General features: G+C 64.3%; 53 protein-coding genes and 1 pseudogene (1 of these 54 cut by a window edge). 36 read left to right on the forward strand and 18 right to left on the reverse strand.

What is annotated here, in order from left to right; genetic code table 11:
• From POR01S_RS04535 to nfuA, 3 genes are all read left to right on the forward strand, one after another.
• Positions 1 to 682, forward strand: the 3' portion of a protein-coding gene (locus POR01S_RS04535; protein WP_108582869.1) for a response regulator. The gene continues 320 nt to the left of window position 1, outside the view; 682 of the gene's 1,002 nt are visible here — the last part of the coding sequence; the start codon falls outside the window, past its left edge; its stop codon occupies positions 680 to 682.
• Positions 683 to 684: 2 nt separating this feature from the next.
• Complete coding sequence (locus POR01S_RS04540; RefSeq protein WP_042134048.1) at positions 685 to 1,650, forward strand: sensor domain-containing diguanylate cyclase; 966 nt, start codon at positions 685 to 687, stop codon at positions 1,648 to 1,650.
• Positions 1,651 to 1,731: 81 nt separating this feature from the next.
• Positions 1,732 to 2,316 carry a Fe-S biogenesis protein NfuA gene (gene nfuA, locus POR01S_RS04545; RefSeq protein WP_007158397.1) on the forward strand — a complete coding sequence of 195 codons (585 nt, stop codon included), beginning with the start codon at positions 1,732 to 1,734 and terminating at the stop codon, positions 2,314 to 2,316.
• 59 nt (positions 2,317 to 2,375) lie between these two features.
• Here nfuA and POR01S_RS04550 read toward each other — a convergent pair whose 3' ends face one another.
• Positions 2,376 to 2,786: a PA2817 family protein gene (locus POR01S_RS04550; protein ID WP_007158396.1), complete on the reverse strand. Its 411-nt coding sequence runs from the start codon at positions 2,784 to 2,786 to the stop codon at positions 2,376 to 2,378.
• 142 nt (positions 2,787 to 2,928) lie between these two features.
• Between POR01S_RS04550 and POR01S_RS04555 the strand changes: the two genes are divergently transcribed.
• Genes POR01S_RS04555 through queF form a run of 3 tightly spaced genes read left to right on the forward strand, consistent with a single transcriptional unit; the run spans position 2,929 to position 5,478 of the window.
• Entirely contained in the window at positions 2,929 to 3,861 is a 933-nt protein-coding gene (locus tag POR01S_RS04555; protein ID WP_027599434.1) for an ABC transporter ATP-binding protein, read from the forward strand.
• The gene (locus tag POR01S_RS04560) at positions 3,858 to 4,637 is read left to right on the forward strand and encodes an ABC transporter permease (protein WP_027599433.1); all 780 of its coding nucleotides are present in this window, start codon (positions 3,858 to 3,860) and stop codon (positions 4,635 to 4,637) included. The genes POR01S_RS04555 and POR01S_RS04560 overlap by 4 nt, the downstream gene beginning before the upstream one ends.
• A 13-nt stretch (positions 4,638 to 4,650) precedes the next feature.
• Positions 4,651 to 5,478: an NADPH-dependent 7-cyano-7-deazaguanine reductase QueF gene (gene queF, locus POR01S_RS04565; RefSeq protein WP_042134050.1), complete on the forward strand. Its 828-nt coding sequence runs from the start codon at positions 4,651 to 4,653 to the stop codon at positions 5,476 to 5,478.
• Here the strand turns inward: queF and POR01S_RS04570 are convergent, their stop codons facing one another.
• On the reverse strand, positions 5,479 to 5,748 hold the full coding sequence (locus POR01S_RS04570) for a DUF4404 family protein (RefSeq protein WP_007158392.1): 270 nt from the start codon (positions 5,746 to 5,748) through the stop codon (positions 5,479 to 5,481). It abuts the gene before it with no gap.
• A gap of 217 nt (positions 5,749 to 5,965) precedes the next feature.
• Here POR01S_RS04570 and POR01S_RS04575 point away from each other — a divergent pair, with 217 nt between their 5' ends.
• Positions 5,966 to 6,592, forward strand: coding sequence for an MlaA family lipoprotein (locus POR01S_RS04575; RefSeq protein ID WP_042134053.1), 627 nt, complete (start codon positions 5,966 to 5,968; stop codon positions 6,590 to 6,592).
• A gap of 57 nt (positions 6,593 to 6,649) precedes the next feature.
• On the opposite strand, the gene POR01S_RS04580 is transcribed toward POR01S_RS04575, so the two are convergent.
• Entirely contained in the window at positions 6,650 to 6,949 is a 300-nt protein-coding gene (locus tag POR01S_RS04580; protein ID WP_027602250.1) for a PilZ domain-containing protein, read from the reverse strand.
• 204 nt (positions 6,950 to 7,153) lie between these two features.
• Here POR01S_RS04580 and rssB point away from each other — a divergent pair, with 204 nt between their 5' ends.
• A complete protein-coding gene (gene rssB / locus POR01S_RS04585; RefSeq protein ID WP_042134055.1) occupies positions 7,154 to 8,338 on the forward strand; it encodes a two-component system response regulator RssB in 1,185 nt (394 codons plus the stop codon).
• The gene (gene rssC, locus POR01S_RS04590; RefSeq protein ID WP_007158388.1) at positions 8,335 to 8,817 is read left to right on the forward strand and encodes an anti-sigma factor antagonist RssC; all 483 of its coding nucleotides are present in this window, start codon (positions 8,335 to 8,337) and stop codon (positions 8,815 to 8,817) included. The genes rssB and rssC overlap by 4 nt, the downstream gene beginning before the upstream one ends.
• A 12-nt stretch (positions 8,818 to 8,829) precedes the next feature.
• On the opposite strand, the gene tal is transcribed toward rssC, so the two are convergent.
• Together tal and dusA are read right to left on the reverse strand one after the other, a co-directional pair.
• Positions 8,830 to 9,756 (reverse strand): transaldolase, encoded by a 927-nt coding sequence (gene tal / locus POR01S_RS04595; protein ID WP_027599427.1) that lies wholly within the window; start codon positions 9,754 to 9,756, stop codon positions 8,830 to 8,832.
• 47 nt (positions 9,757 to 9,803) lie between these two features.
• Positions 9,804 to 10,781: a tRNA dihydrouridine(20/20a) synthase DusA gene (gene dusA, locus POR01S_RS04600; RefSeq protein ID WP_162180671.1), complete on the reverse strand. Its 978-nt coding sequence runs from the start codon at positions 10,779 to 10,781 to the stop codon at positions 9,804 to 9,806.
• A gap of 658 nt (positions 10,782 to 11,439) precedes the next feature.
• On the opposite strand from dusA, the gene POR01S_RS23060 reads away from it, so the two are divergent.
• The gene (locus tag POR01S_RS23060) at positions 11,440 to 14,349 is read left to right on the forward strand and encodes a PAS domain-containing protein (RefSeq protein ID WP_162180670.1); all 2,910 of its coding nucleotides are present in this window, start codon (positions 11,440 to 11,442) and stop codon (positions 14,347 to 14,349) included.
• 24 nt (positions 14,350 to 14,373) lie between these two features.
• Here POR01S_RS23060 and POR01S_RS04610 read toward each other — a convergent pair whose 3' ends face one another.
• Positions 14,374 to 14,793 (reverse strand): response regulator, encoded by a 420-nt coding sequence (locus POR01S_RS04610; protein WP_255211793.1) that lies wholly within the window; start codon positions 14,791 to 14,793, stop codon positions 14,374 to 14,376.
• Positions 14,794 to 14,824: 31 nt separating this feature from the next.
• On the reverse strand, positions 14,825 to 15,190 hold the full coding sequence (locus tag POR01S_RS04615) for a response regulator (protein WP_027599386.1): 366 nt from the start codon (positions 15,188 to 15,190) through the stop codon (positions 14,825 to 14,827).
• A 122-nt stretch (positions 15,191 to 15,312) separates the two neighbouring features.
• Between POR01S_RS04615 and POR01S_RS04620 the strand changes: the two genes are divergently transcribed.
• The 4 genes from POR01S_RS04620 (at position 15,313) to POR01S_RS23640 (ending at position 18,236) form a co-directional block, all read left to right on the forward strand.
• Positions 15,313 to 15,639: a hypothetical protein gene (locus POR01S_RS04620; protein WP_042134059.1), complete on the forward strand. Its 327-nt coding sequence runs from the start codon at positions 15,313 to 15,315 to the stop codon at positions 15,637 to 15,639.
• A gap of 158 nt (positions 15,640 to 15,797) precedes the next feature.
• Positions 15,798 to 16,226 carry a LexA family transcriptional regulator gene (locus tag POR01S_RS04625; RefSeq protein WP_042134060.1) on the forward strand — a complete coding sequence of 143 codons (429 nt, stop codon included), beginning with the start codon at positions 15,798 to 15,800 and terminating at the stop codon, positions 16,224 to 16,226.
• Positions 16,223 to 17,485, forward strand: a complete 1,263-nt coding sequence (locus POR01S_RS04630; RefSeq protein ID WP_042134063.1) for a Y-family DNA polymerase — start codon at positions 16,223 to 16,225, stop codon at positions 17,483 to 17,485. The genes POR01S_RS04625 and POR01S_RS04630 overlap by 4 nt, the downstream gene beginning before the upstream one ends.
• 43 nt (positions 17,486 to 17,528) lie before the next feature.
• Positions 17,529 to 18,236: a hypothetical protein gene (locus POR01S_RS23640; protein WP_156045005.1), complete on the forward strand. Its 708-nt coding sequence runs from the start codon at positions 17,529 to 17,531 to the stop codon at positions 18,234 to 18,236.
• A 751-nt stretch (positions 18,237 to 18,987) separates the two neighbouring features.
• Here POR01S_RS23640 and POR01S_RS04640 read toward each other — a convergent pair.
• The 4 genes from POR01S_RS04640 to POR01S_RS04655 form a co-directional block, all read right to left on the reverse strand.
• Positions 18,988 to 20,265 (reverse strand): phage late control D family protein, encoded by a 1,278-nt coding sequence (locus POR01S_RS04640; protein ID WP_042134066.1) that lies wholly within the window; start codon positions 20,263 to 20,265, stop codon positions 18,988 to 18,990.
• Positions 20,266 to 20,420: 155 nt separating this feature from the next.
• Complete coding sequence (locus tag POR01S_RS04645) at positions 20,421 to 20,984, reverse strand: fasciclin domain-containing protein (RefSeq protein ID WP_042134068.1); 564 nt, start codon at positions 20,982 to 20,984, stop codon at positions 20,421 to 20,423.
• A 74-nt stretch (positions 20,985 to 21,058) separates the two neighbouring features.
• The gene (locus tag POR01S_RS04650) at positions 21,059 to 21,763 is read right to left on the reverse strand and encodes an anti-sigma factor (RefSeq protein WP_042134070.1); all 705 of its coding nucleotides are present in this window, start codon (positions 21,761 to 21,763) and stop codon (positions 21,059 to 21,061) included.
• A complete protein-coding gene (locus POR01S_RS04655; RefSeq protein ID WP_156045006.1) occupies positions 21,760 to 22,335 on the reverse strand; it encodes a sigma-70 family RNA polymerase sigma factor in 576 nt (191 codons plus the stop codon). The genes POR01S_RS04650 and POR01S_RS04655 overlap by 4 nt, the downstream gene beginning before the upstream one ends.
• Positions 22,336 to 22,680: 345 nt before the next feature.
• Here POR01S_RS04655 and POR01S_RS04660 point away from each other — a divergent pair, with 345 nt between their 5' ends.
• The 14 genes and pseudogenes from POR01S_RS04660 (at position 22,681) to POR01S_RS04720 (ending at position 36,444) form a co-directional block, all read left to right on the forward strand.
• Entirely contained in the window at positions 22,681 to 23,421 is a 741-nt protein-coding gene (locus POR01S_RS04660) for a response regulator (RefSeq protein WP_027599379.1), read from the forward strand.
• A gap of 2 nt (positions 23,422 to 23,423) precedes the next feature.
• Positions 23,424 to 24,482: a sensor histidine kinase gene (locus tag POR01S_RS04665; protein WP_027599378.1), complete on the forward strand. Its 1,059-nt coding sequence runs from the start codon at positions 23,424 to 23,426 to the stop codon at positions 24,480 to 24,482.
• 101 nt (positions 24,483 to 24,583) lie between these two features.
• Complete coding sequence (locus tag POR01S_RS04670; RefSeq protein ID WP_042134073.1) at positions 24,584 to 25,177, forward strand: EF-hand domain-containing protein; 594 nt, start codon at positions 24,584 to 24,586, stop codon at positions 25,175 to 25,177.
• Positions 25,178 to 25,487: 310 nt separating this feature from the next.
• On the forward strand, positions 25,488 to 27,029 hold the full coding sequence (locus POR01S_RS04675) for an ABC transporter substrate-binding protein (RefSeq protein ID WP_042134074.1): 1,542 nt from the start codon (positions 25,488 to 25,490) through the stop codon (positions 27,027 to 27,029).
• Entirely contained in the window at positions 27,026 to 27,961 is a 936-nt protein-coding gene (locus POR01S_RS04680) for an ABC transporter permease (protein WP_042134076.1), read from the forward strand. Before POR01S_RS04675 ends, POR01S_RS04680 begins: the two co-directional genes overlap by 4 nt.
• Entirely contained in the window at positions 27,958 to 28,779 is an 822-nt protein-coding gene (locus tag POR01S_RS04685) for an ABC transporter permease (protein WP_042134078.1), read from the forward strand. Before POR01S_RS04680 ends, POR01S_RS04685 begins: the two co-directional genes overlap by 4 nt.
• Positions 28,776 to 30,248 carry an ABC transporter ATP-binding protein gene (locus POR01S_RS04690; RefSeq protein WP_042134080.1) on the forward strand — a complete coding sequence of 491 codons (1,473 nt, stop codon included), beginning with the start codon at positions 28,776 to 28,778 and terminating at the stop codon, positions 30,246 to 30,248. Before POR01S_RS04685 ends, POR01S_RS04690 begins: the two co-directional genes overlap by 4 nt.
• Before the next feature lie 951 nt (positions 30,249 to 31,199).
• Positions 31,200 to 32,507 carry an OprD family porin gene (locus tag POR01S_RS04695; RefSeq protein WP_255211794.1) on the forward strand — a complete coding sequence of 436 codons (1,308 nt, stop codon included), beginning with the start codon at positions 31,200 to 31,202 and terminating at the stop codon, positions 32,505 to 32,507.
• 127 nt (positions 32,508 to 32,634) lie between these two features.
• A pseudogene (locus POR01S_RS24220) lies at positions 32,635 to 33,405 on the forward strand (MCP four helix bundle domain-containing protein); the annotation flags it as partial.
• Between the two features lie 66 nt (positions 33,406 to 33,471).
• Positions 33,472 to 34,260: a methyl-accepting chemotaxis protein gene (locus POR01S_RS24225; protein WP_439709721.1), complete on the forward strand. Its 789-nt coding sequence runs from the start codon at positions 33,472 to 33,474 to the stop codon at positions 34,258 to 34,260.
• A gap of 277 nt (positions 34,261 to 34,537) precedes the next feature.
• Entirely contained in the window at positions 34,538 to 34,750 is a 213-nt protein-coding gene (locus POR01S_RS04705; RefSeq protein WP_037007037.1) for a hypothetical protein, read from the forward strand.
• Between the two features lie 107 nt (positions 34,751 to 34,857).
• A complete protein-coding gene (locus POR01S_RS04710; RefSeq protein WP_085982650.1) occupies positions 34,858 to 35,241 on the forward strand; it encodes a response regulator in 384 nt (127 codons plus the stop codon).
• 94 nt (positions 35,242 to 35,335) lie between these two features.
• Positions 35,336 to 35,581, forward strand: a complete 246-nt coding sequence (locus tag POR01S_RS04715; protein ID WP_027599369.1) for a hypothetical protein — start codon at positions 35,336 to 35,338, stop codon at positions 35,579 to 35,581.
• A complete protein-coding gene (locus tag POR01S_RS04720; protein WP_042134084.1) occupies positions 35,581 to 36,444 on the forward strand; it encodes a formate/nitrite transporter family protein in 864 nt (287 codons plus the stop codon). Before POR01S_RS04715 ends, POR01S_RS04720 begins: the two co-directional genes overlap by 1 nt.
• Before the next feature lie 56 nt (positions 36,445 to 36,500).
• Here POR01S_RS04720 and fabI read toward each other — a convergent pair whose 3' ends face one another.
• From fabI to gloB, 3 genes are all read right to left on the reverse strand, one after another.
• Positions 36,501 to 37,301, reverse strand: coding sequence for an enoyl-ACP reductase FabI (gene fabI, locus POR01S_RS04725; protein WP_042134086.1), 801 nt, complete (start codon positions 37,299 to 37,301; stop codon positions 36,501 to 36,503).
• 194 nt (positions 37,302 to 37,495) lie between these two features.
• Entirely contained in the window at positions 37,496 to 39,130 is a 1,635-nt protein-coding gene (locus POR01S_RS04730) for a lytic transglycosylase domain-containing protein (RefSeq protein WP_156045007.1), read from the reverse strand.
• A gap of 145 nt (positions 39,131 to 39,275) precedes the next feature.
• Complete coding sequence (gloB, locus tag POR01S_RS04735; protein ID WP_042134090.1) at positions 39,276 to 40,055, reverse strand: hydroxyacylglutathione hydrolase; 780 nt, start codon at positions 40,053 to 40,055, stop codon at positions 39,276 to 39,278.
• A gap of 83 nt (positions 40,056 to 40,138) precedes the next feature.
• Between gloB and POR01S_RS04740 the strand changes: the two genes are divergently transcribed.
• The 5 genes from POR01S_RS04740 (at position 40,139) to nudC (ending at position 45,064) form a co-directional block, all read left to right on the forward strand.
• Positions 40,139 to 40,915, forward strand: coding sequence for a methyltransferase domain-containing protein (locus tag POR01S_RS04740; protein WP_007161712.1), 777 nt, complete (start codon positions 40,139 to 40,141; stop codon positions 40,913 to 40,915).
• Positions 40,908 to 41,372, forward strand: a complete 465-nt coding sequence (gene rnhA, locus POR01S_RS04745; RefSeq protein ID WP_007161713.1) for a ribonuclease HI — start codon at positions 40,908 to 40,910, stop codon at positions 41,370 to 41,372. The genes POR01S_RS04740 and rnhA overlap by 8 nt, the downstream gene beginning before the upstream one ends.
• An 18-nt stretch (positions 41,373 to 41,390) precedes the next feature.
• Positions 41,391 to 42,125: a DNA polymerase III subunit epsilon gene (gene dnaQ, locus POR01S_RS04750; protein ID WP_027599364.1), complete on the forward strand. Its 735-nt coding sequence runs from the start codon at positions 41,391 to 41,393 to the stop codon at positions 42,123 to 42,125.
• A 414-nt stretch (positions 42,126 to 42,539) separates the two neighbouring features.
• Complete coding sequence (locus POR01S_RS04755) at positions 42,540 to 44,240, forward strand: FimL-related protein (RefSeq protein ID WP_042134092.1); 1,701 nt, start codon at positions 42,540 to 42,542, stop codon at positions 44,238 to 44,240.
• The gene (gene nudC, locus POR01S_RS04760; RefSeq protein ID WP_042134093.1) at positions 44,237 to 45,064 is read left to right on the forward strand and encodes an NAD(+) diphosphatase; all 828 of its coding nucleotides are present in this window, start codon (positions 44,237 to 44,239) and stop codon (positions 45,062 to 45,064) included. The genes POR01S_RS04755 and nudC overlap by 4 nt, the downstream gene beginning before the upstream one ends.
• Here nudC and POR01S_RS04765 read toward each other — a convergent pair.
• The gene (locus POR01S_RS04765; RefSeq protein WP_042134095.1) at positions 45,032 to 45,808 is read right to left on the reverse strand and encodes a TSUP family transporter; all 777 of its coding nucleotides are present in this window, start codon (positions 45,806 to 45,808) and stop codon (positions 45,032 to 45,034) included. The two genes, nudC and POR01S_RS04765, sit on opposite strands and share 33 nt — an antisense overlap.
• 78 nt (positions 45,809 to 45,886) lie before the next feature.
• Positions 45,887 to 47,071: a 4-hydroxybenzoate 3-monooxygenase gene (gene pobA / locus POR01S_RS04770; protein WP_042134097.1), complete on the reverse strand. Its 1,185-nt coding sequence runs from the start codon at positions 47,069 to 47,071 to the stop codon at positions 45,887 to 45,889.
• A 146-nt stretch (positions 47,072 to 47,217) separates the two neighbouring features.
• On the opposite strand from pobA, the gene POR01S_RS04775 reads away from it, so the two are divergent.
• Positions 47,218 to 48,102: a helix-turn-helix domain-containing protein gene (locus POR01S_RS04775; RefSeq protein ID WP_037007914.1), complete on the forward strand. Its 885-nt coding sequence runs from the start codon at positions 47,218 to 47,220 to the stop codon at positions 48,100 to 48,102.
• On the opposite strand, the gene POR01S_RS04780 is transcribed toward POR01S_RS04775, so the two are convergent.
• Both POR01S_RS04780 and POR01S_RS04785 read right to left on the reverse strand, forming a co-directional pair.
• Complete coding sequence (locus POR01S_RS04780; RefSeq protein ID WP_042134099.1) at positions 48,062 to 51,133, reverse strand: hybrid sensor histidine kinase/response regulator; 3,072 nt, start codon at positions 51,131 to 51,133, stop codon at positions 48,062 to 48,064. The genes POR01S_RS04775 and POR01S_RS04780 overlap by 41 nt on opposite strands.
• A 42-nt stretch (positions 51,134 to 51,175) precedes the next feature.
• Positions 51,176 to 52,444 carry a 3-phosphoshikimate 1-carboxyvinyltransferase gene (locus tag POR01S_RS04785; protein WP_042134100.1) on the reverse strand — a complete coding sequence of 423 codons (1,269 nt, stop codon included), beginning with the start codon at positions 52,442 to 52,444 and terminating at the stop codon, positions 51,176 to 51,178.
• A 204-nt stretch (positions 52,445 to 52,648) separates the two neighbouring features.
• Between POR01S_RS04785 and POR01S_RS04790 the strand changes: the two genes are divergently transcribed.
• Positions 52,649 to 54,226 carry an alkaline phosphatase D family protein gene (locus POR01S_RS04790; protein ID WP_042134104.1) on the forward strand — a complete coding sequence of 526 codons (1,578 nt, stop codon included), beginning with the start codon at positions 52,649 to 52,651 and terminating at the stop codon, positions 54,224 to 54,226.
• 94 nt (positions 54,227 to 54,320) lie between these two features.
• Positions 54,321 to 55,265 (forward strand): DNA replication terminus site-binding protein, encoded by a 945-nt coding sequence (locus POR01S_RS04795; protein WP_042134106.1) that lies wholly within the window; start codon positions 54,321 to 54,323, stop codon positions 55,263 to 55,265.
• Positions 55,266 to 55,375: the final 110 nt, after the last annotated feature.

Consider the following 55,375-nt stretch of genomic DNA (forward strand, 5'->3'; position numbering starts at 1 on the left):
CGATCCCGCCGAACTGGCCGCGGTACTCGAGCGCCATGGGCTCTATAGCCCCAGCCCTGCGGCACTGCCGGAGCCGGTCGCGCGTCCCGAGCTGGAGGTGAGCTTCCGCGACGCCTTCCGCGAGGTGGTCAACGTTTCCATGGGCCGCGCCGGCGCGCTGCTGGCCAAGGCGCTGGATGTCTTCGTCCAGCTGCCGATTCCCAACGTCAATATCCTTGAAGTCAGCGAGCTGCACATGACGCTGGTGGACGCCCAGCGCGAGGATCGCCTCAGTGCGGTCTGCCAGGGCTATATCGGCGAGGGTATCGCCGGCGAGGCGCTGCTGATCTTCCACGACTCCGAATTCGACGACATGGCCAAGCTGGTGCGCTGGCGCGAGGCAGGGGAGTCCGGTGACATCGAGATGCTGCTGGATCTGTCGAGCATCATCATCGGCGCCTGCCTGGCCGGCATCGCCGAGCAGTTCGACATCCGCTTTTCCCAGGGGCATCCGACCATCCTCGGCCACCATGCGTCCATCGACGAACTCATCGTCGTCAACAAGACCCGCTGGAAGAAGACCCTGGCGGTCGAACTCAGCTACAGCCTGGAAGGCCATAACGTCCACTTCGATCTGCTGCTGCTGTTCACCGAGGATTCGGTGAAGCGCATCACCCGCAAGATCGGCTACCTGATGAGTTGAGCATGGCGGCACAGATCGATATCAACGAACTCCACTGGCTGCTGGACATCGTGCAGAACATCGATGTCGGCGTGGTGGTGCTGGACCTCGACTACCGCATCGAGGTCTGGAACAGCTTCATGGAAAACCATTCCGGACGGATCCTCAGCGAGGTCAGCCAGCAGTCGCTGTTCGCCGTCTTCGCCGAAATCGACGAGGCCTGGTTTCGCGCCAAGGCCGAGAGCGTGGTGCTGCTGGGCACCCGGGCCTTTTCCATCTGGGAACAGCGGCCCTACCTGGTCCACTTCAAGAGCTACCAGCCGATCACCGGCGTGGAAGCCTTCATGTACCAGAACGTCACCCTGCTGCCGCTGCGGGATTCCACCGGTGCCATCGCCCACATCTGCGTGGTGATCTACGACGTCACTGATGTCGCCATCAACAAGCGGCAACTGGAGCTCTCCAACGACAAGCTGCAGGAACTGTCGCGTACTGATCGCCTGACCGGTCTGGCCAACCGTGGTTACTGGGAAGAGCGCCTCACCGAGGAATTCGCCCGCCACCAGCGCTATGGCGGTCGCCTGGCGCTGATGATGCTCGACATCGATCACTTCAAGCGCATCAACGACACCTATGGTCATGCCGTCGGCGACCAGGCGATCAAGGCGCTGGCCGGGGTGATCAAGACCCATGTGCGCAATGCCGACATCGCCGGACGCTACGGCGGCGAGGAATTCGGCGTGGTGCTGCTGGACACGGCGGTGGAAGGCGCCCGGTTGCTCGCCGAACGCCTGCGCGAGGCGGTCGAGGCCATGCGGCTCGACGTGCTGGGGACGCCCATCGCCTTCACCATCAGTGTCGGCATCACCGATCTGTCGGTGCCCCTGGGCAACCACGAGCAGATGATCCAGCAGGCGGACAAGGCCCTGTACGAATCCAAGCACAATGGGCGCAACCGGGTGACCAGTTTCGTGCACCGCCTCGACTGAGACGATTATCCGACTGTTTCACTAGGGCTTTCGTCGAGGGGTGGGGTGGCGTAAACTTGTCACACCTGTTGAGGAGTGACCATGAGCGCCATCACCATTACCGACGCGGCTCAGGATTACCTGGCCGACCTGTTGGAAAAGCAGAACACCCCCGGGATCGGTATCCGGATCTTCATTACCCAGCCCGGCACCCAGTACGCCGAGACCTGCATCGCCTACTGCAAGCCCGGCGAAGAGAAGCCCGATGACCAGCCCATCGGGCTGAAGAGCTTTACTGCCTATATCGACGCCATCAGCCAGCCCTTCCTGGAAGACGCCCTGGTGGACTACGCCACCGACCGCATGGGTGGCCAGCTGACCATCAAGGCGCCCAACGCCAAGGTGCCCATGGTCAACGAGGACAGCCCGCTCAACGAGCGCGTCGACTACTACCTGCAGACCGAGATCAATCCGGGGCTCGCTAGCCACGGTGGCATGGTCAGCCTGGTGGACATCGTCGACGACAACGTCGCGGTCCTGCGCTTCGGCGGCGGCTGCCAGGGCTGTGGCCAGGTCGATCTGACCCTCAAGGATGGCGTCGAGCGCACCCTGCTGGAGCGGATCCCCGAACTCACCGCCGTGCGCGACGTCACCGACCACACCAACCGCGAAAACGCCTACTACTAGAGATAGCGCGTGTTGCGGGTACGAAGGGCTATCGACCGATTCGATAGCCCTTCGGCGTTTCAGTGGCGCGCGGCGTCGTCCGGCAGGGCCATCAGGCGCTGTTCCTGCGCCCAGTCGAAGGCCTCGCCACGGGATTCCGCTTCGTGGCGACGCTCGTCCAGTCGCTGGTAGAGCGCCAGCTCTTCGTCCGGCATGAAGTGCAGGCAATCGCCGCCAAAGAACCACAGCAGGTCGCGCGGTACCCGGTGGGCGATCTGCGGATAGCGGCTGAAGATCTGGCTGAGCAGGTCCTGGCCGAGATAGGCGTACTCTTCGGGCGCCTGCGGCAGGCCGGCGACCAGTTCGTCGAAGCGGTCGAGGAACAGCGCGTGGTTCTCCGAGGGCACCTGCTCGGCCGCGCCGACGTCGGCCAGGACCGCACGCAGCTGGGCGAGGAGGGCAACGTGGTGGGCGAGATAGGAAGTGGCCATGGGTGTCTCCTGAAAAAGCGGCTGCGCAGTATAGGGGCACTGTCCGACGTTGTCTGGTTCGACTAGGATCGAACCTTTGCCCTCTGCCGGGGTTATAGGAAGTAGCACTTTTCTTTGCGAATCAGTTCTTGCCGGGAGGCACATGAGTCTAGCTCTCTCCATTCGTGGTCTGACCAAGACCTACAACAACGGCTTCACCGCGCTCAAGGGCATCGACCTCGACGTGGTCGAAGGCGATTTCTTCGCGCTGCTCGGTCCCAACGGAGCGGGCAAGTCGACCACCATCGGCATCCTCTCGACCCTGGTCAACAAGTCCGGCGGCGAAGTCTCGGTGTTCGGCAATGACCTGGACAAGGATCCGGCGGGCCTCAAGCGCTGCCTCGGCGTGGTGCCCCAGGAATTCAACTTCAACCAGTTCGAGAAGGCCTTCGACATCCTGGTGACCCAGGCGGGCTACTACGGCATCCCGGCGCGGATCGCCGGCGAGCGGGCCGAGGAGTACCTGACCCAGCTCGGCCTGTGGGACAAGCGTGACACCCCCTCGCGCATGCTCTCCGGTGGCATGAAGCGGCGCTTGATGATCGCCCGCGCCCTGATCCACAAGCCGCGCCTGCTGATCCTCGACGAACCCACCGCCGGCGTGGACATCGAGCTGCGCCGCTCCATGTGGAATTTCCTCACCGAGCTGAACGGGCAGGGGACCAGCATCATCCTCACCACCCACTATCTCGAAGAGGCCGAACAGCTCTGCCGCAACATCGCCATCATCGACCATGGCGAGCTGGTCGAGCACACCAGCATGCGCAAGCTGCTGCAGAAGCTCAATGTCGAGACCTTCATCGTCGACGTGGTCCAGCCGCTGACGGCGGCGCCGCAACTGGAAGGCTATCCGACCCGGCTGCTGGGCGATCACTCCTTCGAGGTGGCCATCGACAAGGCCAGCGGGGTCAATGCCCTGTTCCGCCAGCTGGACGCCGCCGGCATCCAGGTGCAGAGCCTGAGAAACAAAGCCAATCGCCTGGAGGAGCTGTTTGTCTCCCTGGTGGAAAAGAATCTAGCCAAGGTCGCCCGATGAGTACCGAATTCCAAGCCAACCTGGTGGCGCTGCGGACCATCGTCCATCGCGAAGTGCGCCGCTTCACCCGCATCTGGGCGCAGACACTGCTGCCGCCGGCGATCACCATGGTCCTGTACTTCGTGATCTTCGGTAACCTGATCGGCAATCGAATCGGCGGCATGGGTGGCTTCACCTACATGCAGTACATCGTGCCGGGCCTGATCATGATGTCGGTGATCACCAACGCCTACAGCAACGTGGTCTCCAGCTTCTTCAGCAGCAAGTTCCAGCGCTCGGTGGAAGAACTGCTGGTCTCGCCGGTGTCGCCCCACGTCATCCTCATCGGCTATGCCATGGGCGGCATCCTGCGTGGCCTGGCCGTGGCGGCCATCGTCAGCGTGCTGTCGCTGTTCTTTACCCACATGCAGGTGCACCACCTGGGCATCATGCTGCTGGTGATCATCCTCACCGCGGCGATCTTCGCCCTGGGCGGCTTCATCAACGCCGTTTACGCGCGCAACTTCGACGACATCTCCATCGTGCCGACCTTCGTGCTGACGCCCCTGACCTACCTGGGCGGGGTCTTCTATTCCATCGACCTGCTGCCGGCCTTTTGGCAGAAGGTGTCCCTGGTCAATCCGATCCTGCACATGGTCAACGCCTTCCGCTACGGCATCCTCGGGGTGTCCGACATCCGCATCGGGGTGGCGATCGCCTTCATGCTGGTCGCCGTGGTCGTGCTTTATCTGGTCAGCATCCGCCTGCTCGTGAGCGGGCGCGGCATGCGTCATTGAGTGTCTGAGCGTCATGCATAGCGTAGAACAATCGCCCCTGGGCAAGAGCACCGAGTACGTCAGCCAGTACGCCCCGGAGCTGCTGTATCCGATCCCGCGCGCGCCCAAGTGGGCGGAGCTGGGGCTGGACGGGCAGGACCTGCCGTTTCGTGGCGTGGACATCTGGACCTGCTACGAGCTGTCCTGGCTGCTGCCGTCCGGCAAGCCGGTGGTGGCCATCGGCGAATTCGCCATTCCCGCCGATTCGCCGAACATCATCGAGTCCAAGTCCTTCAAGCTCTACCTCAATTCCCTGAACCAGTCGGCGTTCGCCAGCCTGGCCGAAGTCGAAACCGTGCTGGTCAAGGACCTGAGCGCCGCGGCGGGCGGTGCCGTGGGTGTCAGCCTGGTGTCGCTGGACGACTGGGCGGCGCGCGGTGTGCAACGCCCCGATGGCCAGTGCGTCGATGAGCTGGATATCAGCCTGGATCGCTACGCCCATCCGCAGGCGGATCTGCTGAGCGTGGGTGGAGCCCGGGATAGTCAGAGGTTTTACAGCCATTTGCTCAAGTCGAATTGCCCGGTCACCGGTCAGCCGGACTGGGGCACCGTGGTGATCGAGTACGAAGAGGGGTTGGCACTGGAGGCGGCGAGTCTGCTGCGCTACCTGGTCGCCTTCCGCCAGCATGCGGATTTCCACGAGCAGTGCGTCGAGCGCATCTATCTGGATCTGTGGCGGCTGCTCAAACCGGCGAAGCTGACCGTGTTCGCCCGCTATGTGCGGCGTGGCGGGCTGGACATCAATCCCTACCGAAGCAGTGACGCCCGCCAGCCCGCCGCGGAGCGTTACGTCCGGCAGTGATCAGATGCCCATGCTGCTCAGGCTGTTCATGATCGAGCGGAGCGTGCCGGCCATGGTCGGATGACTGACCTCGAAGCGCTCCACCGCCAGATTGACGCCTTCCACCAGACTGCCATCCCGGGTATGGGTGGCATCTTCGTTGGCCAGCTGGAATTCGATGTCCCGGATCAGCAGTTCCAGTTCCTCCCGGTCCTCGGGCGAGGCGGGTGGGTCCTGGTCCAGCTGGTGGCGGAGGTGGTCGAGTTGTTCCTGCAGATGAGAGGTGGTCATGGCGTTTCTCCTGTGTCCGGACTCTTTGACCGCAACGTTGGGTCAAAGATCGAGTGACTGAGCCTGGCCCTAAGCCAAACTGGCAAAGCTATGACTATAATCGGCGCCTTTCAGGCGTCTGAGTTCAACGAGGAGAGAAGCGATGACGGTCGAGCGACGTGGTTCCAGGGTATGGGGAGCGCTCCTTGCAACGGCCCTGACGTTTGCCGGTCAGGCGATGGCGGCCGACGCCGAGAATCCCGATCCCTGGGAAGGCTTCAACCGCAAGATCTTCGTGTTCAACGATACCCTGGACACCTATGCCCTCAAGCCGGTCGCCCAAGGCTATCAGCGCTTCACGCCCGGCTTCGTGCAGACCGGCGTGAGCAACTTCTTCAACAATTTGGGTGATGTGCGCAACCTGGCCAACGATCTGCTGCAAGGCAAGGTCGAGCACGCCGGGGTCGATACCGCGCGCCTGCTGATGAACACCACCCTGGGTGGTCTCGGCCTGGTCGACGTGGCCACCAAGGCCGGCCTGCAGCGCAACGACGAAGACTTTGGCCAGACCCTGGGCAAGTGGGGTGCGAGCAGCGGTCCCTACCTGGTCCTGCCGTTCTTCGGCCCCAGCAGCGTGCGTGACGGCCTCGGTCGCATCCCGGACAGCTACACCAGCGCCTATCCCTATGTGGACGATGTCGCCGTGCGCAACAGTGCCTTCGCCCTCAGCACCGTCGACACCCGCGCCGGTCTGCTGCAGGCCGAGCGCCTGATCACTGGCGACAAGTACGTGTTCATTCGCAACGCCTACCTGCAGACCCGTGAGTTCAAGGTCAAGGATGGCCAGGTGGTCGACGACTTCTAGTCCCGGCCCCAATGAAAAAGGCAGCCCTGAGGCTGCCTTTTTTGTTGGCCAGGGCGCCTAGCGCATTTCCAGCACCGACAGGCCCAGCAGCTGCTTGCCCGAATCGGTGGCCTGGACCCGCAGGACCTCGGCGTCCGCTTCCAGGCCGGGGAGTTCGGCGTGGTTGGAGGGGATGAGCACGGTCACCTTGTCGCCGACCTGCAGGCGGGTGGCGGCCTCGATCTGGAAGCCGGTGCTGGACAGATCGACGCAGCGCGCCTCGAAGGAGGCGTCGCCGACCTTCAATACGGCCTTGGAGTCGACGTGCATGCGAATGAAATCGCGCTTCTCACTGTAAGAACGGTCGATGGTACTCATGGCAATCCTACTGCTTGGGAGGATGGATGGCGGTTTGTTGGAGGTATAAACTCCATAAAGGCACCCTGTAAAGAAATTCCATCCAGTTGGCAAGCTTGAACGCCCCGGTGGATGGGAGTAGTGTCTCCGCCGTGTCGTAATCACCGTGGCCCGTGTCGGATCCTGTCCGCCGGTTTGCCGTTCGGGTGCATGCCTGGATCCTCTATGTCTAATTCGCCTGCCACGCTCTTGATCATTGACGATGACGAGGTGGTTCGCCTCAGTCTCGCCGACTATCTCGAAGACAGTGGCTTCAACGTCCTGCAGGCCAGCAATGGCCAGCAGGGCCTGGAAATGTTCGAGCGCGAACAGCCCGACCTCATCATCTGCGACCTGCGCATGCCGCAGGTCGATGGGCTGACGCTGCTGCGGCGCATCAGCGAGCTGTCCATCGATACGCCGGTGCTGGTGCTGTCCGGCGCCGGCGTCATGAGCGACGTCGTGGAAGCCCTGCGCCTGGGCGCCGCCGATTACCTGATCAAGCCGCTGGAAGACCTGATGGTGCTCGAGCACTCGGTCAACCGCGCCCTGGATCGCGCCCGCCTGCGCCTGGAAAACGATCGCTACCGGGTCAAGCTGGAAAACACCAATCGCGAGCTGCAGGCCAGCCTGAGCCTGTTGCAGGAAGACCAGAACGCCGGACGGCACGTGCAGATGAACATGCTGCCGGTGACGCCCTGGGAAACCGAGGGGCTGAACTTCGCCCACGAGATCATCCCGTCGCTGTATCTGTCCGGCGATTTCGTCGACTACTTTCGCATCGACGAGCACCGCGTCGCCTTCTACCTGGCCGACGTCTCCGGACATGGCGCGTCCTCGGCCTTCGTGACCGTGCTGCTCAAGTTCATGACCACGCGCCTACTCTACGAGTCCAAGCGCAACGGCACCCTGCCCGAATTCAAGCCCTCGGATGTGCTCGGTCACATCAACAGGGGTCTACTGGATTGCAAATTGGGCAAGCACGTGACCATGCTGGGTGGCGTCATCGACGAAACCACGGGTACCCTGGCGTACAGCATCGGTAGCCATCTGCCCTTGCCGGTCCTGCATACCCCGGAAGAAACGCGGTTCCTGGTCGGCAAGGGGCTGCCGGTCGGCCTGTTCCAGGAGGCGACCTACAATGACCACCAGATGGATCTGCCCGAGCGTTTCAGCCTGACCCTCTTTTCGGATGGCATCTTCGACCTGCTGCCGGGAGACAATTTGAAAGAGAAAGAACACAGCTTGCCCGACTACGTCCGCCGCGCCGGCGGTACACTGGCAGGCCTGAGCGAAGCCCTGGATCTGGCATCCGTCACCGAGATGCCCGACGATATCGCTTTGCTGGTGTTGAGCAGGAACCTGGCATGAGCACCGGAAAAATCCAATTTGCCGAGCAGGATGGCACCTTCGTCCTGAAGTTTACCGGCGAGGTGCGTCTGACCCTCTGCTCGGCGCTGGACGCGACCATCGAGCACATCTTCTCGTCGTTGAATTTCTCGTCCATCGTCATCGATCTGACCGAGACGCAGAGCATCGACAGCACCACCCTGGGCCTCTTGGCCAAGCTGTCGATCCTGTCGCGGCAGCGCATCGGGCTGCTGCCCATGCTGACCACCAACAACCCGGACATCCTGCGGCTGCTGGATTCCATGGGTTTCGATCAGGTGTTCAATATCGTCGAGACCGTATTGCCTTGCCCGGATTGCCTGACCGACCTGCCACCGCAGGACCAGTCCGAAGCCGAGGTGCGCAGTCGCGTGCTTGAAGCCCATCGGGTGTTGATGGGCCTCAATGAATCCAACCGCAATGCCTTTCGCGATCTGGTCAGTGCCCTCGAAAGGCACTGACCGCGTCAGCTCTTAGCGCTTGCCGGGCAGCAGCACTTCCAGCTTTTCCTGATCGCGCGCGAACTGGCGAATGCCTTCGGCCAGCTTTTCGGTGGCCATGGCGTCTTCGTTGTGCGCCCAGCGGAAGGCCGCCTCGTTCAGCTGCTGCTTGGGCTCACCGCCCTTGCTGTCGGCGGTCAGCACGCGCGGCAGGTCGCCCTGGGCTTCCGACAGCTGCTGCAGCAACTCGGGGCTGATGGTCAGGCGGTCGCAGCCGGCCAACTGCTCGATCTGGTTCAGGTTGCGGAAGCTGGCACCCATCACCACGGTGTCGTAGCCATTGGCCTTATAGTACTGGTAGATGCGGGTCACGGACTTCACGCCCGGATCTTCCGCGCCTTCGTAGTCACGGCCTTCGGCCTTCTTGTACCAGTCGTAGATGCGACCGACGAAGGGCGAGATCAGGAATACGCCGGCGTCGGCGCACGCGGCGGCCTGGGCGAAGGAGAACAGCAGGGTCAGGTTGGTCTGGATGCCTTCCTTCTCCAGTTGCTCGGCGGCGCGGATGCCTTCCCAGGTGGAGGCGATCTTGATCAGCACGCGATCCTTGCCGATGCCGGCCTTCTCGTACAGCTCGATCAGGCGGTGGGCGCGATCCAGGGTGGCGCTGGTGTCGAAGGACAGGCGCGCGTCCACCTCGGTGGAGATGCGACCGGGGATCAGCTTGAGGATCTCGCCACCGACGGCGACGGCGAAGCGATCGCAGGCCAGGCCGATGTCGCCATTGGCGCCGCTGAAGGCGGCCTGCAGGTGTTCTTCGTAGCGGGGCAGGGCAGCGGCCTTGAGCAGCAGCGAGGGGTTGGTGGTGGCGTCGTAGGGCTTGAGGCGGGCGATGGCGTCCAGATCGCCGGTATCGGCGACGACCGTGGTGTATTGCTTGAGTTGTTCCAGCTTGCTCATGGCAGGTCTTTCCTTCGGTTAGCGAATGGACATCGTGGAGACGTGACTCAGTGGCCCCTGAGAAGTTCAGTGGCCTCGTCATACAGGCGCAGCGGTTCAGGGCTGCGATGCAGATCGGTGGACAGCAGTTGACGGAAGCGCCGCGCGCCGGGGAACCCCTGCGCCAGGCCGAGGATATGGCGGGTGACGTGGTGAATGAGACCACCCTGTTGCAGGTGCGCCTCGACATAGGGCCGCAACTGCAGCATGACGTCGTGGCGGGTCTGTTGCGGACGGTCGCAGCCGTAGAGCGCCGCGTCCACCTCGGCCAACAGGTAGGGATTCTGATAGGCCTCGCGACCCAGCATCACCCCGTCGAACACCTCCAGCTGCTCGCGGCAGGTGTCCAGGGTCTTGATGCCGCCATTCAGGATGAATTCGAGATCCGGAAAATCCTGCACCAGCTGCGCGGCCACGTCGTAGCGCAGCGGCGGGATCTCGCGATTCTGCTTGGGCGACAGCCCTTCGAGGATGGCGATGCGCGCGTGCACGGTGAAGCTGCGGCAACCGGCCTCGGCGACCTGGCCGACGAAGTCCCGCAGGGCGTCGTAGCTGTCCCGCCCGGAGATGCCGATGCGGTGCTTGACCGTCACCGGAATGGCCACGGCATCGCGCATCGCCTTGACGCTGTCGGCCACCCGCTCGGGATAGGCCATCAGGCAGGCGCCGATCATGTTGTTCTGCACCCGGTCGCTGGGGCAGCCGACGTTCAGGTTGATCTCGTCATACCCCGCCTGCTCACCCAGCCGCGCCGCAGCGGCCAGTTCGGCCGGCACGCTGCCGCCCAGCTGCAGCGCCAGGGGATGCTCGGTTTCGTCATGACGCAGGAATCTCTGGGCGTCGCCATGCAGCAGGGCGCCGGTGGTGACCATCTCGGTATAGAGCAGGGCGTGCTGGGACAGCAGGCGATGGAAATAGCGGCAGTGACGATCCGTCCAGTCCATCATGGGCGCCACGGAAAAGCGGCGGGACGGCTCAGGGCGCATGGTTGCTGGGGGTAGGGCGGTTTCGGCAAGCATCTGGAAACTTCGTTTGTAGCACTGTTCTGCCCGGTTTCAGCGTGCTTTTCCTGGCTCAATGCTGAATCTAAGCACTCGGAAAAAACGTATAGAGCTCGGCGGCAGACGGGAAGGATGGCACGGCGGGAAGGCGCCAGGGCGTGAATGTTTATGCCCTGATCCGACTGCGCCGCGAGAGGGAAACAGTCTATCAAGAATCGCGGGTGCTGAGCGGGCGGGGACGGTCCTGGCTTGGCCAGAGAGCGGTTGAAGTGACTAACGGGGTGGGAGCCAGCTATGACGGCAGGATTGCACTGTAACTGGGACCGTCTTGCCCGTGTAAGGTGATTTCCTTTGGGATTGATCGGGTCACCGTTGTTGCTGCCGGTCGTGCCTGTCATGGCTGTGGCGCGGCAGCAGCGAGGGGATGTGCAAGGAGGCTTCCAGGGTTGGTCATGGATGGCTCCGTCAGACGTCTTGGCGCATGTCGGCCCCTGCTGTTATGTGAGTCTCCAGGGCCTCGCTGTCGCGCAGTGCGACTTCGCCATTCGTATGACGGTATCGCCATCTGTCGTCTCGCGCAGGAAGTGAACACGGTCCTGCCGGATAATCCGCGCGTCATCCTTCCCTGCCCATGCCCCTCTTAATGACCAGCCGAACCAATACCTCTGATCAAACCCTTATCGCGCTTACCACTGAAATCGATCGCCTCCGTCACGAGCTTGCAGCCGCGGAACAATACAAGGCGGATTCCGCGTTTCTGCGCAGCGTCCTGGCTGCCTCAGGGGACTGCATCAAGGTTCTCGATCTTGAGGGGCGGGTTGCCTACATGAACGACGGCGGGCAGGCGCTGATGGAGGTCAGTGACTTCAATTCGATCAAGGGCTGCCCTTGGCCGAACTTCTGGGAGGGTGAGGGGCACGAGGATGCTAGGCGGGCGCTACAGGCGGGGCGTGAAGGGCGGACGGGGCGCTTTCAAGGCGAGGCCAAGACGTTCAAGGGCAACGCGAAATGGTGGGATGTTCAGGTCACACCCATCTTCGATGAGGCTGGTCAGCCCCGGCGGATCCTGTCCGTGTCACGCGATATCACCCAGGCCAAGCTGAACGAGCTGGAGGTGGCTGAGCAGGAGGCGAACTACCGCAACCTCTACAACGCCATTGCCATCGGCTTCTGCATCGTCGAGGTCCGCTGCAACGACCAGGGCGCACCGGAGGACTATCGTTTCCTCAAGGTGAACAAGGCGTTCGGCGAGATCACGGGCCTGACCGATATCACCGGGCGTTGGATGGGTGAACTGGCGCCTCAGGGTGAGTCTCCCTGGGCCGAGCGGTACGCCGAGATGTTGGCTACCGGTAAGGCCGTGCATTTCGAGCACCTGGCCTCGTCACTGAATAATCGGCACTACGACGTCTATGCCTATCCCCTGGGGCAGCAGGCACCCAACCAGGTTGCCGTGCTGTTTTCCGATATCACTGCACGGAAGCACCGCGATGCTCAACGTGCCGCGCTGATCGAGCTGAGTACTCGGCAACATGACTTCGACAGTGCCGCCGATATCGCTTATCTCGCGGCGGAGATCACTGGTCGTACCTTGGGGGTGAGCCGAGTCGGCTATGGGGTCATCCAGCCGGGTGGGCTGACGCTGGTCATTGAGCGCGATTGGACGGCGCCGGGGATTCCCTCCGGCGCCGGTCTACATTTTCTGAACAGCTACGGCGAGGCCTTAACCGGGCTCGACGAGGGTAAGGCGATCGTGGTCAACGATGTCGCCGTTGACCCTCGCACCCGGCGCGGTGCTGCGGCCTTTGCTGAGGTAGCCGTGTCGGCACTGGCCAACATACCGCTCTTCGACGGGGGCAAGCTGGAAGCCGTCTTGTTCGTCAACAATGATCGGCCACGCGTCTGGTCTGAGGACGAGCTGAATTTCATCTCAGACGTGGCAAAGCTCGCCCAAGCGACCATAGAAAGACGGCGATCAAAGCGGCAACTCCGTCAGCTCGCAACGTCGCTGGAGGGGCAGGTCGCCGAGCGGACCCGTGACCGTGATCGTCTCTGGCGGCTCTCTGGCGATCTCATGCTGGTAGCCGACGCTGAGGGACGCATCATCAGATCGAATCCGGCCTGGAGCGAGATCCTTGGCTGGTTGCCAGAGGAGCTCATAGACGTGAGCTTTTTCGACCTTATTCATCCTGACGACATCGCTCATACAGAGCAGGGTGCAATAGATGTAATTGAGCACGGTATGCGATTCACCGGGTTCGAGAATCGCTATCGCCGCAAGGGCGGTGACTACCGGTGGATCTCCTGGACCGCACAGGCCGGGGAGGGCGTCATTATTGCGGTGGGACGCGATATCACCGAAGACAAGGAGCAGGCGGTGGCCTTGGCCGCTGCCGAGGACGCCTTGCGCCAGAGCCAGAAGATGGAAGCAGTGGGCCAGCTCACCGGCGGCTTGGCACACGATTTCAACAACCTGCTGGCGGCCATCAATGGCGCCATGGAGCTGCTAAGAATGCGGCTCAACCAGGGACGGCTAAAAGACCTGGATCGCTATATTGGAGCGGCCCTGGGCGCCTCCAGCAAGGCGGCTGCCTTGACGCATCGCCTCCTGGCATTCTCGCGCCGGCAGGCGCTCGATCCGCGGTCGACGGACGTCAATGCACTGGTGGCGGACATGGCTGACCTCATCAGCCGCACGGTGGGTCCGGAGATCGAACTCGTGGTCGTCGCCGAACCCGAGCTCTGGCATGCGCGGATCGATCCGCCCCAACTGGAGAACGCGCTGCTCAATCTCTGCATCAACGCGCGGGACGCGATGCCTGGCGGGGGCCGCATTACCATCCAGACCGCCAATCACCACTTCGAGGATCCCGCCGCCGAGAATCTGGATCTGGATCCAGGTGATTACCTATCTTTGTGTGTGATCGACACCGGGACCGGCATACCCCCTGAGCTCTTGAGTCGCATCTTCGATCCGTTCTTCACGACCAAGCCGGTCGGAGAGGGTACCGGGCTGGGCCTGTCGATGATCTACGGTTTCGCCAAGCAGTCCGGCGGCTGGATCACGGTCGATTCGACCCCAGGTGAAGGCACGACCATGTGCTTGTACATGCCGCGGTGCAATGAGCATGACCCGGCGAGTGATTGCCTCGGTGAGACAGCAGCAGAGCCGGAAAAGAAAGGGCGCGGTGAGGTGGTGCTGGTCGTTGAGGATGAGCCGGTGCTGCGGATGCTGGCCACCGAGATCCTCGGGGACCTGGGCTACACCACGCTCGAGGCGTCAGGAAGTGCGGGCGGGCTGGAGATCTTGAATGCTGATGGCCGGATCGATCTGTTGATCACGGACGTGGGCCTGCCGGGTCTCATGAATGGTCGGCAGTTGGCCGAGACTGCGCGGGCGGTGCGCCCGGCGCTCAAGGTACTCTTTGTCACCGGCTACGCCGATACGGCCTTCCAGGACGAGGGCCAGCTCGGATCAGGTATGGAGGTGCTGGCGAAGCCCTTTTCGGTTGAAGCCTTTGCTGCTCGAGTTGATCGGCTGCTGGGCAACTAGCCGTTCAGCCGGACAGTGCGCTGCTCAGCTCAGCGCCTGGGCTATCGCGGACTCCAAGGCGGCTGGCATCCAAGGCTTCTGGAGATAGACCACGTTGGCTGGCAGATCGGCCTGGATCTCGAAGCCATAGCCGGTGGTGATGATGACTGGCAGCGTTGGCCAGCGGCTGATGAGCAGGTTGGCCAAGTCGCCGCCGGTCAACTGTCCAGGTACCAGGTGGTCGGTGATGAAAAGATCGGGTTGCCCGCTGCGCAGAAGGGCTACCAGTGCATCGTCGGCGGTCAGATATTTCGTGCAGCAAGCGCCACGCTCTTCGAGCAGGTCTTCCAGAATCTGGCCCAACATCGGGTCGTCTTCGACCACGGCAACCCGAAAGGACGTCAAATTCAGCATCAGACTAAGACCAGCCGTGAGTAAAGGACGGACTGTATCAATAATCAGCATTAACAGCTTCGCTTTTACAGAGGCCTTGCTGCTACTGCATGACAGCGCGTACTGCGTCCTCAAGCTGCTGATACGACCAGGGCTTGGCTACGAAGGTGGCGTTGGGTGGCAAACGGTGGGTACTGGCATCCGCGTAGCCCGAGGTGATGAGTACCTTCAAGTGGGGCCAGCGCAGAGAAGCGATCTGAGCGAGCTGGTGGCCGTTCAGACTGCCTGGGGTAAGGATATCGGTGACCAGCAGGGCGATGTTATCGGCGTTTGATTCAAGGCAAGCAAGCCCTGCGTCGGCCCGGTCGCATTCGATCACGCCATTACCCAGATCGCTCAATACGTCCTTCATCAATTCCCGGACGAGGGGCTCGTCTTCCACGAGCAGGATCTGGAGCTGGTTGTTCATCACGCCACGATAAATGTCTTGCTGGAATACTAAGAGCGAGACGATTCAGCAAGGTTTTACCCACCTGACGACCGGGCTAACAGGTGCGACCGGGAGCGTTTACGTGGTGTGACCAGTAGGCGATGGATGGCGCCTTCCACAGGCGATTGCCTGGGATCGGCGCTGATACCATTTTCCGCTCCACCATCCTTCCGACTGTAAACGTGTCTGCTGATCTTCCCTTTCCGAATCAAAAAGTCGAAGCGTCTGTGACTTCGCTCCTCAATGACATCCAGCGAGCAAGCGACCTTGCATCGTTGGACCTTCACCATGGGCGTGCAGGTGCGTACCTGGCGGCGCTTCGCGATCTAGAGGTCCTGGCTCGCGAAGACCTGGACGGTGTGTTCCTGGTGCTAGATCGCCTCTATCAGGCCCAGTTCAGCCGCCTTGGGATGCTCGGCGCGTTGTAGAGGATTTGTGCTCGTCCAATCGTCCGCGTCTGCGCCGTTTTGCAGGCGGTTTCGAGCCTGTCCCTTCCTGCCCCGTGCACCACTCGTCGCTTCGTCTGTTGACCTATTTCTGATGCCGTCACCTACACTGTTTAAACGTACAGTATCAAGGTGCCACCATGGACGCTTTCCAGACACGGGGTCGCAGACTCGCCCAGCTCGCGCTTTCCCAGGCGCGGTTGAAGATCACCGGTTTCCAGAGCCCAGCCGAGGATCATGCACAGCTGCCACTCTCGATCGATGAAGCGATTGGCTGGGGCGCGCCCAACCTCTGGCTCTGGCTGGTGAATAGCGAGGCTCTGGCGGGGCTGAGCATCCACCAGGGAGACGTGCTCGTCGTGGATCGTGCTGGCGCTGTGGAGCCTGGCCGAGCGGTGATCGTGGTGGCCGACTGTGAGCACCGGCTCTGCACGGTACTGACCAACCAGGAGCGGCAGCAGCTGCTGGCGACGATCGGGCGCGATGGGCACCCGCGCACGCTCGATCTGGTGGGGGAGGTGGAGCTCTGGGGCGTGGTGGACTTCCTGATGCGGGACCTCCGGCCATGAGCGTCTACGCGTTGATCGACTGCAACTCCTTCTACTGCAGCTGCGAGCGGCTGTTCCGGCCTGAACTGAAAGGTCGGCCGGTGGTGGTGCTGTCGAACAACGATGGATGCGTGATTGCCCGAAGCCGCGAGGCAAAGGCCCTGGGGATCGGCATGGGCGTGCCGTACTTTCAGAATCGGGCCTTTTTGCGGCAGCACAACGTCGCCGTCTTCAGCTCCAACTACGAGCTCTATGCCGACGTCTCCAATCGCGTGATGCGGACCATCCAGGGGATGGTGCCGGACCTGGAGGTGTACTCGATCGACGAATGCTGGGCGGACCTCACGGGCATGCCCGGCGACCTGGAGGCGCTCGGCCGGGAGATACAGGCGCGGGTGCACCGCTGGGTGGGCATCCCGGTCGGTGTCGGGATCTCGACCACCAAGACGCTGGCGAAGCTGGCCCAGTGGGCGGGCAAGACCTGGCGCGCGACCGGCGGGGTGGTGGATCTCACCGACGCGCTCCGGCAGGGGCGTCTGCTGCCGCTGGCGCCGGTGGGCGATGTATGGGGCGTGGGCCGCAAGCTGACCACTCGCCTGCAGGGGCTCGGCATCACCACGGCCCAGGACCTGGCCCGGGCGGATCTGCGGGTGCTGCGCAAGGAATTCTCCCGCGTACTGGAGCGCACAGCGCGTGAGCTACGCGGCGAGCAGTGGATGCGCCTGCACGAGGCACCGCCGCTGAAGAAGGAGATCATCAGCTCGCGGATGTTCGGCAACCGGGTGTACCGCCTGGAGGCGCTGCGCGAGGCCATGGCCACCTACGTGACCCGGGCGGCGGAGAAGCTGCGGGAGCAGGGATCGCTGTGCTCCACGCTGCTGGTGAGCGTGCAGACCGGCCAGCACGAACCCGAAGAGCGCCGCTACTACCGTAGCCTGGGCATCCAGCTGGCGCACCCGACCGACGATACCCGCATCCTGGTCCAGGCCGCCCTGGCGGGCCTGGAGCCCATCTATCGCGAGGGGTACGCCTACTCGAAGTGCGCCGTGGTGCTGGGCAGCATCGTACAGACCGACGAGTTCACGCCGGACCTCTTCGCCCCGGCCGGGCAGGGGCGGCCCAGCGAGCTGATGCAGGTGGTGGACCGGATCAACGCGCGGTACGGGCGGGCGGCGCTGCACGTGGGGCGGGTGCCCGCCGATCCGGGGTGGCAGATGCGGCGGGAGCTGCTGTCGCGGGGGTATACGACGCGGTGGGGGGAGTTGCCGCGGGCGGGGTGAGCTAAGATTAGCTAATCACATGGAGTAATTAGGAGCTAACGGAATGCGTTTTTCAATTGAAGCAAAAAATAAATGGATTGCTGGAGTATCACTCATTTCGTTGTTTGTTCTCTTCATGACAGCAATCAGGGTGCCCATATGGTCCGTTTTTTTAGGAACAACGATTGAATCTGTTTTGACAAAAGAAAGCTGGATTTCGCTTTGGTCATCCTTGAGCTCTGGAGTTGTAGCTGCGTACCTCTTTTACGTTTTGGTGGAGGTTGTTCCTAAGCGAAAAAGTGATCAGCAAGTCAGGGAGGTTCTCGACTCTGCGGTTGCGTCGGTAGTTGAGGGCTTGCTGGAGGGTGGGGCGTTTCAGCATGAGAAAGAGCTTCAGTATGTCAGCTTGGATCTCCGGAAGGTCGATTGGCAAAGAGAGATAGATCTTTGCAGTACCCGCGATTTTATCCGTCTAAAGTTTGCTGGGGAAACAGCAGAAACTAGGTTTGATTACTTTAAAGGGTTAATTCCGGTGACTGTTCAGTTATCACCGATGCATACGAAGATTTGGTTGGGTGTAACCGAAAAGGTTCGGCTCTATGTGGAAACAATGGCAGCCAGGCCAGCGTCTTTCGATGTGAGAACACTACATGGTACAACCATAGATGAGCTTGTAACCCAGGGCAATGCGGACGGACTATGGGTTTCAAGTCTTCAGTTTAGAGCACATGAATATCTAGAGCTGGCTAGGGACTGGACTCAGCTTCGCTAACGTCTAGAGTAATGGTCTAGGTCTTTATCAAGTACAAGGGAGTTTTCTTTTTATGTCAAGAAACGGGGTTCTCAGCAAAGGGATAGACATAGGCGCACTTCTTACCTTGCTGACACTAAGTATGTACGCCCTTGGCTTCCTGAGGCTGGCAGTTCTCTACACTACTATCGACTGCTTTTGGGCTATTAAATTTAATAGCGCTCAGGACTTCATACTTCAAGGCGCTACTGGGGTCAGTGTGGCATTTTTCTCGGCTATGCTATTTAGCTGGGGGCGGGACCCTGATAAGGCGCTCGATGAGTCTATGAGAATAATCGCAGTTATTGGCACGGGTTGGCTATTGATTGCAGGTGTCATATCGAAGTATTTCTTCATAGGGAAGCTGATGCTAGCAGTCATGGGTGAGTTGTTTCCATGTGCTCTCATGGGTCCTGTTTTCTATGCATTGTTTTCTACCTATAGTCATGATGGGTTTCGAAAAGGGGCAGGACGATACTTGCTGGGGTGTATTGTCATAATTTCGATGAGTTTGTTCATATATCAGGAGGATAAATCGAAGGAATTGAATTCAGGGCTTGGGTCGACGTATATGCTTTTCAATCGTTCTGGAGAGCAAAAATCAATTCTAATTGGCTCAGTTAGCGGCAAATACCTAGCCCGATCATGTGATGAGAAGGGCACTTACTCGATAATTGAGTCAAGCGCCGACTGGTTTGTATCTCCTATAGAAAGCGCTCACTACTGTAAGTGATTAAATGCCCGACTTTTGGTGTTCTTGCATCTTCTTCCATTCCCGCTCCACCGCCCGCTTCGCCGTCGCCTTGGTGGCGTACAGGTGCCTGAGCCGCCGTGGCTTGCTCTGGTCGCCCTCAGCGAGGGTGTGCTCCTTGCCGGTCTTGGGATCACGGTAGTAGGCGATGATGCCGGTGTAGGCGCCCTGGATCTCGTCGACCAGGTCGGCTACCAAGTCTTCCGGCAACTTGGCTTCCAGCTCCAGTCGCGTGGTGTAGCCGCCATCCGCGGTTAGGCTGTGCTGCACGTTTCCCCCGTACCAGATGATGGCGTCGATCTCGGCCTTCACGCCCTGCAGGGTGTAGGTGAGCTCGGGCATGAGCTCCGGCCGGCACAGGGCGAGCTGGTAGGTGAGGGTGGCGGTACCGCGCTGCAGGCGGTTCCACTCGGCCCGGGCGGCGCGCAGCGCGGAGAGCTCGTCGGCGTAGGTGTGGCGCAGGTCCTTCACGTTGTCGCCGCTGCCGGCGATGGCTTCCTGCTTCTTGGCGCTGTTGGTGTCGTAGTAGAAGGCGCGCACGGCGTCGTAGCTTTCACGATCGGCCTGTAGGTAGCTGTGCTGGTCGCCGTCCTTGCGGGTGAGGGTGACGTGGCCCAGGTCGGCGCCGCTGACCGACTTGCCGCCGCCGGCCGGGAGGAACAGCAGCCGGCCCGCTTTCACGGTGGCCACCGCGTCATAGTCCTCGCCCAGGCGGGTCAGCAGGTTGGCGTCCGATTCCCCGGTCTGATCCAGCTGCAGGACCTGCTGCGCCTCGAGGTCGGGCGCGATGAGCGGGGTGAGGCCCTGGCGCTCTGCCAGGACGCGCAGCACGGCGCCGAGGGTGGTGGCGCTGTAGCTCTGGTCCCGTTTGGTCTTGAGGCCCTTACGCAGGTCGGCGCTGCGGGCGCGGATGCTGAGCACGTCGGGGGCGCCGTTGTGCTCAGTCTCATCGACGATATAGCTGCCCTTGTCGATCAGGCCGGTGGTGGACCAGCCCAGCCAGAGGCGAATCTTGGCACCCCGGGGCGGGATGGCCAGCAGGCCGTCATGGTCGGACAGCACCAGGCTCAACTGGTCGGCCTCGAGGCCGCGGTTGTCCGTCAGATCCAGGCTGATCAGCCGCGGCGCGATAAGGGCGCTGATGTCCTTGCCGTCGACCAGGATCTGGTAGCGCGCCTGGGCATAGGTAGCGCCCTGCACCAGGTCGCGGCCAAGGATGCGCAGCTGGCCAGTGGCGGTGTCGAGCAGCTCCTGGATCACAGCAGCTTCCTCAGCAGGGTGCAGACGCGCCTTGCGCACCTGAGTAGTCAGCATGCGGTCTAGCATTGCTTGCGAAGGAAAGGCGCAATTGCCACGCGGCCTTTCGCTAAGTAGAAGCGGACACCCCTCAGCGGTGTCCGCACGCCGTCTGCCCGTTACTTCGGCATCAGCACGGTATCGACCACGTGGATCACGCCGTTGGACTGCATCACGTCGGCGATGGTGACGGCGGCCTTGCCACCCTTGGCGTCGACCACCCAGAGCTTGCCGCTGTGCAGCTTGATGGTCAGGTCTTCCCCCTGAACCGTCTTCAGCTTGACCATGCCACCGTGCGCCTTGGCGTCGGCCATCAACTGCTTGGCGGTGTGGGTGCCGGGCACCACGTGGTAGGTGAGGATCTTGGTCAGGTCGGCCTTGTGCTCGGGCTTGACCAGGGTATCGACGGTGCCGGCCGGCAGCTTGGCGAAGGCTTCGTTGGTCGGGGCGAAGACGGTGAAGGGACCGCTGCCGTTGAGGGTGTCGACCAGACCGGCCGCCTTGACGGCCGCCACCAGCGTGGTGTGGTCCTTGGAGTTGACCGCGTTCTCGACGATGGTCTTGGACGGGTACATGGGCGCCCCGCCGACCATGACGGTATCGGCGGCGAAGCTGAGCGGGGCGGTGGCACCTAGGATCGCGAGACTGGCTACGATGGCGATGCGCTTGAGCAAGGTGTGCATGGTGCGTCTCCTGAGTTCTTCGGCCCTCCGGATGAGGGTGATGAATGTACGGAGCGGCCCGGCAAACGGATGCATCACAGCGCGATTATTTTTCCCTGGGCGATGACCGGTCCCGTGGGCGCGCCGGTCGGCGAGCCGGTTCGCGGTTCAAGGGAGACCGCCAGTACCGCTCCAGGCGTTAGTGCCGGTGCGAGTCCCGCGGGTACGGCCAGGGTCACGGCCGTGGCGTCCTGGAGCAGACCGAGCGAATGGGGTTTGCCATCCGCCGTGATGATCCAGGCCTCGGCGCTCCTGCCTGGCCAATCCGCTTTGCTGGCGGGCACGAACAGCAGCTGCCGGCCGTTCGCCTGCAAGGTGACGCTGAATGCCAGGCTGCCGTTACTCTGTTCCAGGCGGGCGAGCAGGGCGGGCGTCGCGACCTGGACCGGGCGCAGCAGCACGAGCAGCGCCAGCACCAGGGCAGCGGCCAGTGCCAGCCCGGTCGTCCAGCGCCACAGGCGCGGGTCGTTCCAGCGGCGGGTCGGCTCGAGTGCCGGTTGCTCCGTCGGAAAGAGCCGTTGCTGGATACCGTTCCAGACGTGGGCTGGCGGTTCGACGACCGGAAATTCATCGAGCCAGTCGGCGAAATGCCGCTGCCAGGCCGCCAGTTGCGCCTGGTAGGCAGGCTCCCGCCGCACGAGTTCTTCCACCTCCAGGCGTTCATCGGCGGACAGTACGCCGAGGGCGTATTCCGCGATGAGCAGCGCGTGCCGGTCGTTAGGAGGGATGTCGTCGTTCATAGGCCCAGGCACGCTCGCAGTTGCAAGAGGCCACGCCGAATCCAGCTTTTCATCGTGCCGAGCGCGATGCGGTGGCGAGCGGCCAGCTCGGCATAGGAATAGCCCTCGAAGAAGGCGACCCGGATATAGGTCTGCTGGTCCTTGCCCAGGGTTTTCAGGCAGAGATCGATCTGGCGACGCTGGCGATGAGCTTCGAAGTCTTCGGCGACGGACTGGGTCGCCGGCCACTCGGCCAGGCTGTCGAGCGGCTCGTGCCGACGCTGGGCACGGCGGCGATCGATGGCCTTGTGGCGCACCAGGGTCGCCATCCAGGTCAGGGCGCTGGACAGTGTGGCGTCGAAGGTGCCGGCCTTGAGCCAGATGGCGGTATAGGCCTCCTGCAGGACCTCTTCCGCCTCCGTGCGATCGCCCACGTACTGCAGGCATACGCCGAACAGCCTACTCGAGGTCACGCGGTAGAGCGTTTCGAAGGCCAGGCGATTGCCCTGGCCGCAGGCCTGCAGCAGGACATTGAGCGCGACGGGCTCCGGGTTCGTTTCAGGGCTGGCCGATACGGCTGATCTGCTCGTCAAGGATGGCGTTCCGAAAGGAGGCACGGCAGTGTCTTGTTTTTGTCCGCTAAGGGCCGCGTTTCGCTGAGCGCTGAAGCGCGAGTCCTGACGGCTTCACTCTCCCAGCCCTCTAGAGGGCGAGGGGCGATGGGTCCGATGTACCATCGAACGAACGGCATCGCAATCGCGATCATCGTCGTGCGCCTACGGCGTCTCGACTGCGGGTGGTTGGCTGCCTGGCAGGCTCTGGCTCCGTATCCGGCTCTTGACCACCTTTACACAAGCCTACATGCCAGGCCGTAGCTGCCTTGCGGGCTGAGCGGCTAGCATGCACGTCCAGATCGTCCGACTGTTCAGGTACCCCCGATGTCGCTGTCATCCGAATCCCCGCGCTGGACCTCGCGCATCCTGCTGGTGGATGACGATCCGGCGATCCGCGAGTTGATCTGCGGCTATCTGGCGCGCTTCAGCATCAACGCCCGCGGGGTGGGTGATGGCCTGGAGATGCGCCGGGCGCTGGCGGAGGAGGCCTTCGACCTGGTGGTGCTGGATCTGATGCTGCCGGGAGAGGATGGGCTTTCCCTCTGTCGTTCGCTGCGGCGCGACAGCGGCATTCCCATCCTGATGCTGACCGCCCAGTGCGAGCCGGCGGATCGCATCATCGGCCTGGAGCTGGGCGCCGACGACTATATGGCCAAACCTTTCGAGCCCCGGGAGCTGGTGGCGCGGATCCAATCGGTGCTGCGGCGGACCCAGGATGGCCGCGTGCCCCAGCGCAAGGCGCCGCGGACCAGTGTCAGCTTCGATGGCTGGAAGCTCGATGGCGTCCTGCACCAGCTGCATTCGCCCGCCGGGGTGATGGTGCCGCTGTCCAATGCCGAGGTACGGCTGCTGTGGGTCTTCATCGAGCAGCCGCGCCAGGTGCTGAGCCGCGAGCAACTGCTCGATGCGACCCGCGGGCGGGCGATCGAGGCCTTCGATCGCAGCATCGATCTACAGGTGTCGCGGTTGCGCAGCAAGCTGGGTGATGACCCGCGGGCGCCGCAGTTGATCAAGACCGTGCGCGGCGAAGGCTATCTGTTCGATGCCAGGCAGATAGGGCACTAGCCGTGCGCCGCCTGGATACCCTGTTCGCCCGCCTGTTCGGGGTCTTTCTGCTGGCCATCCTGCTGGGCCATCTGCTGGCCTTTTTCTGGTTTCGGCATGGCCTCGGCGAGCGACCGCCGCCCCCGCCGCCGCCCATGGAGGGCGAGGCCGGCTTCGATCGGCCACCTCCGCCCGGGCCTTTCCCGCACCGGGAACCCGGCGTGTGGCGGCACATCGAGTGGTTTCTCGGCGGCCCGCTGATCTTCCAGCTGGGCTCGCTGGTGATCGCCGCCTGGCTCGGGGCGCGCCTGTTGACCCGGCCGCTGCGCCAGTTGACCGAGACCGCCGAGCACCTGAGTCACAACCTCGACGGTTCGCCCATTCCCGTCACCGGGCCCTGGGAGACCCGCGAGGCCGCACGGGCGCTCAATCGCATGCACCAGCACCTGCTCGAACAGCTCCAGCAGCGCGGGCGCATGCTCACGGCCATCTCCCATGACCTGCGCACGCCCCTGGCGCGGGTGAAGCTGCGCATCGAGGACATCGACGATCCGCGCCTGCACGCCCGGGTCAGCCAGGACGTGGACGACATGATCGAGTTGCTCGACGGCACCCTGAGGTACCTGCGCGAACAGCACCGCCAGGAGCGCCCCATCCTCTGCGACGTCCAGGCGCTGGTCGAGGCCATGGCCGAAGACGCGGCCGAGGAGGGTGCCCAGGTCGCCGTCCAGGGTAGCTGCCAGCCGCTGAAGGTGGCGCCCATGGCACTGCGCTCCTGCCTCGGCAATCTGCTGCAGAATGCCCTGCGCTACGCCGGCCAGGCGGAGATCCGCCTGAGCGAGCAGCCGGAGCGGTTGATCATCTCCATCCTCGACCGCGGGCCGGGCATACCGGCCCAGTATCGGGAAGCGGTGTTCGAACCCTTCTATCGCCTGGAGGGGTCGCGCAACCGATCCTCTGGCGGGACCGGGTTGGGGCTGGCCATCGCCCGGGAAGCGGCGGCGCACATGGGCGGCGAGCTGACCCTCGGCGAAACCCCCGGCGGCGGCCTGACCTGCCAGGTGGTGCTGCCACGCCCCTGATGTATCGCCCGGCATACAAAGTGACCAAACGGCTGACATCTACCCAGCGGATACTGGGAGGCGCGGAACACTGATGTCCGCATTTCCCGGGAGAGACATCCATGATCAGCGGAATAGGCGGTGGCTACTCCAGCTACTACAGCAGTGCCAGCGCGATCAAAGGCACTGGCGCGACAGCGTCCGGCAGTAGCGTCAGCGGCAGCGAAGATGGTAATCCGTTGAAGAAGCTGTTCGGCAAGCTCGACAGCGATGGCGACGGCTCCATCAGCAAGAGCGAACTCACCACCGCCGCCAGCGCGGCGAGCGATACCCAGACGGATACCGACGAGAGCGGGGATATCGACGTCGACAAGCTGCTCGGCATGCTCGACCAGGATGGCGATGGCAGCGTCGGCGAAAGCGAATTCGCCTCGGCCTTCGCGCCGCCGCCGGGTGGACCCCAGGGGCAGAGGGGCACCGAAGAATCCAGCGATTCCAGCATCGCCGGCCTGGGCGGTTCAGCGCCTCCGCGCATGCCGCCGCCACCGCCACCGCAGGGGGCGAGCGGGCAAGGGGACAGCGAGGCCGATTCCAGCACTCAGGACGCGTCGAGCCCCTACACGCAACTGGTCCAGGCGGTGTTGCGCCAGTACCAGAGCATCGGCAGCAACGGCAGCAGCACTGCCGCGGGCAGCACCTTGAACGTGGCCGCCTGAGCAAAGATCGGTAGTGCAGGGCAGGGCGGCCAGAGGCCGTCCGGTCCATGCACTCAGTCTGCACTCGACCTCCTGCTCGACTCCGGACTCCTCTAGTGGCGCTTACCTAGGCCGTCGGCCAGGTAGATTCGGCGTTACCGCCTCTCCCCCGCGCCCCAGCAAAATCTCCAGCTGTTTCAAGATGTTGCCATCACCAGCTGGCCTTGGATTCTCACGAAAACGTTATGATATAACGTGCGCCTTCATTGGCTTGGCCGATGCCCAGCTGTCGGCGGCGGGTATCGGCGCTTTCGCTCTGCTAAGGACTGTCATGCCTGTATCCCGCTCCCTTCGCCTGGTGCTGACCGCTTCGGCCCTGGCGACCCTGGTCGCCTTCGTGCCACCGCTGTCCAGCGCTGAAGAACGCGTCTTCGACGTGGTCGGCCCTTTCGAGATCGGTGGGCTGGACCCGTCGATTTCCGGTTTCGTCTTCCAGCGCATGCAGATCACCGAGACCCTGCTCGAAGCCGATGCCCAGGGTAAGCCGATTCCCGGACTGGCAGAGCGCTGGACCGAATCGGCGGATGGCCTGACCTGGCGACTCGCCCTGCGCCAGGGGGTGAAATTCCATGACGGCAGCGCGCTCACGGCCAAGGCCGCGGCGGCTGCCCTCGATGCGGCGCGGGGCAAGCCGGGGGTGCTCAAGCAGGCGGGCATCGAGTCGGTCATCGCCGAGGGCAACGAAGTGGTGATCCGGCTGGCGAAACCCTTCAAGCCCCTGCTGGCACTGCTGGCGCATTCCTCCACCAATATCCTGGCGCCGGCCGCCTATGACGCCGAAGGCAAGGTGCAGAAGATCATCGGCACGGGGCCGTACCGGCTGACCCTGCTGGAACCGCCGCAGCGCCTGGCCGCCGAACGTTTCGAAGGCTACTGGGGCGCCAAGCCGGAGATCGCCCGGACGACCTACCTGGCCGCCGGCCGCGGTGAGACCCGCACCCTGATGGCCGAGAGCGGCGATGCCGAGCTGGTGTTCCAGCTCGACCCGCCCAGCATCGCCCGCCTCAAGCGCTCCAGCAGCCTAAAGGTGCTGATCGAGCCAGTCCCGCGGGTGGTGTTGCTGACCCCGAACTCCGGCGCTGGTGCCACGGCGCCGGTCGAGGTCCGGCAGGCGCTCAGCCTGGCCATCCAGCGCGACGGCGTCGCTGCCGCCGTGTTGCGGGCGCCGGGTACCGGGGCGACCCAGTTGTTCGCGAAGAACGTGCCCGCCTGGCACGACCCCGCGCTGGCGCCGCTCGCCTACGATCCGGCGGCGTCACGCAAGCTGCTGGCGGGGCAGGGTTGGACCCCCGGCGCCGATGGCATCCTGCAAAAGGACGGCACGCCACTCAGGCTCAAGCTGCTGACCTATTCCGACAGACCCGAGCTGCCGCTGATCGCCACCGCCCTGCAGGCACAGTTGCGCGAGGTGGGTGTGGACGTGGAGGTCGCGGTGCAGAACTCCAGCGCCATCCCGGCCGCGCACAACGATGGGTCGTTGCAACTGGCGCTCTATGGCCGCAACTTCGCCCTGGTGCCGGATCCCCTGGTCACTCTGCTCAATGACTTCAGCCATGGCGGCGCCGAATGGGGCCCTCTGGGCTGGAAGAATCAGGCCTTCGACCAGGCCATGGCCGCCTTACTGGCTAGCGATGATCCAGCCGAGCAACAGCGTCAGCGCTATGCCGCCATGGCCCAGGTGCAAAAGGACCTGCCGGTGATTCCGGTGGCCTGGTACCGCCAGACGATGGCCGTCTCCAATGCCGTCGAAGGCGCTGCCATCGATCCCTTCGAGCGCACCTTCGGCCTGAGCACGCTGCGGTGGGCCCAATGACCCGGCTGCTCGCCTTTCGCCTGCTGCAGGCGGGCCTGGTCGCCCTGCTGGTGGGCGGTCTCACCTTCCTGTTCATGAACCTGCTGCCGGGCGATGCCGCCTACCGCATCGCCGCCGGACGCTACGGCTATGACCTGGTGGATACTGCCGCGGCCGAGGCGGTGCGGGCTGAGCTGAATCTGGATCAACCGTTGCTGTGGCGTTTCTTCGCCTGGATCGGCGATCTGCTGACCCTGGATCTCGGTCATTCGCCGGTCTCCGGCAAGCCGGTGATGGACGTCGTCGCCCACGAACTGGGCAGCTCCATCCGCCTGGCCATCGGCGCCGTGTGCCTGTCGCTGCTGCTGGGTCCGCCGCTGGGCGTGATGGCCGGTCTGTGCCCGGGCGGCCTGCTGGACCGCGGCCTGCTGGTGCTGACCACGGCGATCCGCGCACTCCCGCAATTCGTCCTGGGCGTGATCTTCGTGCTGCTGTTCGCCATCTCCTGGCAACTGTTCCCGGCGGCCGGTCACGGTACCTTCTGGCACAGCGTCCTGCCCACGCTGACCCTGGCGCTGGGGCTGGCTGCGGTATCGTCGCGGGTCGCCCGGGATGCCACGGTGGAGGTGGCCGCATCCGCCTACTACCGCTTCGGCCGCCTCAAGGGCCTGAGAGGCGCCGGCGTCTTCCTGCGCCACGGCCTGCGCAATATCGGCGTGCCGGTGGTGACCTACCTGGGCGTGCAGCTGGTGTATCTCATCGAAGGCGTGGTTGTGGTGGAGACGCTGTTCGCCTGGCCGGGCATCGGCCACGGCCTGGTGCACGCCATCGTCCAGCGCGATGTGCCCATGGTGCAGGGCACCGCCCTGGCGATGGGGCTGCTGTTCGTCATCCTCAATACCCTGGTCGATCTTGCCAACCACCTGATCGATCCGCGTGGGAGAGCCTCATGAATCTCGACGCTACCGTCGCTTCGGCGGCGCCTCCGGTCAAATCCTCCGCGCGTGGGCTCGGCCTGGGTCTGCTGGCGGCCCTGATCGCCTTCGCCTTCCTCACTCCGCTGCTCTGGCCGGGCGACATCGCCCGTCAGGACTATGAGGCGATCCTCGCGGCGCCCAGCAGCGCCTATCCGCTAGGCACCGATCACCTGGGTCGCGACATGCTGGCGCGGCTGGCGGTCGCCATCCGCTTCTCGCTGGGGCTGGCCTTCATCAGCGTCTGCACCGCCGCCATTCCCGGCGTGCTGCTGGGCATCCTGGCCGCCTGGAAGGGCGGGCTGGTCGACAAGCTGCTGGGCGGCCTGGCCGAGCTGTTCCTGGCCCTGCCGGGCCTATTGCTGGTGCTGCTGATCGTCGCGGTGTTTCCCGGCTCCTTCGTCGCCCTCTACAGCGCCGTGGCCCTGGTGCTCTGGGTGGAGTACTTCCGCATGACCCGGGCGCTGGCGCGTACCGTGCTGGCCTCGCCGGCGGTGGCCGCCAGCGGGCTGCTGGGCTTCGGGCCCGTCTACATCGTCCGCCGCCATCTCTGGCCGCAGCTGGCGCCGGTACTCCTGACCATCGCCGCCTTTGGCGCGGCTTCGACCATCATGGCCATCGCCGCTCTGGGTTTCGTCAGCATCGGCGTACGCCCGCCCACCGCCGAGCTGGGACTGATGATCACCGAGTTGCTGCCCTATTACGCCGAGGCGCCGCTGGTGATCGCCCTGCCGATCCTGGCGATCTTCCTGACCGTGCTGTCGCTGCTGCTCATCACCGGAGGCCGCAAGCCATGACCGTCGCGCTCACCACCACGGCGCTGGAGATCCGTACCGCCGATACCCAGCTGGTGGAACCGCTGTCCATCCGCCTGGCGCCGGGCCAGGTCCTGTCGATCATCGGCGAGACCGGCTCGGGCAAGAGCCTGTTCGCCCAGGGCGTCGTCGGCAATCTGCCGGCGGGGCTAGAGGCTCACGGGCAGATAGGCCTGGCGGACGGCTTCAGCGAAGAAGGCCGCCAGAGCGGTCGCCGGGCGCATTGGGGCAGGGGGCTCGCGGTGCTGCCCCAGGAGCCCTGGCTGAGCCTGGACCCGACCATGCGGGCGCTGTCCCAGGTCGCCGAGACCTATACCCAGGTGGTCGGCATCGGTCGGACCGAAGCCCGCGACAGGGCCAGCGCGGATCTGGCGCGGCTGAACCTGGCCGGCGCCGAGCGCAAGTATCCCTTCCAGCTGTCCGGTGGCATGGCCCAGCGCCTGGCCTTTGCCGCCACCCATGCCGGTGGCTCGCCGGTGCTGATCGCCGACGAGCCCACCAAGGGGCTGGATCGCGACCGCATCGACGAGGTCATCGACCTGCTCAAGGCCATGCTCGCCGAAGGCGGCAGCCTGCTCATCATCACCCACGACCTGGAAGTGGCGCGCCGGCTGGGTGGCGAGGTGATGATCATGCTCAAGGGACGGGTCATCGAAGCCGGTCCGGCCGAGCAGGTGCTGGGCCAGCCGCAGCATGCCTATACCCGCCAGCTGCTGGCCGCCGATCCCGCGCGGTGGCCAAGACGTCCGTCGCGGCCCCTTACCGGCGAAGCCGTGGTCGCGGTGGAAGGGCTCGCCGCCCAGCGCGGTGGCAGGCAGCTGTTCGAGGAGTTGTCCTTTACCGTCCGGCCCGGGGAAATCCTCGGCGTGACCGGGCCGTCGGGCTGTGGCAAGTCGACCCTGGGCGACATCCTGCTCGGCCTGGCCACACCCGGCGCCGGGACGATCCGCCGTCAGCCGGGGCTCGGTCGCTTCGCCTTTCAGAAGCTGCACCAGGATCCGGTGGCCGCCTTCGCACCCTCGGTGACCATCCGCCAACTGCTAACGGATCTGGTGCGACTGCATCGGCTGGATGCGACGCGCATCGGTCGGCTGATGCAGCGCCTGCGCCTCGACGAGCGCCTGCTGGATCGACTGCCCGGCAACATTTCCGGCGGTGAGCTGCAGCGCTTTTCCCTGCTGCGGGTGCTCCTGCTCGATCCGGCGCTGATCTTTGCCGACGAGCCGAGCTCGCGGCTGGATCTCATCACCCAGAAGGAGATGATCGAGCTGCTGGTTGAAACCGCCGATGAATCCGGAACCGCCATCCTCCTGGTCAGCCATGACGAGGACCTGGTGAATGCCGTCGCCGATCGGCGTATCCATCTGGCAGATCCGGTGCTTGCGCGGAGTCTGGTGGATCGGCAATCCCGTTCCAGGGTGATGGAGGTGGTCTCCACCGCTCAGGAATAGGGTTTTCGCCGGCATCCCTCGGCGCCGGCTTCACCCTCCCAGCCAAGAGCGCCTCCTGACACCCGGCGGCCACAGTCGCGTGTTGCGTGCAACGGCCGTGGCTAACAGCCCTGGGTAGCGGGCAGGAGGTGGCCACACCCTGCTTCGAGCGCCGCAGATTCAACTTGGTATTACTTTATTGCAAGTTGCCGGTAATGCGCTTTGGGTCAGTTTGAGCGGAATTTCGGTTGGCGGCACAATCACTGGGCGACTTGATCTAGGTTTTTCGTCGACCTTTGTTTGGTTGGGGCTTCCACTGCGAAGTTCGTAAGTTTCCGCTGTTCAATTAAGGCATTCTTATAATACGTCCGCTTTTTATCGTCAGTGCTAGTTGGTTGTCAGCGGCTGTTGGCGCTAAAAGCCTTGGTGTCTCAAATTTCCAAATTTGAATTTTGAGTGAAAGAGCGCCTTATTACTTGACGCATGCTGAAAAGAAAAAGCAGCATTATGCATCCCTTGTAGACGTGCCCCTGTTGCCAATCGACTGCAAGGCGGTGTTCGTACAAGAGAACGCTCTAGCAATGAAGTTCATGTGACGACTGATTTCTACACCCTTGGTTGGGCAAGAGTACGAAAGTTTATGTGGCCCAGTTTGGCAAGGGCCTCAAGTTCTAGCGAAGGCTTGAATAAGTCAGCCTGCAACTCCGCTTTTTGGCGCTAAGGAACTGATGATTCTTATATCCGCAGTCTTTTCTTTCTGGTAGTCGATTCGCCAGCGCCATGACCTGATTTCAGAGTCCGTACTGGGGAGTGCGGACTCTCTTCAACGCGCATATCAAGCCACGCCGGTGCGGCTCTGCTTTCCGGCGCGCGTCTGGCTGCGCGTCTTCAACCACTAGTAGTCGCCGACAATGAATAGGGGAAGTTATGCAAAGCTCGCGTTATCAGAAAGGAGCTATATCCAATAGCCCTTTGACCAGTTTCAGCCGATTCTTCGGCCCCTGGACGCTTGGGGTGGTGGGCGGCTGTACGCTGCTGCTTGGCTGCAAGGCAGCCTTCGCCGAGGGCTTGGTTGACGACAGCAAACTGGTGCTGACGGTACGCAACTTCTACTTCAACAGTGACCGCGCCAACGGACGGGCGAACCAGGAAGACTGGACTCAGGGTTTCCTGCTGGACTATCAGTCAGGGTTCACGCCGGGCCCGGTGGGGGTCGGGGTCGATGCCTTCGGTTACCTGGGCCTCAAGCTCGATGCCGGCCCGGGGCGCCGTGGCACCGGTAACTTGCCCGTCCATGCCGGGAACGAGCCGGCTGACGAATATTCCCGTGCCGGCGCTGCGCTGAAGCTGCGTCTGGGCAATACCGTGGTGCGCTATGGGCAACAGGCGCCCACGGCGCCGGTGTTCGCCATCAGCACCAGTCGCCTGCTGCCGCAGACCGCCACGGGTTGGAGCCTGCTCAGTAACGACGTGACGGATCTGTTGCTGGAGGCAGGGCATTTCACCTCTTCCACCGATCAGGTCAGCACCAACCGCAACGGGGATCTCTGGGCCGGATACGCACGGCAGCGCGCCGATCACATCGATTTCGCCGGTGGCAAGTACAGCCCGGTCAAGGGCGTCAGCCTGTCGCTCTATGCGGCGCAGCTGGATGACATCTGGAACCAGTACTACGGCAACCTGAATCTGGTGAAGGCGCTGTCCGGCACCCAGGCGCTGACCTTCGATGCGAATCTCTATCGTACGCGGGATACCGGAGCGGCCAAGGCGGGTCCCATCGACAATACCTCCTATAGCCTGGCCACCGCCTTCAGCCATGGGCCGCACACCTTCACCCTGGGCTGGCAGCAGATCCATGGTGATACGCCGTTCGACTATGTGGCCCTGGGCGACAACGACCGCCTGGGCGGCGGAATCTTCCTGGCCAACGCCGTCATGCTCTCCGATTTCAATGCCCCGGGCGAACGCTCCTGGCAGGCGCGCTACGATCTCAACTTCAAGACGCTCGGCGTGCCCGGCCTCAGCCTCATGACTCGCTACCTTGAGGGCAGTGGTATCGATGGCCGTGATCTGCCGGCCAACAGTGCCTATCGCGGGCTCTATGGCGCCGACGACCACGAGCACGAAATCGACCTGGAGGGTCGCTACGTGCTGCAGTCGGGCGCGGTCAAGGGGCTGTCGATCCGGGTCCGCCAGGCCTGGCACCGCGGCTCGCCATCCACCGGCGGTTCGGTCAATCAGCTACGGGTCATCCTCGACTATCCGCTGCAATTGCTCTGACGCTACCGTCCTCCAAATGGACGCCGCAACCGCTGGCAAGCGGTTCGCGGCCGTCCGTCGCCCCTGGCTTAAGGGGGCACCGCTGCGCCGATATCCCTAATAGTCATTTTATCAGGGATGCCCACCCATGAATCTTCGCAGCCTGAACGTCGCGCCCCGCGCCGTGCTGTTCTTTTCCGTGATCGTCCTGATCGTCTTCGCCCTCGGCGGCGTCGCCGTGGTGCAGATGGGCAAGCTGTACGATGCGGAACAGGAGGTGGAGACCAATTGGCTGCCGGGCAACCAACTGGCGGCGAAGATGAGTGGCGGATTGCTGCGGCTGCGCCTGGAAAGCCTCAGGGCCACCACCACGCCGGATCCGCAGCTGCGGGCCCAGACCGTCGCGGCCTTCCCCGGCTATCGCGAGGCCTTCTTCACCGCGGTCAAGGACTACGAAAGGACCGTGGCCGACGCTGAAGATCGCCAGCTGTACGCCGCCGTGGTCAAGGGCGCCGAAAGCTACCGGACACTGCTGGATACCTTCGAGCCCAAGCTGCGCGCGGGCGACAACGAAGGCGCCATCGCCCTGATCAACACCTCGATCCGTCCGCTCACCAACGCGCTGGAAAAGACCATCGCCGAGCTGAACGCCTTCAACGAGCGTGGTGCCAAGGCCGCTGGGCAGGCGGCCGGCGCCACCTATGCCAACGGCCTGCTCTGGGTCTATGGGCTGATCGGCCTGACCATAGCGGCCACCGTCGTGCTGGCCGCGCTGCTGATCCGCAGCATCACCCTGCCGGTGGGCGAAGCCCTGCGCATCGCCCAGCGGATCGCGCGCAAGGACCTCACCGAGCGCATCACCGTGGTCGGTCGTGACGAGGCTGCGGGGATGTTGCAGGCGCTGGCCCAGATGCAGGGCAATCTGCGCGACACCGTTTCCCATATCGCCGACAGCTCGACCCAGCTGGCGTCCGCAGCGGAAGAAATGACCGCGGTGATCGATGAAGCCGGGCGCGGTTATGTGCGGCAGAACGACGAGGTCAATCAGGCTGCCAGCGCCGTGACCGAGATGAGTTCGGCGGTGGAGGAGGTCGCGCGCCACGCCGCCGATGCGGCCAGCACCTCGCTGCATACCCAGACCCTGACCAGCGATGGCCTGGACAAGGTCACCCGCACGGTCCAGTCGATCGAGGCACTGGCGCAGAACGTGGCCAGTACCAGTGAGCAGATCCAGGCCCTGTCCTCCCGTGCCCAGGACATCAACGCCGTGGTCGAGGTCATTCGCGGCATCGCCGAGCAGACCAATCTGCTGGCGCTGAACGCCGCCATCGAGGCGGCCCGGGCGGGCGAGCAGGGCCGTGGCTTCGCCGTGGTCGCCGACGAGGTACGGGCGCTGGCCCATCGTACCCAGCAGTCGACTCGCGAGATCGAGCAGATGATCGGCGCCATCCAGAGCGATTCGTCGCTGGCCGTAAAGGCCATGGCCGAAAGTCAGCAACTGGCGGGCGAGTCCACCTCGGTCGCCCAGTTGGCCAATGTGTCCCTGGAACAGATCGCCGCATCCATCTCCCAGATCAACGACCGCAATGCGGTCATTGCCACCGCCGCCGAGGAGCAGGCCCAGGTGGCCCGCGAAATCGATCGCAACATCACCAGCATCCGCGACCTGGCGACCCAGAGCGCGACCGGAGCCACCCAGACCGCCAGCGCCAGCGCCGAGGTCTCCAAGCTCGCCACCGGACTGAATCGCGTGGTGCGGGAATTCGCCGTCTGACCTGGCAACTTCGCGCCGTTCCCGCCGAGCCTGGGCGAGAACGGCGCGACGCCTCCCGCTGCATCTTTGACTCGGTCACCCATGCTGCAATAGCCTGACTACTACCCGCCGTGCGGCACTCCTCCAGGCGGCGGCAGGGCCTCTGGCACGCCCGCTCGGCGCTGGCACACCCGCCAGACTGTCTTTAGTATCCCGTTACATCGCCTCTGGCATCCGGTAGAGAACGAATCGGCGCTTGGCCTGCCTAAACAGTGTCCAATCAACCCGGAGTCCTACCATGAACGCGAAGAAAATCTCTGCCCTGATGTTTGCTGGTCTGATCGCCGCCAGTGGCGCTGCCTTCGCCACCGAAGGTGCAGGCAATCCGCCGAAGGCCAACAGCGCCGGTATGGGCACCCCGGCGGGTCAGAAGACCGGTGAAGGCGCAGGCGCCGCTACCGGTGCTGGCAAGACCACGCTCAACGAGCAGGGCCAGAAGCAACAGCAGTAAGGTCGAAGGGTCGCTGGCACCGCCGGCGACCCTGAACCTGCGTCTAGAATGGAACTTTACAGGCCCCTTGTGTCCAAGGGAGCCGAGCGTGTGGGTACAGGGGTCAGATGGTGAGTGCGGAACAGAGCAAGGTTGTCCTGGTCGTCGAGGATGAGCCGCAGATTTTGATGATTCTTGCGGATTATCTTTCCGAACTGGGCTACACCGTCCTGCAAGCCCCCTCGTCGCTCGAAGCCTTCCGGATCCTGGCCGGGCGGCCACGGCTGGATCTGCTGATCACCGATTTCCGTCTGCCCGACGACGTGTCCGGCGTGATGATCGCCGAGCCGGCGCTCAAGCTGCGCCCCGACCTCAAGGTCCTCTTCATCAGCGGCTATCCCGCCGAAATCATCGACACCGGTTCGCCGTTGCTGGGCAAGGTCCCGCTGCTGACCAAGCCTTTCTCGCTCGAGCGTCTCCACCTCCAGGTGCAGAAGCTGCTCGGCGCCTGATCCTCGCCATCGCCACAGATCGTTTTCCTGCCTGGGCAGTCTATTGATCAGGTGCGACCAGTCCGGTCGCCTCAGGTTGGAGACATCGGCGTCCATGGCTATCAAGCATTTCGATCATCACGAAGCGATCTCGTCTGCCGTTCCGGCTGAACAGGGTTTTGAAGCGGTCATCGCCGTCAAGGCGCGGCGCGATGACGCCCGCCCGACCTTTCACAAGGTCGCCACCGAACGGCATTTCGATCTGGCCTCCGAGGCGGAAGAAGCCGCTGATGCCGCGCTCAATCGGGTGACGGAAATCGGCGAGAACGATGAGCTTCTCTGGGACGAGCAGGCCGTCTGATGAAGAGAGACCAGGAGCAGGGCGAAGAACCTCGACAGACCCAGGAATCCACTCCGGAAGATCCGGAGCTGAGTCGTGAAGAGGAGGAGGATGTCGGCGAGAGTCAGCTGCCTCGCGCGGTGGTTCTCCACGAGATCATCCGCACCCAGGGTGATCATGAACTGGAGCGGACGATCGCAGCGTTGTTCTGGTCGGCACTAGCGGCCGGTTTGACCATGGGCCTGTCGTTGATGGCGATGGGATTGCTCAATGCCAACCTCCCCGAGGGTGGCTACAGCAAGGTCATTGCCAGCTTTGGCTATTCGGCCGGCTTTCTGGCGGTGATCCTGGCTCGTCAGCAGCTGTTCACCGAAAACACGCTTACGGCAGTCCTGCCGGTGATGAGCGAACCAACGCTGCACAACTTTGGCCGTCTGGCCAGGCTGTGGAGCATCGTGTTGGTGGGCAACCTGATCGGTACCATCCTGGTCGCCTACGTGATCCTCCATCTGCCGCTGTTCGACGCCAAGACCGACGCGAAATTTCTGGAAATCGGCACCCATGTCATGGAGAACGACGCCTCGGCGATGTTTGCCAAGGGCATAGTGTCGGGCTGGATGATCGCGACCATGGTCTGGATGCTGCCAGCGGCAGAGAACGCCAGGATCTGGATCATCGTGCTCATCACCTACCTGATGGCCCTGGGTGACTTCACCCACATCGTGGTGGGTAGCGTCGAGGTGGCCTATCTGGTCTTCGCAGGTGAGGCGAGCTGGAGCGATTTCCTGCTGACCTTTGCCGGACCGACCTTGGCCGGTAACATCGTCGGCGGTAGCCTGATCTTCGCGCTGATCAGCCACGCCCAGGTGCGTAGCGATACCTGAACGCAAAAGGGCCGGCAAATTGCCGGCCCTTCGCAGTGATCAGGTAGCTGCCGCGATCACTCGTCGTCGTTCAGCTGACCCATGGCGGTGGTGTTGAAGCCACCGTCGACGTAGAGGATCTCGCCGCTGATGCCCGACGCCAGGTCGGAGCAGAGGAAGGCGCCGGCATTGCCAACTTCGTCGATGGTCACATTGCGACGCAGGGGCGTCTGGCGCTCGTTGGCGGCCAGCATCTTGCGGAAGCTCTTGATGCCCGAGGCGGCCAGGGTGCGGATGGGACCGGCGGACACGGCGTTGACGCGGGTGCCTTCCGGGCCAAGGCTGCCGGCCAGGTAACGGACGCCGGCCTCGAGGCTGGCCTTGGCCATGCCCATGACGTTGTAGTTGGGCATGGTGCGCTCGGCGCCCAGGTAGGACAGGGTCAGCAGGCTGCCGTTACGGCCGCGCATCATCTCGCGACCAGCCTTGGCCAGGGCGACGAAGCTGTAGGCGCTGATGTCGTGGGCGATCTTGAAGCCGTCACGGGTGGTCACGGCGGTGAAGTCGCCGTCCAGCTGGTCGCCCGGGGCGAAGCCGACCGAGTGGACGATGCAGTCCAGACCATCCCACTTCTTCGCCAGCGCGGCGAACACGGCTTCGATCTGGGCGTCGTCGGCAACGTCGCAGGGGAAGCACAGCTCTGGATTGGAACCCCAGCCCGCGGCGAATTCTTCGACGCGACCCTTGAGCTTCTCGTTCTGGTAGGTGAAGGCCAGCTCGGCGCCTTCGCGGTGCATGGCCGCGGCGATGCCGGAGGCGATGGACAGCTTGCTGGCGACGCCGACGATGAGAACGCGCTTACCGGCGAGAAATCCCATGGTTTTTTCCTCTTCTGTGTTGATTCCCGAGCAGCAGCCTTGGGCTGAGGTCCGGGTTGGGCAGGGCTCTGCGCAGGTCAGAGCGAGATCTTGGCCTGACTCCGCTAGGGGTCAGGCACGGGTGGGGCGGTAAGGTAGCAGGTCGATACCCGGGACAAAAGCGCTGGTTGACCGCTGCGGTGAGCGGTCACGCCTCAGTTGAGGAACAGCGTCAGGGTCTGACCGGGGGTCAGGGCGGAGGCGATGCGCGGATTCCAGTCCTGCAGCGCCTGCACGCCGATGTTGTAGCGCTTGGCGATCTGGTAGAGCGAATCGCCGGCCTTGACCCTGTAGTAGGTGGGCGCGGCCTTGGCGGTCTTGGTCGTCTTGGCCGCGGCCTGGGTGGTCTTGACGGTATAGGACGCCGGCATCGCCACGGCGGAGGCGCTGCTGCTGCCCGTGCCGTGCAGCTTCAGGGTCTCGCCGACCTTGAGGCCCCGCTTGCCGAGATCGTTCCAGCGCTTGAGGTCGGACAGTTCCACCTCGTTGGCCCGGGCGATGGACCAGAGGCTGTCGCCGGTCCGCACCTTGTAGGTCCGCACGACGGGCTCTTCGGCCACGGCGATGGTTTCCAGCGGGGTGGTGGTCTTGCCGGTCTCGCGGCGCGGAATCATCAGTTCCCGGCCTGCGGAGAGGCGGCTGCTGCTGCTGAGCTTGTTGAGAGCGGCGAGTTGCTCGACGCTCACGCGATTGCGCTTGGCCACGCTGCGCATGGTGTCGCCGCGGCGCACCTGGTATTCCTGCCATTGCACCACGGCGTCGGAGGCGATGTTGGGCAGGGTCGCGACCAGGCGCTTGGCCTTTTCCGCCGGCACCAGCAGGTGCTTGGGGCCGTCCATGGTCACGCGCTGGGTGTAGGCGGGATTGAGGCGATAGAGTTCGTTGGCATCCAGGTCCGCAAGCTCCGCCACCCGGGCCAGGTCCAGGTGCTGCTTGATGTCCACCACTTCGAAGTAGGGCTCGTCCGGGATGGATTCCAGGGCCAGGCCGTAAGCGTCCGGGTTGCGCACGATCTGGGAGACGGCGAGCAGCTTGGGCACGTAGTCCTGGGTTTCCGGAGGCAGCGACGACAGATTCCAGTAGTCGGTGGGCAGGCCCAGCGACTGGTTGCGCTCGATGGCGCGGCTGACCGTGCCTTCGCCGGCATTGTAGGCGGCCAGCGCCAGCAGCCAGTCGCCGCCGAACATGTCGTGCAGCTTGCTCAGGTAATCCAGGGCGGCATTGGTCGAGGCGGTGATGTCGCGGCGACCGTCATAGAAGCGGGTCTGGCGCAGATTGAAGTACTTCCCCGTGGTGGGGATGAACTGCCACAGCCCGGAGGCGGCGCTGCGTGAGAGGGCATTGGGGTTGAAGGAGCTTTCCACCACCGGCAGCAGGGCCAGTTCCAGCGGCATGTTGCGCTCTTCCAGGCGCTCGACGATGTAATGCAGATAGGGCGCACCGCGACTGCAGGACTGCGCAAGGGCGGCTTCGTGGCTGGCGTACCAGAGGCGCTGGCGATCGATGCGCGGGTTGGTGCCGTTGTCGCCGGCGCCCTGCAACTGATAGCCGTCCCGTACCCGGTCCCAGATGTCGCCACTGGTCGCTGCCGCGGTCGGCGCCTTGCGCAGCCATTCCGGCGGGCGCTGGATCTTGCTGGGCGTCATGTGCAGATCGGCCTGGTAGGCACGATTATCGGGCTGCTGATTGCTCTGACAGCCGGCGAGGAAGACGGCGAGGCAGAGCGCCGAGACTTTGAAGGAGGTGGCCAGCACGTCTATTTCGCGGGTTTTCGGCGTCGCTGGCGGCATCGGTCTGGGCTTTCCGGGAGCTGAAGGATGGGCGATTCTAGGAACCGCATCCCGGGGGGTCAAGGAACAACCCCTTGGCCTGTGACCTGTACGACGACCGAAAACCCTGGGTTTCAGCGCTCTGGCAGGATCTGGGCAATAGGTGTCAGAACGTGTCCTTCCAGCCGCGCAAGGCGGCGAAATAGGTATCCTCCGACGCCTCGGCCGGCACCGCGCGTTCTTCCTGCAGGCGTTGGCGCACGCTGCTTTCGCCGGTTCTCAGGAAGGGGTTGATCTGGCGTTCGCGGCCCAGGCTGGAGGGCAGGGTGGGGCGCTCGGCGTCCCTGAGTTGCCGGGTCTCGGCCAGGGCCTCCCGGACCGCGGCATTGTCCGGCTCCACTGCCTCGGCGAAACGCAGGTTGTTCAGGGTGTATTCATGGCCACAGTAGATTTCAGTGGCGTCCGGCAACTCGGCCAGGCGCTGCAGCGAGCTGAGCATCTGGCTGGGCGTGCCTTCGAAGAGGCGGCCACAGCCGGCCGAAAAGAGGGTATCGCCGCTGAACAGCAGGGGCCGCTCGCCAGGGACATGGAAGGCGATATGACCGGCGGTATGGCCAGGCACGCGCAGGACTTCGAAGCGCGTACCCAGCACCTCCAGTTGCTGGCCGTCGGTCAGCGGCAGATCGACCGCGGCGATGCGTTCGTCGGCTGGCGCGCTGACCCGGGCGCCGCTGCGCTGCTTGAGGGCGGCGATGCCACCGGTGTGGTCGTTATGATGGTGGGTGATCAGGATGTCGGAGAGGCGCCAGTCCGGATGGGCGTCGAGCCAGGCCAGGACGGGGGCTGCATCGCCGGGATCGACCACGACCGCCTGTCTTGTCGCGGCGTCCTTGATCAGCCAGATGTAGTTATCGTTGAAAGCGGGCAGCGGAAGGATGTCGAACATGGATGGGCTCTCTGGTCGGACGGCTGGCCCCTAGGGTAGCAGTCGGTGGAAGGGCTTAGGCTTCAGTATGAGAGGACCAGACGATGCACGATGAATTCTCCGCCCAGGTCGATCCGCGCTGGCTGAAATTGATGAGCTCGGCACGGGAATGGCTGGCCGGCCCGCTGGGCCAGTTGCTGCTGGAGCAGGAGCGGGTGCTGATCGACGAAGAGCTCAAGCGTCACTTCGGCAGCTATCTGATCCATTACGGTCCGCACCCCGAGGCGCCGGCCAATTGCGGCCAGCTCCGCCATGCGGTGCGCATCGGTCCGCCCCTGGGGGATGTCGACATCGTCTGCGAGGAGGGCGCCTGGCCGCTGGGTGAGCACGCCGCCGACGTGGTCCTCCTGCAACACGGTCTGGACTTCTCCCTGGCGCCCCATCGGCTGTTGCGCGAAGCAGCACTGAGCGTGCGCCCGGGCGGGCATCTGGTGGTGGTGGGCATCAACCCCTGGAGTCTCTGGGGCATGCGCCATTACCTGGCGCGGGATGCCCTGCGCAAGGCCCGTTGCTTTGGCCCCAGCCGGGTCGGCGACTGGCTCTCGGTACTGGGCTTCGCGCTGGAGAAACGCCGCTTCGGGTGTTATCGTCCGCCGCTTTCATCCCCCAAGTGGCAGCAGCGGCTGGCCTGGATGGAGCAGGGTGAGGCCGAACCCAACTGCGAACAGGCGGCGGGGGCGGGCTTCTATCTGCTGTCGGCGCGCAAGCTGATGTTCGGCCTGCGCCCCGTGCCCCAGGCGCGCAAGGAACCGCGTGGCAAGCTGGTGCCCATGCCGGTGGCCAAGATCAGCCGCCGCGAATCGAGTGAATCCAATGAGTGACGACATCGTCGAGGTCTTTACCGACGGCGCCTGCAAGGGCAATCCCGGCCCGGGCGGCTGGGGTGCCTTGCTGAAATTCAAGGGTGCGGAGCGCGAGCTCTGGGGTGGCGAAGCCAACACCACCAACAACCGCATGGAGCTGATGGCGGCCATCCAGGCGCTGGCGGCGCTCAAGCGCCCCTGCCAGATCCGCCTGACCACCGACTCCGAGTACGTGATGAAGGGCATCACCCAGTGGCTGGTGAACTGGAAGAAGCGCGGCTGGCAGACCGCCGCGCGCCAGCCGGTGAAGAATGCCGAATTGTGGCAGGCCCTGGACGAGCAGGTTCAGCGCCATCAGGTCGAGTGGCGCTGGGTGCGCGGTCACACCGGCCATCCCGAGAACGAGCGGGCCGACCAGTTGGCCAACCGCGGTGTCGATGAAGTCCGGCAGGCCAAGCAGGCCGCCAAGGCGTAACCAGCCAAGAGGTTAGCGATGAGATACGTAGTTCTGGATACCGAAACCACCGGCATGCCGGTGACCGATGGCCATCGAATCATCGAGATCGGTGGGGTGGAGGTCATTGGCCGGCGACTGACCGGGCGGCACTTCCATGTCTATCTCAATCCGGATCGGCAGATCGACGAAGGCGCCATCGCGGTCCACGGCATCACCGACGAATACGTTGCCGACAAGCCGCGCTTCGCCGAGATCGCCGACAGCTTTTTCGAATTCATCGAAGGCGCCGAGCTGGTCATCCACAACGCACCCTTCGACGTGGGCTTCATCAACATGGAGTTCGCCCGGCTGGGTGCCCATCCCGAGCGGGCCGACATCACCCAGCACTGCTCGGTGCTCGACACCCTGGTCATGGCGCGTGGTCGGCATCCCGGGCAGCGCAACAGCCTGGATGCGCTCTGCAAGCGCTATGGCGTAGACAACTCCAACCGCGAGCTGCACGGCGCCCTGCTGGACGCCGAGATCCTCGCCGACGTCTACCTGGCCATGACTGGTGGCCAGACCAGCCTGTCGCTGGCTGCGCATGGTCAGGAAGGCAATGGCGATGGCAACTACGTCATGCCGATCCGGCGACTGCCGGCCGATCGCCAGCGCACTCGCGTGATCAATGCCAGCAGCGCCGATCTCGATGCCCATGCGGCGCGCATGGCGGCCATCGAGAAGAGCTGTGGCCGGACCCCGCTCTGGCTGGCGGGCGCCGGAGCCGAATAACGCCTTCCTCCCTTCTCCCCAGCGCCCGGTCAGTGCCTGACCGGGCGTTCGCGTTCGTCCGAATAAGCTGAAAGACCTCACAATTTTCAGCTATTGTTCAACTAAGATGCTGCAGGCTGGTCATTTGAGCCCGCATGAAGCCTCGAATTTCGAATTGCGCGGAACTTTATTGGTTCCTGAAAATCATATGACGATTCGGAATTATCGCTTCGCTTTTGTGGATTTACAGGTCTAGCGTTCCAGAGCAAGGTTCCCTGGCGTGGCGTGAGGTCGAATCCCCGTCCGCCTGGAATGATTAGTGTGGCCCGGTCAGGAAGACGCAGGTACCTAGGCTCCAGTTGGAATAGCAAGCCTTTCTTCCCGTTTTAAAATGGCGTTGGCGAGGTTGTAATGGCGCAGGAGGCGTAAGGCACTATGGTGACCGGAGCAAGAGCTTTGAGCTTGGTCCGCGAACAGCTGTTCGCGACCATAGAGGAAGCTGAATGCCATCTTGAACGATTCATCGTCGAGCGGCACTGCAGCAGCCTGTTGCAGCGCGCGGTCGAGAGTATCGGCCAGATTCGCGGCGCCCTGACGCTGATCGAGCTGGCAGGCGCCCAGTTGCTCGCCCATCAGACGCTGCAGATTGCCAACGACATCCCGGCCGGCGCCGGTCCCGAGCATGACGAGCACCTCATGGCGATCTGCCGTGGGCTGCATGTCCTGCGCCGCTATCTCGAACAGCTGCGCAGCGGCCAGGACGAGATGCCCGAATTGCTGCTGCCGGCGATCAATGCCCTGCGCCTGGCGGGCGGCGAACCCGAACTCCCGGAAAGCTATTTCTTCAGTGTCCGCCTCGATCAGCGCCCGCTGATCAGCGCCACCACGCGCCTCGGCCTGCGCGAGCGTCAGGCCCAGGCACGCCGGATGCGCCAGATGTACCAGGTCGGCCTGCTCGGCTTCCTGCGCGACGTCAATGGCGTGGCCAGTCTGCGCCTAATGGCGCGGGCGCTGGAGCGCTCCGCGGCGCTGCTGCACGATCAGGTCGGCGGCTACCTGCCCTGGGTCGCCGCGGCTACCGTCGAGGGCTTCGCCCAGGGTCGCCTGACCGCCACCCGTGAACGCAAGCAGCTATTCGCCCGGGTCGATCGCGAATTGCGCCAGATGCTGGGTAACGAATTGCACGAGCCTGCGCGCAGCACTCTCAAGGAATTGCTGTATCTGCTGGCGCTGGCCGGTGTCGAGGGTGCCCATCCGCAGGAAGTCATGAATGCCTACGGTTTCGAGCGACTGGGTTTCACCGACGCCCAGCTCGAAGCCGGCAAGAAGCGTCTCGCCGGTCCGGGCCATGCCGTGATGCATTCGCTGTCGGCCGCCATCCGCGAAGAGCTGGAGACGGTCAAGGACCTGATCGATCTCATTGAAACCGAGTTGCGCAACGGCGCCGAGCAGAATCGGCTGCCACGCTCCGACAACTTTTCCCGGCTGTATGTCCAGGTCGGCCTGCTCGGCAAGACGCTGGAGATGGTTGGCCAGGAGAATGCCGGCCAGGTCCTGCAGCAGTGCCTGCCGAACATATCCCAGTTCCGCGACAAGTCCCTGGTGCTGGACGATCTCGCGCCCCTGGCCGATGCCCTGCTGCTGGTGGAAAGTCTGCTGGGCCAGCCCGAAGGGCAGGGCTCGCTGATCGACGTGCCGCTGGAAGCCGATGGCGTCCAAGTCAGTGTCGCCAATTACCAGCTGGGCGAAGCCCAGGCGCTGTTGCATCGGGAAGCCTACAAGGGCCTGACCGACGCCAAGCGCGCCATCGGTGCCTTCCTCGATTCGCGGGGCGACGCCCTGCACCTGGCCACCGTGCCGGCGCTGCTGGATACCGTCCGCGGGGCGTTGTTCTTCCTGGGCAATCCCCGGGCGGCCGAGCTGGTGCGTGCCTGCACCGGTTACATCCAGCGCTGCCTGATCGAGGGCGGCCAGGCCTGTGAGCCGGCGACCCTCGAGGTGCTGGCGGATGCCCTCAGCAGCATCGAATTCTTTGTCGAAAGCGGTGGCACCGAGAGTCAGGACGGTACCCCGGAAATCCTCGATATCGCCGCGCAAAGCATTCGCGCCCTGGGCTGGACCTCGGCTGCGGCATGAGTGTCTGGCAGCCCGGCTGGTTCCAGACTGCCCAAACCTCTGGCGGTTGGCTGGTCGTCCATAGCGGCCAGGCGTTTCTGACCTCGGGGGCGGACGTGCTCTTCGCCAGCGACGATCCGCGGGTGCAGGGATTCGAAGGAGAGCGCCACGGCCTCGGCCAGTGGCAGGCCCAGCCGGTCACCCTGCTCGAACTGGATATCCCGCCGGACATAGAGGGCTGCGTCTGGCAACCCTTGCGGCCGCTGATGCTGCAATCGCCCCATGCGCTGTTCAAGTTGCTGGGCTATGCCAATCAGATCGGGACCTGGGCACGCCAGCATCGCTTCTGCGGACAGTGCGGTACCCGCACCTTCGCCCTCGATGGCCAGCGCGGCCTCAAATGCCCGAATTGCCAGCTCACCCAGTATCCGCGCCTGTCGCCGAGCATGATCGCCCTGGTCACGCGCGGCGACGAGGTACTACTGGCGCGGTCGCCCCGTTTCGCGCCCGGGGTCTTCAGCACCCTGGCCGGCTTCGTCGAGCCGGGCGAGTCGGCGGAGGCCTGCGTGCACCGGGAGATCATGGAAGAGGTGGGCGTTTCGGTCACCAACCTGCGCTACCAGGGCAGCCAGAACTGGCCCTATCCGCATTCCCTGATGCTGGGCTATCACGTCGATTACCTGAGCGGCGACATCCAGTGCCAACCGGATGAAATCGAAGATGCCCGCTGGTTCCACCTGCGCGAGTTGCCGACGCTGCCGCCGGCCTTTTCCATCTCGCGCTTTCTGATCGATCGCTATCGGGTCGAGCGCCTAGGCGGCGCTGAACCAGTGCTGCCAGATTAGCTTGACGGTCAGCGCCAGCACGACGCAGATGAACACCGGGCGGATGAACTTGGCGCCGCCGGCGATGGCGCTGCGCGCACCCAGGTAGGCCCCGAGCGTCAGCGACAGACCCATGGTCAGCCCCAGCACCCAGAGCACCTGTCCCAAGGCGATGAACATCACCAGGGCGACCCCGTTGCTGACGAAATTCATGGTGCGCGCCACGCCGCTGGCCTTGAGCAGATCCAGGGGATAGAGCAGCAGGCTGCTGACCGTCCAGAAGGCGCCCGTACCAGGCCCGAACAGGCCGTCGTAGGCACCCAGCGTCATGCCCTGGGGCCATTGGCGCCGTTGCGGCACGGGCGCATCGCTGAGCACCGGTGCCTTGGGCGTGCCGCCGAACAGCAGATAGAGGGCGCAGCTGAACACCACGACCGGCAGCAGCTGATTGAGGAAGTCCGCGGAGAGATGGTGGGCGACCAAGGCGCCGATCCCCGCACCGAGGGCCGTAGCCAGCAGCGCATGCCGCCACTGACGGGGATGGAACAGCTTGCGGCGGTAGAAGGTGTAGGCGGCGGTAGCGCTGCCAAAGGTCGAGCTGAGCTTGTTGGTGCCGATCGCCAGATGGGGCGGCACGCCGGCCATCAGCAGCGCCGGCACCGTGAGCAGGCCGCCACCGCCGGCGATGGCGTCGATGTAACCGGCGAGGAAGGCGACCCCGGCGAGCAGCGTCAGGGTCATGGGGTCCAGGGCGAATTCGAGCATGAGGGTAGGGCGCCAGGTGGAACGGGGGCGCCATCATGCATCAGACGCGCAGCCGTCACCACCTGCGGGCGACCTCGATCAATCCAGGGCGGGGAAGGGCAATCCGACGTAGTTTTCCGCGAGGGTCGTGCGACCCGCTCTGGAATCGAGCAGCGCCTGGAGTTCGGCGTCCTGCACCCGCTGGGTGAAGGCATCGGTATCCGGAAAACGGTGCAGGGCGGTGGTCATCCACCAGGAGAAGCGCACTGCCGCCCAGATCCGCTTCAGGCAGAGCGCCGAGTAGCGTTCGAGGCAGCTGGCGTCGCCGCTGCGATAGGCGCGTTCCAGCAGCAGGTGCAGATTGCGCACGTCGCCCAGGGCCAGGTTGAGTCCCTTGGCGCCGGTGGGCGGGACGATATGGGCGGCATCGCCGACCAGGAACAGCCGGCCGTACTGCATGGGTTCGACCACATAGCTGCGCAGCGGGGCGATGCTCTTTTCCAGCGAGGGACCGGTCACCAGCTGGGCCGCCGTCTCGGCCGGCAGGCGCGCCTTGAGTTCCGCCCAGAAACGCTCGTCCGACCAATTCTCCACCGCGTCCCCGGCTTCCACCTGCAGGTAGTAACGACTGCGGGTCGCGGACCTCATGCTGCATAGCGCGAAGCCTCGCGGGTGATTGACGTAGATGAGTTCGTCGGCGGCAGGCGGGGTGTCGCTCAGCAAGCCCAGCCAGCCGAAGGGATAGACCCGCTCGTATTCGGTGAGCACGCCGTCCGGGATGCTGCGGCGCGAAACGCCATGGAAGCCGTCGCAGCCGGCGATGTAATCGCAGTCGATGCGCAGCGTCTCACCGGCGACCTGGCAGGTGACATGAGGGCGCTCGCCCTTGAGTTCGTGGGGCTGGACCTCACTGGCCTGGTAGAAGGTAGGGGCGCCGCTGGCCTGGCGGGCGGCCATCAGGTCGCGGGTCACCTCGGTCTGGCCATAGACGGTGACGCAGCGTCCGCCCAGCAGATCGTTCAGGTCCAGTCGCTCGCGCTGGCCGTGGATGGCGAACTCCACACCTTCATGCACCTGGCCTTCCTGTTCCAGCCGCCCGGCGACGCCGGCCTGGCGTAGCAGATCGACCGTGCCCTGTTCGAGCACGCCGGCACGGATGCGGCTGAGTACGTGGTCGGCGCTCTGGCGCTCGACGATGACGTTGTCGATACCCGAGCGGGTGAGCAGCTGGCCCAGCAGCAGTCCGGAAGGGCCCGCGCCGATGATGACGACTTGGGTGCGCATGGAGTCTGTCCTCTTGTCTGGCGTGATCGCCGTTTATTATGGGGCTCCGGTATTTTTGGACGGTTTTCGCCGGTATCGACAGCGACCTTTGCGATACTTTCTGGTACTTTTCAATGATTCGTGCGGCTATCGCCCAGGGACTGACGATGACCACTGCCTTGCCACCCATCTTCAAGCTGTATGGCGAGGCCCAGGCCTGGCCAGCGCCGGACCTGCTGCACTGCGAAACCATCGAGAGTCGCAGTCGGCTGCATGCCTGGCATATCGAAACCCATCGTCATGCGGATCTAGCGCAGCTGCTCTATGTGCGCCAGGGCGGGGTGCGCCTGCAGCTGGAAGACTGGCAGGGCGAAAGGACCGGGCCGCTGCTGGTGGTGCTGCCGGTGTTGTGCGTGCATGCCTTCGAATTCGAGCCCTCGGTGGAGGGTTTCGTGGTCACCCTGCCGGTGCCTCAGCTGGAGCGCCTGAAGCAGCGCTGCCAGAGAGCCGGGCAGGGACTGTTCCTGGCGGCCGGGTGCCTGGACCTGAGCGGACCCGACGCCCCCTGGATCGATCAGTTGATCGGTCAGCTCGTCGCCGAATACGAGGGCCACAAGCCCGGTCGCGAGGTCATGCTCGAAGCCCTGCTCGACAGCCTGGCGATCTGGCTGCTGCGGCAGCATCGGCCCGAACAGGGCGCGACCCTGCCACGACGCGCCGAACAGCACCTGGGACGCTTTCTGGCGCTGGTGGAGCAGCATTATCGCGAGCACTGGAGCCTGGGGCGCTACGCGGCGGCGCTCGGGATCTCGGGAGTACACCTGAACGGCCTCTGCCGGCAGCTGGCCGGTGCCTCGGCGCTGGCCATCGTGCACCAGCGCCTGCTGCTGGAGGCGCGCCGCACCCTGACCTACACCCAGGCATCGGTGGGCGAGATCGCCGATGCCCTGGGCTTTGCCGATCCGGCCTACTTCGCCCGCTTCTTCCGCCGTGGCACCGGCCAGAGTCCGCTCAGTTATCGCCGTCTTGCGGGCCAACAGCCGCCGAGCTGAGGGGCAGGGGATCGGCTGCCAGGGTTTCACCGACACGCGTGGCCAGGGCGTCGAGATTGAAGGGCTTGGTGATCAGGGTCATGCCGGGATCGAGATAGCCTTCCAGGTGGGCCCCCTCGGCATAGCCGGTGGCGAACAGTACCTTGAGGCCGGGCCGGCGCTGCCGCGCGATCTCGGCCAGCTGGCGACCGTTCATGCCCGGCAGGCCGACATCGGACAGCAGCAGGTCGATGGGACGGCCGCTTTCCAGCAACGGCAGGGCGCCGCGCGCGTCTTCGGCCTGCAGGGTCGCGTAGCCCAGTTCGCGCAGCAGATCCACCACCATCTGCCGGACCACGGGTTCGTCTTCCACCACCAGCACGGTCTTGCCGGCGCTGTGAGGGATGACCGTAGGGGAGGCCAGTCGCGGCGGCTCGACATCGGCGCCCAGGTAGCGGGGCAGGTAGAGGCCCACGGTCGTGCCCTGGCCGGGCAGGGAATCGAGCCGGACATGCCCCTTGGACTGCTTGGCGTAGCCATAGATCATCGACAGCCCCAGGCCGGTGCCCTGGCCGATGGGCTTGGTGGTGAAGAAGGGGTCGAAGGCGCGCGCCATGACCTCGGGTGGCATCCCGGTGCCGTTGTCCTCCACCAGCAGCGCCACGTAGTCACCGGCGCTCACGGCGTCCAGGCCATTGCCACTGTCGCTGAGATAGACATTGCGCGTCTCGATGCGGACGGTGCCGCCATGGGGCAGGGCATCGCGGGCATTGATGACCAGGTTGAGCAGGGCGCTTTCCAGTTGGTGAGCATCGGTGAGCGCCTGCCAGAGTCCGGCGTCCAGCTCGAGCTGCAGGACGATATCGCCGCGCAGACTGCGTAGCAGCAGCTCCTCCATGGAGCGCACGCAGTCGTTGACGTGAATGGGCTGCAGATCCAGCGCCTGGCGCCGGGAAAAGGCCAGCAGCCGCTGGGTGAGGGCGGCGGCGCGCTGGGCGGAGGTCAGCGCCGAATGCAGATACTGGTCGAATTTGTCCTGACGACCGGCCTTCTGGTGCCGCTGCAGCATGTCGAGACTGCCCATGATGCCGGTCAGCAGATTGTTGAAGTCGTGGGCGATGCCACCGGTGAGCTGACCCACAGCTTCCATCTTCTGCGCCTGGCGCAACTGCTCCTGCAGCTCCTGCTGCTCGGTGACGTCGCGACCCACGGCGTAGATCAGCTCATCTTCGGCGCTGGCGGTCCAGTCGAGGATGCGATAGCTGCCATCGCGGCCACGCAACCGCGCCCTGAGATTGGCCGAGCCCTGCTGGCGGCCCAGGCTGCGCAGGGTATCGAAGACCTGGCGCTGATCGTCGGGATGGATGAGTTCAGTGAGCTGGATGCTGGCCAGATCGGTCTCACGCCGTCCCAGCAGGCGGGTGGCGGCGCTGTTCACCGTCTTCACCTCGCCATCGGCGCGGCAGATCACCATGAGGTCATGGCTGATGCGCCACATCCGGTCACGCTCGCGGGTGCGCAGTTCGATCTGCTGTTCCAGCTCCTGGCGCGAACGGGTGAGGACCTCCCGCGCATCGACGATGCTCTGGATATCGGTGCAGGTGCCGAACCATTGCTCGATGCGGCCCTTGGCGTCACGCACCGGTTGCGCCCGGCCGAGCACCCAGCGATACCGCCCGGAGCGATGCCGCAGGCGATATTCGATATGGTAGGGCTCGCCGGTGCTGAGGCTGTGGTGCCAGACCTTCCAGGTGCGCTCCTGGTCGTCCGGGTGGAAGACGTTGGCCCAGCCTTCGCCCTCCGTGGACCCTTCCGGCACCCCGGTGAATTCGTACCAGCGGTTGTTGAAATAGAAGTGGTGGCCATCGGGGCGGGTGGCCCAGACCATCTGGTCGATGGAGTTGATGATGGCGCGCAGCTGCGCCTCGTTGCGCGCCAGCTCCTGAGCCTGGCGGCGATGATTGCTGATGTCGATGAACAATACCGCGAAACGATCGCCCGGCAGCTTGTGGGCGCGCACCTCGTACCAGTGTTCATGCTGCAGGTGCAGCAGGATGTCGAACTGGGTGAATTCGGCATCGCCGTTCATGAAGTCGACATAGGCAGGCAGCAGGTCGGCTTCCAGCTGCGGCAGGGATTGGCGCAGCGTCCGCCCCAGGACCTGATCCAGGGGGATGCCGGTGAGGGTGGCGAAGACCGGATTGACCTCCAGGAAACGGAAATCCTCCATCCGGCCAGCGGCATCGCGGATCGCCTGGGCCATGTAGAAGCCCTCGCGCATGCCGTGGTACAGCTCCTGCAGCCAGAGATCGCGTTCGGTGATGGCGGCTTCGTTGAGCTTGCGCTCGGTGATGTCGTAGCACACGCCCAGATAGCGGCCGCCGCCCTGGCTGGTCATCAACTGGCCGCGCCGACCGAGCCAGCGCTCCTCGCCGGTGTCGGCACGGCGAATGCGGTATTCGAGATAGTCGAGGGCGTCGTCGTCCGGCGCCGCGGTCAGGGTTCGCAGGCTGGAGACGTCGTCGGGATGCAGCTGCCGGATCAGCTCTTCCAGGGGATAGCTGCGGCGGACCGGTAAGCCCCACAGCTGGCAGAATCCCGAGGACACCAGCAGTCGGGCCTCGCCGGGTAACAGCTCGAAGGTACCGACGCGCCCGACCTCCTGGGCCAGTCGCACCCGCTCCTCGGCTATCAGCTGATCGGTCCTGTCCTGCAGCACATGCACGAAGCCGAGCGGGTGCTCGGCGTCCTTCAGAGCGGTAGTGGCGATCTCCACCCAGCGTGGCGTACCGCCCTGCACCGTGATCCAGCCGGCGCCCTGGCCGTGCTCGTCGACCAGCGCCTGATGCAGGGCGGTGGTCAGGAAGGCGGCGTCCCGACCCGACGTCAGCAGATCAGCGAAGCGCTGGCCCCGGGCTTCGCTGGCCGGCCAGCCACATAGCAGTTCTGCCCCGCGGTTCCAACGCTCGATGCACCCGTCACGGTCGGTGATGACCAGAGCGTGGGAGGTCAACTGCAAAAGCGCCTGCTGTTCGAGCAGAGAGGTCGACATGCGGGGATTCCATTCAGCGAGCGGGCGTGTGACGGGCGTTACCTAGGCTTCGATACCCTCGCTCAGCTGGACGTTCAAACTGCGCAGGGCATTCCAGTATTCAGGATAGGTCTTGCCGACGCATTCGGGGTTCAGAATGCGGATGCCTGCCACCTTCAGGCCGGCCAGGGCGAAGCACATGGCGATCCGGTGGTCGGCGTGGGTCTCGATCACGGCATCGGTCCGGGTACCGGCCAGGGCAGGGTCGGCCGCCACCAGCAGGTCGTCACCCTCGACGCTGGCGAGACCGGCGCGAATGGCGTTGAGGCCGTCGTGCAACGCCGCCACCCGGTCGCATTCCTTCACGCGCAGATTGGCCAGGCCCACGAAGCGCACGGGGGTTTCGTTGAAGGCTGCCAGGACCGCCAGGGTAGGAATGGCATCCTGCATCTGCGAGCCGTCGATGACCGCCGGCAGCCGAGGGAAGGCGGCGATGTGGTCGAGGGCCTTGGCATCGGGCTGGGTGAAGGCGTCGTCGGCCACCCCCAGGTCGATGGTCCCGCCAGTGAGGGCCTGGGCCGCCCAGAGATAGGTGGCGGCGGAGGCGTCCGGCTCGATGAAGTAGTCCCGTGCGACGTAGCCGGTCGGGGCGACCCGCCAGGTGGCGGCGTCCAGCTGCTCGACCTGGGCGCCGAAGGCGCGCATCGCCTCGACGGTCAGGTCGACATAGCCGCGGGCACCGATGTCGCTGCCGCGCAGGGCGACGTCCACCGGTTCGCTGCCGAGCGCGGCCAGCATCAGCAGGGCGGAGACGTACTGGCTGGACAGGCCGGCATCCACCTCGAAGCGGCGCGCGGTGAGACGGCCCTGACCGGTAACGGTTACCGGCGGGCAGCCACTCGGCGCCTCCACCTGGATGCCATTGGCGCTCAGGGTCTCCAGCAGGGGACCGATCGGCCGCTTCTGCATATAGGCGTCACCGGTCAGGGTCACGGCGCCGTCGACGGTGGCCACCGCCGCGGTCAGGAAGCGCACCGCCGTGCCGGCATTGCCGAGAAACAGCGGTGCTTCCGGTTGCTGCAGGCGCCCGGAGCTGGTCACCACGAAGGTGGTGGCATCGGGTTCGTCGACGGTGACACCCATCTGCCGCAGCGCCTCGGACATGTGCCGGGTGTCATCGCTCTTGAGGGCGCCGGTCAGGCGGCTGGTGCCCTTGGCCAGCGCTGCCAGCAGCAGGGCGCGGTTGGTGATGGACTTGGAACCGGGTGGGGCGACCCGTCCATGTAGCGCGACGTTGGGCGGGGTGACGGTGATGTAGGGTCTGGCGGACATGGGGGCTCCAAGCAACTTCGCGACGGCCACAACGGCGGATCGTAATGGGGGCGCCATGATGCCATTTCAGACCGCCCAGGCCAAAGCACCCGTACTTTAATACCACCCCCACAGGGACCGTGGCTTTCACCTGATACCCCTATTGTCACGAACAGGTCATCAAGACGGGGTAGTGCTAGCCTTTTTCCGCCAGAGGCCGTTGCCATGTCCCTTATCCGTCCCGATCGTCGTCGCGTTCTGCAAGGCCTGGGTGCCACGCTGCTGTTGCCCGCACTGGGCCAGCGAACTTGGGCCGCACCAGCAGGGCGCCCGGGAATACCCGATGGGGTCCAGGCGGGGGATGTCACTGGCGGGCAGGCGCTGATCTGGAGTCGGACGGATCGTCCGGCGCGGCTGCTGGTGGAGTGGGATACCCAGGAGAGCTTTCGCTCCCTGCGCAAGGCGGCAGGACCCGTCACCACGGCGGCCCAGGACTACACGGCCCGCATCGACCTGGCCGGGCTGCCGGCCGATCAGCGCATCTTCTACCGCGTGCGCTTCGAAGACGTAGACAGCGGCGCGCTCAGCGAGCCCGTCATCGGCCACCTGCGCTCGGCGCCCAGTCAGCGCGGCGATATCCGCTTCGTCTGGGGCGGCGACACCGTGGGGCAGGGCTTTGGCATCAATCCCGACATCGGCGGCATGCGCATCTACAACGCCATGCGCGAGCGGCGGCCGGACTTCTTCCTGCACAGCGGCGACACCATCTATGCCGACGGCCCGGTCCCGGCCCAGCTGACGGTGGAAGAGGGACGCATCTGGCGCAACCTCACCACCGAGGCCAAGAGCAAGGTGGCGGAAACCCTGGACGAATTCCGCGGCAACTATCGTTACAACCTGATGGACGCCCACCTCAAGAGATTCAACGCCGAGGTGCCCCAGGTGTGGCAGTGGGACGACCACGAGACCACCAACAACTGGTCGCCGAGCAAGACGCTGGACGATCGCTACCAGGTCAAGGACATCAATGTCCTGAGCGGTCGGGCCCGCCAAGCCTTCCTGGAATACGCGCCCATGCGGGGCGTCTCGGCCGACGGGGCAGGGCGCATCTATCGACGGATCGCCTATGGCCCCCTGCTGGATGTCTTCGTGCTGGACATGCGCAGCTATCGCGCCGGCAACGACAGCAACCTGGGTAGCGAGGAGGGCGGTCAGGGCGCCTTTCTGGGTCAGGAGCAACTCGACTGGCTGAAGAAGGAGCTGCAGGCGTCCAAGGCGACCTGGAAGGTGATCGCGGCCGATATGCCCATCGGGCTGCAGGTCCCGGATGGCAAGGACGCGCAGGGCCAGGCGCGCTGGGAGGCGATCGCCAACGGCGATCCCGGAGCCCCCAAGGGGCGCGAGCTGGAAACGGCCGACCTGCTGCGCTTCATCGCCCGGCAGGGGATCCGCAACACCGTCTGGCTTACCGCGGACGTGCATTACTGCGCCGCGCACCACTATCACCCGGACAGGGCGGCCTTCCAGGATTTCGAACCCTTCTGGGAATTCGTGGCGGGGCCGCTGAACGCCGGCAGCTTCGGTCCCAACCCGCTGGATGCCACCTTCGGGCCCGAAGTGGTGTTCCAGAAGGCGCCGCCCCAGGCCAACACCTCACCGCTGAGCAACTTTCAATTCTTCGGGGAGGTGGAGATCGACGGCAAGACCGCTGAATTGCAGGTCACTCTCAGGGATCAGGACGGCCGTCCGCAATTTACCCAGAAGCTGCAGCCCCTGAATAGCAATACCACCCCCACAGCGTAAATACACTTAATGATAATCCTCTGCACAGCTATCAAGAAGAGGTCCAAGTTCTTGTAAATGCTACAATCTGGTAGATATCAGGTTGGAGTTGGCCATGTACGAAGACATCAAGAGCGCGTTCGAAGACCTCAAGCGGAGCATCGCTATCTTCAATGAACGCTGGCCCGGGAAGGTGATAGCTGCCCGGGTCTGGCGGCTGCCGCTGCTGGCCCAACAGCGGGTGCCCGACCACATCGCGGCGGAGTCCTTCGAGGGCAGCGCCGCGGTGGAACTCACCCGCGATGCCTTGCTGGCCTTCCATCTGCAACCCGGCCAGGCACCGGGTACGGTCAGCCGACTGCCCGGTTATATCGCCCTGGCCGAGCCGCTGATGGAGGAGATCCTGGCCATCAATACCTGCAAGGCCGCCTTCAGCGCGGCGATCGAGCAGACACGCCTGGAACTGGAGCTGGCGCCGGAGGCGCGGCCCCGCATCATGCGCAAGGCCCTGGGCGGCGCCTTCAATACCAAGCAGCTGATCCGCAAGGTGCATGGCTTTCCCGATCCGGTCCGGCAGCTGACCTTTACCTGGGCCGGGCACACCGCAGGGGGAGAGCGGGTCAAGGTGGCCAAGGTGCGCGAGCAACTCAAGACCCTGGCCATGGCCCGTGCCGACCGGGAGCGGATCGCTCTGGATCGCACCTCGGAATGGCAGGAACACCAGGCGCTCAATCGCATGGCGGACGATGACATCCTGGTCCGCCACAAGAAGATCGCACCGCATCCGCGGGCGATGCTCTGGTTCGGCGAGGAGAGTCGCTATGACGCCATGATCCACGCGAACCTGCCGGTGTTCGTGGTACCGGCTCAGGACGGCATGCAGGTCGTCGATCTGCGCGACTTCGACCGGACTCAGCGCGGGGCACTGCGACCCGACATCAAGCCGCGTCGCGAGGTGCTGGCCACGCGGTTGCTGTACCTGCCCACCGATAACCCGGAACGGCCCGCCGCCCAGCGCAACAACGAGGCTACGCTCAAGCGCTCGACCTACAGTCGCTGAGCCCCGATGACGTTACCGAGCGGGTGGATGTCGTAACCAGATCCTTCATGGCCGAGTGAAAAGGTAACGAAATCCTCCGCAACAGTTGCCTGCACACCAGCCTCGAATCA

Source organism: Pseudomonas oryzihabitans NBRC 102199 (assembly GCF_000730625.1).
Taxonomy (GTDB): Bacteria; Pseudomonadota; Gammaproteobacteria; order Pseudomonadales; family Pseudomonadaceae; genus Chryseomonas; species Chryseomonas oryzihabitans.

Bases quoted from the DNA above. Each gene is read 5' to 3' on its own strand.
- POR01S_RS04540 (WP_042134048.1), top strand. From the start codon at position 685: ATGGCGGCACAGATCGATATCAACGAACTCCACTGGCTGCTGGACATC.
- nfuA (WP_007158397.1), top strand. From the start codon at position 1,732: ATGAGCGCCATCACCATTACCGACGCGGCTCAGGATTACCTGGCCGAC.
- POR01S_RS04550 (WP_007158396.1), bottom strand. From the start codon at position 2,786: ATGGCCACTTCCTATCTCGCCCACCACGTTGCCCTCCTCGCCCAGCTG.
- POR01S_RS04555 (WP_027599434.1), top strand. From the start codon at position 2,929: ATGAGTCTAGCTCTCTCCATTCGTGGTCTGACCAAGACCTACAACAAC.
- POR01S_RS04560 (WP_027599433.1), top strand. From the start codon at position 3,858: ATGAGTACCGAATTCCAAGCCAACCTGGTGGCGCTGCGGACCATCGTC.
- queF (WP_042134050.1), top strand. From the start codon at position 4,651: ATGCATAGCGTAGAACAATCGCCCCTGGGCAAGAGCACCGAGTACGTC.
- POR01S_RS04570 (WP_007158392.1), bottom strand. From the start codon at position 5,748: ATGACCACCTCTCATCTGCAGGAACAACTCGACCACCTCCGCCACCAG.
- POR01S_RS04575 (WP_042134053.1), top strand. From the start codon at position 5,966: ATGGCGGCCGACGCCGAGAATCCCGATCCCTGGGAAGGCTTCAACCGC.
- POR01S_RS04580 (WP_027602250.1), bottom strand. From the start codon at position 6,949: ATGAGTACCATCGACCGTTCTTACAGTGAGAAGCGCGATTTCATTCGC.
- rssB (WP_042134055.1), top strand. From the start codon at position 7,154: ATGTCTAATTCGCCTGCCACGCTCTTGATCATTGACGATGACGAGGTG.
- rssC (WP_007158388.1), top strand. From the start codon at position 8,335: ATGAGCACCGGAAAAATCCAATTTGCCGAGCAGGATGGCACCTTCGTC.
- tal (WP_027599427.1), bottom strand. From the start codon at position 9,756: ATGAGCAAGCTGGAACAACTCAAGCAATACACCACGGTCGTCGCCGAT.
- dusA (WP_162180671.1), bottom strand. From the start codon at position 10,781: ATGCGCCCTGAGCCGTCCCGCCGCTTTTCCGTGGCGCCCATGATGGAC.
- POR01S_RS23060 (WP_162180670.1), top strand. From the start codon at position 11,440: ATGACCAGCCGAACCAATACCTCTGATCAAACCCTTATCGCGCTTACC.
- POR01S_RS04610 (WP_255211793.1), bottom strand. From the start codon at position 14,793: ATGCTGATTATTGATACAGTCCGTCCTTTACTCACGGCTGGTCTTAGT.
- POR01S_RS04615 (WP_027599386.1), bottom strand. From the start codon at position 15,190: ATGAACAACCAGCTCCAGATCCTGCTCGTGGAAGACGAGCCCCTCGTC.
- POR01S_RS04620 (WP_042134059.1), top strand. From the start codon at position 15,313: ATGGATGGCGCCTTCCACAGGCGATTGCCTGGGATCGGCGCTGATACC.
- POR01S_RS04625 (WP_042134060.1), top strand. From the start codon at position 15,798: ATGGACGCTTTCCAGACACGGGGTCGCAGACTCGCCCAGCTCGCGCTT.
- POR01S_RS04630 (WP_042134063.1), top strand. From the start codon at position 16,223: ATGAGCGTCTACGCGTTGATCGACTGCAACTCCTTCTACTGCAGCTGC.
- POR01S_RS23640 (WP_156045005.1), top strand. From the start codon at position 17,529: ATGCGTTTTTCAATTGAAGCAAAAAATAAATGGATTGCTGGAGTATCA.
- POR01S_RS04645 (WP_042134068.1), bottom strand. From the start codon at position 20,984: ATGCACACCTTGCTCAAGCGCATCGCCATCGTAGCCAGTCTCGCGATC.
- POR01S_RS04650 (WP_042134070.1), bottom strand. From the start codon at position 21,763: ATGAACGACGACATCCCTCCTAACGACCGGCACGCGCTGCTCATCGCG.
- POR01S_RS04660 (WP_027599379.1), top strand. From the start codon at position 22,681: ATGTCGCTGTCATCCGAATCCCCGCGCTGGACCTCGCGCATCCTGCTG.
- POR01S_RS04670 (WP_042134073.1), top strand. From the start codon at position 24,584: ATGATCAGCGGAATAGGCGGTGGCTACTCCAGCTACTACAGCAGTGCC.
- POR01S_RS04675 (WP_042134074.1), top strand. From the start codon at position 25,488: ATGCCTGTATCCCGCTCCCTTCGCCTGGTGCTGACCGCTTCGGCCCTG.
- POR01S_RS04680 (WP_042134076.1), top strand. From the start codon at position 27,026: ATGACCCGGCTGCTCGCCTTTCGCCTGCTGCAGGCGGGCCTGGTCGCC.
- POR01S_RS04685 (WP_042134078.1), top strand. From the start codon at position 27,958: ATGAATCTCGACGCTACCGTCGCTTCGGCGGCGCCTCCGGTCAAATCC.
- POR01S_RS04690 (WP_042134080.1), top strand. From the start codon at position 28,776: ATGACCGTCGCGCTCACCACCACGGCGCTGGAGATCCGTACCGCCGAT.
- POR01S_RS24225 (WP_439709721.1), top strand. From the start codon at position 33,472: ATGACCGCGGTGATCGATGAAGCCGGGCGCGGTTATGTGCGGCAGAAC.
- POR01S_RS04705 (WP_037007037.1), top strand. From the start codon at position 34,538: ATGAACGCGAAGAAAATCTCTGCCCTGATGTTTGCTGGTCTGATCGCC.
- POR01S_RS04710 (WP_085982650.1), top strand. From the start codon at position 34,858: ATGGTGAGTGCGGAACAGAGCAAGGTTGTCCTGGTCGTCGAGGATGAG.
- POR01S_RS04715 (WP_027599369.1), top strand. From the start codon at position 35,336: ATGGCTATCAAGCATTTCGATCATCACGAAGCGATCTCGTCTGCCGTT.
- POR01S_RS04720 (WP_042134084.1), top strand. From the start codon at position 35,581: ATGAAGAGAGACCAGGAGCAGGGCGAAGAACCTCGACAGACCCAGGAA.
- fabI (WP_042134086.1), bottom strand. From the start codon at position 37,301: ATGGGATTTCTCGCCGGTAAGCGCGTTCTCATCGTCGGCGTCGCCAGC.
- POR01S_RS04730 (WP_156045007.1), bottom strand. From the start codon at position 39,130: ATGCCGCCAGCGACGCCGAAAACCCGCGAAATAGACGTGCTGGCCACC.
- gloB (WP_042134090.1), bottom strand. From the start codon at position 40,055: ATGTTCGACATCCTTCCGCTGCCCGCTTTCAACGATAACTACATCTGG.
- POR01S_RS04740 (WP_007161712.1), top strand. From the start codon at position 40,139: ATGCACGATGAATTCTCCGCCCAGGTCGATCCGCGCTGGCTGAAATTG.
- rnhA (WP_007161713.1), top strand. From the start codon at position 40,908: ATGAGTGACGACATCGTCGAGGTCTTTACCGACGGCGCCTGCAAGGGC.
- dnaQ (WP_027599364.1), top strand. From the start codon at position 41,391: ATGAGATACGTAGTTCTGGATACCGAAACCACCGGCATGCCGGTGACC.
- POR01S_RS04755 (WP_042134092.1), top strand. From the start codon at position 42,540: ATGGTGACCGGAGCAAGAGCTTTGAGCTTGGTCCGCGAACAGCTGTTC.
- nudC (WP_042134093.1), top strand. From the start codon at position 44,237: ATGAGTGTCTGGCAGCCCGGCTGGTTCCAGACTGCCCAAACCTCTGGC.
- POR01S_RS04765 (WP_042134095.1), bottom strand. From the start codon at position 45,808: ATGCTCGAATTCGCCCTGGACCCCATGACCCTGACGCTGCTCGCCGGG.
- pobA (WP_042134097.1), bottom strand. From the start codon at position 47,071: ATGCGCACCCAAGTCGTCATCATCGGCGCGGGCCCTTCCGGACTGCTG.
- POR01S_RS04775 (WP_037007914.1), top strand. From the start codon at position 47,218: ATGACCACTGCCTTGCCACCCATCTTCAAGCTGTATGGCGAGGCCCAG.
- POR01S_RS04780 (WP_042134099.1), bottom strand. From the start codon at position 51,133: ATGTCGACCTCTCTGCTCGAACAGCAGGCGCTTTTGCAGTTGACCTCC.
- POR01S_RS04785 (WP_042134100.1), bottom strand. From the start codon at position 52,444: ATGTCCGCCAGACCCTACATCACCGTCACCCCGCCCAACGTCGCGCTA.
- POR01S_RS04790 (WP_042134104.1), top strand. From the start codon at position 52,649: ATGTCCCTTATCCGTCCCGATCGTCGTCGCGTTCTGCAAGGCCTGGGT.
- POR01S_RS04795 (WP_042134106.1), top strand. From the start codon at position 54,321: ATGTACGAAGACATCAAGAGCGCGTTCGAAGACCTCAAGCGGAGCATC.